Annotated in this window: 30 protein-coding genes (1 of these 30 running past the window's edge); 9 read left to right on the forward strand and 21 right to left on the reverse strand. The window is 53.2% G+C overall.

Features of this window, described 5'->3' with window-relative positions; genetic code table 11:
• Positions 1–69 precede the first annotated feature (69 nt).
• Positions 70–21,555, reverse strand: coding sequence for a cadherin domain-containing protein (locus F1728_RS30520; RefSeq protein WP_155367169.1), 21,486 nt, complete (start codon positions 21,553–21,555; stop codon positions 70–72).
• Positions 21,556–22,243: 688 nt separating this feature from the next.
• Here F1728_RS30520 and F1728_RS30525 point away from each other — a divergent pair.
• A complete protein-coding gene (locus F1728_RS30525; protein ID WP_155367170.1) occupies positions 22,244–23,269 on the forward strand; it encodes a hypothetical protein in 1,026 nt (341 codons plus the stop codon).
• A 5-nt stretch (positions 23,270–23,274) separates the two neighbouring features.
• Here F1728_RS30525 and F1728_RS30530 read toward each other — a convergent pair whose 3' ends face one another.
• Positions 23,275–24,465, reverse strand: a complete 1,191-nt coding sequence (locus F1728_RS30530; RefSeq protein WP_155367171.1) for an enolase C-terminal domain-like protein — start codon at positions 24,463–24,465, stop codon at positions 23,275–23,277.
• 138 nt (positions 24,466–24,603) lie between these two features.
• Between F1728_RS30530 and hpnH the strand changes: the two genes are divergently transcribed.
• The 3 genes from hpnH to F1728_RS30545 all read left to right on the forward strand — a co-directional run bounded on the left by hpnH (position 24,604) and on the right by F1728_RS30545 (position 28,951).
• Positions 24,604–25,758: an adenosyl-hopene transferase HpnH gene (gene hpnH / locus F1728_RS30535; protein ID WP_228030420.1), complete on the forward strand. Its 1,155-nt coding sequence runs from the start codon at positions 24,604–24,606 to the stop codon at positions 25,756–25,758.
• A 154-nt stretch (positions 25,759–25,912) separates the two neighbouring features.
• Positions 25,913–27,286 (forward strand): DUF1501 domain-containing protein, encoded by a 1,374-nt coding sequence (locus F1728_RS30540; RefSeq protein WP_155367173.1) that lies wholly within the window; start codon positions 25,913–25,915, stop codon positions 27,284–27,286.
• 336 nt (positions 27,287–27,622) lie between these two features.
• On the forward strand, positions 27,623–28,951 hold the full coding sequence (locus F1728_RS30545; protein ID WP_155367174.1) for an MFS transporter: 1,329 nt from the start codon (positions 27,623–27,625) through the stop codon (positions 28,949–28,951).
• An 11-nt stretch (positions 28,952–28,962) separates the two neighbouring features.
• Here the strand turns inward: F1728_RS30545 and F1728_RS30550 are convergent, their stop codons facing one another.
• A complete protein-coding gene (locus F1728_RS30550) occupies positions 28,963–29,655 on the reverse strand; it encodes an SGNH/GDSL hydrolase family protein (RefSeq protein ID WP_155367175.1) in 693 nt (230 codons plus the stop codon).
• Between the two features lie 257 nt (positions 29,656–29,912).
• Between F1728_RS30550 and F1728_RS30555 the strand changes: the two genes are divergently transcribed.
• Positions 29,913–31,343 (forward strand): DcaP family trimeric outer membrane transporter, encoded by a 1,431-nt coding sequence (locus tag F1728_RS30555; RefSeq protein WP_155367176.1) that lies wholly within the window; start codon positions 29,913–29,915, stop codon positions 31,341–31,343.
• A gap of 17 nt (positions 31,344–31,360) precedes the next feature.
• Here the strand turns inward: F1728_RS30555 and F1728_RS30560 are convergent, their stop codons facing one another.
• The 13 genes from F1728_RS30560 to F1728_RS30620 form a co-directional block, all read right to left on the reverse strand.
• The gene (locus tag F1728_RS30560) at positions 31,361–32,383 is read right to left on the reverse strand and encodes a hypothetical protein (protein ID WP_155367177.1); all 1,023 of its coding nucleotides are present in this window, start codon (positions 32,381–32,383) and stop codon (positions 31,361–31,363) included.
• A complete protein-coding gene (locus F1728_RS30565; RefSeq protein ID WP_149340504.1) occupies positions 32,340–32,777 on the reverse strand; it encodes a nucleoside deaminase in 438 nt (145 codons plus the stop codon). Before F1728_RS30565 ends, F1728_RS30560 begins: the two co-directional genes overlap by 44 nt.
• 130 nt (positions 32,778–32,907) lie before the next feature.
• Entirely contained in the window at positions 32,908–34,050 is a 1,143-nt protein-coding gene (locus tag F1728_RS30570) for a hypothetical protein (RefSeq protein ID WP_155367178.1), read from the reverse strand.
• A 56-nt stretch (positions 34,051–34,106) separates the two neighbouring features.
• Positions 34,107–34,595, reverse strand: coding sequence for a hypothetical protein (locus tag F1728_RS30575; RefSeq protein ID WP_155367179.1), 489 nt, complete (start codon positions 34,593–34,595; stop codon positions 34,107–34,109).
• A gap of 491 nt (positions 34,596–35,086) precedes the next feature.
• Positions 35,087–35,488, reverse strand: a complete 402-nt coding sequence (locus tag F1728_RS30580; protein WP_155367180.1) for a F0F1 ATP synthase subunit epsilon — start codon at positions 35,486–35,488, stop codon at positions 35,087–35,089.
• Positions 35,489–35,586: 98 nt separating this feature from the next.
• Positions 35,587–37,038 (reverse strand): F0F1 ATP synthase subunit beta, encoded by a 1,452-nt coding sequence (gene atpD / locus F1728_RS30585; RefSeq protein WP_155367181.1) that lies wholly within the window; start codon positions 37,036–37,038, stop codon positions 35,587–35,589.
• 73 nt (positions 37,039–37,111) lie between these two features.
• A complete protein-coding gene (atpG, locus tag F1728_RS30590; protein ID WP_155367182.1) occupies positions 37,112–37,984 on the reverse strand; it encodes an ATP synthase F1 subunit gamma in 873 nt (290 codons plus the stop codon).
• 58 nt (positions 37,985–38,042) lie between these two features.
• Positions 38,043–39,560: a F0F1 ATP synthase subunit alpha gene (gene atpA / locus F1728_RS30595; RefSeq protein ID WP_145041306.1), complete on the reverse strand. Its 1,518-nt coding sequence runs from the start codon at positions 39,558–39,560 to the stop codon at positions 38,043–38,045.
• Positions 39,511–40,155: an ATP synthase F1 subunit delta gene (atpH, locus tag F1728_RS30600; protein WP_155367183.1), complete on the reverse strand. Its 645-nt coding sequence runs from the start codon at positions 40,153–40,155 to the stop codon at positions 39,511–39,513. Before atpH ends, atpA begins: the two co-directional genes overlap by 50 nt.
• Before the next feature lie 76 nt (positions 40,156–40,231).
• Positions 40,232–40,822, reverse strand: coding sequence for a F0F1 ATP synthase subunit B (gene atpF, locus F1728_RS30605; protein WP_194242602.1), 591 nt, complete (start codon positions 40,820–40,822; stop codon positions 40,232–40,234).
• A gap of 144 nt (positions 40,823–40,966) precedes the next feature.
• Positions 40,967–41,161: an ATP synthase F0 subunit C gene (gene atpE / locus F1728_RS32810; protein WP_145046274.1), complete on the reverse strand. Its 195-nt coding sequence runs from the start codon at positions 41,159–41,161 to the stop codon at positions 40,967–40,969.
• 205 nt (positions 41,162–41,366) lie between these two features.
• Entirely contained in the window at positions 41,367–42,233 is an 867-nt protein-coding gene (gene atpB / locus F1728_RS30615) for a F0F1 ATP synthase subunit A (RefSeq protein ID WP_155367185.1), read from the reverse strand.
• A 501-nt stretch (positions 42,234–42,734) separates the two neighbouring features.
• Complete coding sequence (locus F1728_RS30620) at positions 42,735–43,040, reverse strand: AtpZ/AtpI family protein (RefSeq protein WP_155367186.1); 306 nt, start codon at positions 43,038–43,040, stop codon at positions 42,735–42,737.
• Between the two features lie 920 nt (positions 43,041–43,960).
• Here F1728_RS30620 and F1728_RS30625 point away from each other — a divergent pair.
• A complete protein-coding gene (locus F1728_RS30625; RefSeq protein WP_155367187.1) occupies positions 43,961–45,088 on the forward strand; it encodes a DUF4912 domain-containing protein in 1,128 nt (375 codons plus the stop codon).
• 50 nt (positions 45,089–45,138) lie between these two features.
• On the opposite strand, the gene F1728_RS30630 is transcribed toward F1728_RS30625, so the two are convergent.
• The 3 genes from F1728_RS30630 to ilvN form a co-directional block, all read right to left on the reverse strand.
• Positions 45,139–46,008 (reverse strand): radical SAM protein, encoded by an 870-nt coding sequence (locus tag F1728_RS30630; protein ID WP_155367188.1) that lies wholly within the window; start codon positions 46,006–46,008, stop codon positions 45,139–45,141.
• A gap of 193 nt (positions 46,009–46,201) precedes the next feature.
• Entirely contained in the window at positions 46,202–47,206 is a 1,005-nt protein-coding gene (gene ilvC, locus F1728_RS30635) for a ketol-acid reductoisomerase (protein ID WP_145185355.1), read from the reverse strand.
• Positions 47,207–47,379: 173 nt separating this feature from the next.
• Complete coding sequence (ilvN, locus tag F1728_RS30640; protein WP_155367189.1) at positions 47,380–47,898, reverse strand: acetolactate synthase small subunit; 519 nt, start codon at positions 47,896–47,898, stop codon at positions 47,380–47,382.
• Between the two features lie 340 nt (positions 47,899–48,238).
• On the opposite strand from ilvN, the gene recJ reads away from it, so the two are divergent.
• Positions 48,239–50,002, forward strand: a complete 1,764-nt coding sequence (gene recJ, locus F1728_RS30645) for a single-stranded-DNA-specific exonuclease RecJ (RefSeq protein WP_155367190.1) — start codon at positions 48,239–48,241, stop codon at positions 50,000–50,002.
• Positions 50,003–50,017: 15 nt separating this feature from the next.
• Here recJ and F1728_RS30650 read toward each other — a convergent pair whose 3' ends face one another.
• Together F1728_RS30650 and F1728_RS30655 are read right to left on the reverse strand one after the other, a co-directional pair.
• The gene (locus F1728_RS30650) at positions 50,018–54,358 is read right to left on the reverse strand and encodes an outer membrane protein assembly factor BamB family protein (protein ID WP_194242603.1); all 4,341 of its coding nucleotides are present in this window, start codon (positions 54,356–54,358) and stop codon (positions 50,018–50,020) included.
• Positions 54,359–54,421: 63 nt separating this feature from the next.
• Entirely contained in the window at positions 54,422–54,622 is a 201-nt protein-coding gene (locus tag F1728_RS30655; protein ID WP_155367192.1) for a hypothetical protein, read from the reverse strand.
• Between the two features lie 297 nt (positions 54,623–54,919).
• On the opposite strand from F1728_RS30655, the gene F1728_RS30660 reads away from it, so the two are divergent.
• A complete protein-coding gene (locus F1728_RS30660; RefSeq protein WP_155367193.1) occupies positions 54,920–56,551 on the forward strand; it encodes a DUF1549 and DUF1553 domain-containing protein in 1,632 nt (543 codons plus the stop codon).
• 3 nt (positions 56,552–56,554) lie between these two features.
• Positions 56,555–57,671: the 5' portion of an EF-hand domain-containing protein gene (locus F1728_RS30665; protein ID WP_155367194.1), read on the forward strand. The gene runs 563 nt beyond the window's last position; 1,117 of the gene's 1,680 nt are visible here — the first part of the coding sequence; its start codon is at positions 56,555–56,557; its stop codon lies off the right edge, out of view.

Here is a 57,671-nt window from a genome sequence, read left to right on the forward strand (position 1 = left end):
CTGTTTGAGCGTTGGTCTGTTTCTATTCTTACGGTTATTTGCACGAGTTCGGTGGCTCGATTATATCAGTTATTTCTGCCTGCGATTCAGTTTATATCGCCGATTCAGCAGACGGCTGCCATATTTTTCCATCGCGGATTCGCATTCGTTCTGCGTCACCGGCTTGCGGAATAATGATCGACCGTGGAAATAACCGGAAAGTAAAGCGGCACTGCCCCAGGCTTTTTCACTGGTTTCGAGTTGTGCCGTCGCTTCAGCAGGTGAGGGGAGGGGCGGCTGTTCCTGTACATATTCTACGTCAGATCCAGGCGTCAGGAGAGGTTGCCAGTCTGAGGTTTCATCAATCAGGATCTGCAGGAGCAGGTCAATCCGGTCGGAAAGGTCTGCTTCACCCGCGTCCGCCATGACGATAGTAGTCAATTGTTCCAGGTCGCTGAAGGACAACGTCCGCTGCTCCTGGTTTTCAAGTTGGGAATTGATCGTGTTATTCGTCGAGGGCTGCTGCTCTGAACTGGTGGGAGGATTGGACTGTTCCTCGGTGACATCGCTGGCTTTCCCGTTTCGGATATCGACATCCATCAGCAGACGTACCCGCTCTTCACCCGCTTCCTTCAGATAAATCTGGTAGCGGCCGTCAGGCAGTGTGCTGAACAGTTTCGGCAGGTTATCCAGGTCAGATTCCTGCAGCGGCACATCCTCAATCACATCGCCGTTAGGAGCCAGGATCCGCAGGAAGACCAGACGTTCTGCATTCCGATTGGCTTCATTGATCGCCGTTTCCAGCAATTGAGTTTCCCGCATGCTGAACACGGTCTGCTGGAGCGAAGAAGCATCCAGGATCACTTCCTGTTGTGGGAAGATCAGCTGTGGTACCTGGGGAGTCGTATCGATGGCGACTGTCGCCAGGCCCTCACCAGGCGTTTCCAGAACGTCGGCTTCGCTGGTGAAATCGAGAGTACCGTTCCCATCAGAGAAGGTAAACTGCTTATCCCCCTGCATGGTCACCAGGATCGGAATATCAGCGGCAGGGTTTCCCGCATCCGGGTTGGCGGTATAGGTATGCTCAAATACGAACGAACCAGGATCGGAGAAGTTGAACGTCTCCACTGTTCCATCACCCCAGTCGATGGTGATAAAGAAGTTCTGTTCGGTAAAGCGTCCGAAATCACCAGTGACCGTCGCCAGACCTGTGGGCTGAATCTGTGGTGTCAGAATATTCCGCAGATCAGGAGGCAGACCGGCAATTGCACCCGTTTCTGAATTCATTGTCATGTTGGCATCAATCAAGACACCACTGTCCCCGTGTCCCGAGAAGACCCCGGATCCCGCGACACTGTGATCGGAAGCGACCCCTGTATCGTTGATGGCCAGGAATCCAAAGCCTGCCTGGAGATCGATATTCCCGTTGCCGCCAAAAGCACGCACAGAGGCATTCAGGGTTAAATCTCCGGGCCCAGTCGATTCCAGGCCGATGTTACCACCCGAACCGTTGGTGACCGGGGAGTCGACTGTCAGGGGGCTGGCGTTCGAGACGAAGATGTCTCCGGCAACGCTTCCCGAATGAGTGATCCCCGCCAGTCCATCGACAGTTCCAATCGTCAGAAGTGCGCCTCCCAGATCATTATGAATCTGAACATGACCGGAATCGGTATTGTGTGCAGCCAGTAGGGAGACTGCCGTTTCCAGAGCATTCGCAGAGCCAGCGCCGGTCGCGCTGCGGATCACCAGTTCATCCGCGATGATGTCGCGGCCACCGGCATCACCGGCGTCCACAAGCCCGCCGTCTGTGGTAGTCAGGCGGGTCAGAGTGGTCGTCATCAACTGGCCAACGGTGATCGAATCCCCGGCCTGGAGATCGACAATCCCCAACCCGGCGTCAAAGACGGTTCCATCTGACATGGTAATACCGCCACCTCCGGTCCCGACAGAAGCGGAATCGGCCAGCAGCATGATTTTCCCATCTGAGGAACTCAAATCGCCCTCACTGCCAAAATTCAGACTGTGCTGTGCGGTCAGGTCAATCGTTCCACCAGCCGTGCTGAAGCCATCGTTGATTTCAACCGAGGAATTGACGCCTGTTGCTGTGACTTCAATGGTACCGATACCATCCGTTTCAACAACATTCAGCAGAACGCCGGGATTTTCGAACAACAGGGAACCATCCGCTTTCACGGTAATATCAGAATCCGTGGTAGAGATCTCTTCAAAGGACGCAGACTCTTGTCCCGTCTGTTCGTAGTTGATGTCACCGGTCCCCGTTGTCAGTTTCGTGACCCTCACTGATCCGGTCGCGGCCGAAGACACGTGGTGCAGGTCCAGATCGCCAGTGTTACTGTTGACTGATAAGGTTCCAGCAGAGACCTCGATCGGATCTGTATTACCAATTCCGTTGACCGCTTCCAGAGTGATTGAACCCGATGCCGCATTCAGATCGACTTCCGGAGCACCCTGGTCGTCAACCGCGTCATTGATCTCACCAGCGGAGGTGACGGCGATCGATCCCTCCAGGGCGACAAGATCACCGAGTAGAATGTTACCGAAGTTCAGCGTGGAAACATCAATGGCCGGTGTAGCGCCTCCGGCTGACATTGAGGTCAGCGTCAACGTATCACTCTGGGCGTCTCCCGTATTGGCGACCGTAATCGAACCGTCGACGGTTGTTGCCAGATCGATGGCCAGGGACTCATTACCGACCTGTTCCAGATTGATGTTGCCGGTGCCGGTAGTAATGCTGGTTGCAGTCACACCCGTTGTCGCGGTGTTGTGCAGCAGGACGTCGCCATTGGTCGAATCTGCTGAGAAGGTATCGACACTCATCTCAAGTGTGTCACCTGTGCCGATCCCTGTAACCGCATTCATATCCAGACTGGTGGCATGAATATTGAGTTCACCCGGTACACCATCGTTCTGGTCGATGATCGCTGCCTTGGAATCGAGCAGCACATTGTCAGAAATCGTTTCGATCAAGCCGTTGAGCAGGATGTTTCCTGTTGTGAAGACTTCAATATCTCCCGCTGTGGACTGGATCAGGTCGTGCACAATCAGGTCATCCGTCTCGATAATCCGGATTTCGCCCGCTGTCTGGTTGGTGACATTGATCTGATCGATGTGAGTTTCCAGATGGCCGTTCAGATCGGCCACTTTGCCGGCACCCAGGGACGCGATAATCGTGACCCGGGCTCCCGACTCATTGGCGATCAGATCTTCTCCCGTGCTGTCGCCGGCATCTACCAGGCTGGAGTCGGTATCGATCAGAATCGCAGAACTGGTGTTGTTGGCCGTGATGATCTGGCTGAGGACAATATCATCGCTGGCAACCAGGCTGACTGCCCCATCCCCGGCATTGATGAATGTTCCATCGGCCATGGTGATGCCACCAAACAGGCCTCCCGCTCCATTGTCTGCATCGGCGGTCAGGCTCACGGCCCCCGACGTGCTGGTCAGATTCGTCGTCCCGTTGAAGAGGATATCGTTGGCCGTTGAAATCGTGACCGAGCCGGTATCACTCAGCAGACTATGATTCAGAATCAGATCGGCGTCGGTATTCGTCGTTTCCAGGAACAGAGTACCGGTTCCCAGTGTCTGTACCAGGTCGCTGACAGTGATACTACCGGCAGAACTCAACGAAATGTTGGTGTCCGTTCCCCCGGTCAGGCTCAGGTTGTCTTCATTGAGGTCAACCAGTTCCAGGGCAGGGGAGTCGTTGTTGATGACGAAATCAGATCCGAGCACAGTACCGTCGAACTGCTGTGCGGTGATATTCACAGTCTCTGCGGAACCTGATTTGAACAGGATCGAGTTTACCGCATTAACGTCGATTGCTCCCCCACCAGCGTCGATAATATCCGGTGCGTCCAGCCGCAGATTTGCAGTCTGCAGACCAGTCGGAACAGTGATGGAAACATCGGAAATAAAGCTGATGGTATCCTGGGTGTTGCTGATACCGGTGGTCGTGGAAGCATCCAGAGCCCCGCCGGTCGCTCTGACATAAGTCGTGCCCGCGGTGCCTGTGCCCGCATCCAGATTGATCAGTTCCGGCGTAGTACCCGTGTTGTCAATCACGATCTGGTCACCACTGGTCAGGTCCAGGTGGCCCACGCTGGTCTGCAGGGGATCAAAGCCAGCTGCAGTGAAGACATTCGTAATACCTCCAATGTTGCGGCCAGCGACAATCGTCAGCAGGTCACCACTGGTCAGTTGACTGTCGGTGCTGTCTGAGTCGAGTACGTCCCGGTCGGCGTTCAATGTGATATCAGCCGTATTCTCAGCGGTCAGAGACGTCACCAGAATATCGCTGTCGACTCCGGTTGCCGTCAGAGTGATGCCATTGTTCAAGTCGGAAGATGAGTTGTTCGTGGAAGTAACATCCAGCACTTCAATGGTCCCGGCAGCGTTGACGATGATGAAACCGTCGAACGTCGTCAGTTGCGTCAACGTGATACCGTCCACTTCGTCGATGCGAAGGCCTCCGGCGTTGGTGTTCACGTCAGCCGTCACGCTGTTGACGTCCGTATCCACGTCAATCCCGTCCTGCGTACCACCGGCACTGCTGGATGACATGTTCAAGTCATCGGCGGTGATCCGGTTCGAGTCGGCCCCGTTGGTGTCGAGAATGCCGTCATCAGCAGTCAGCATGACGTCCGCCAGACCGGTCGCCGTGATGGTGGTGACCAGAATGTCGCTGTTGGTTCCGGTGGCATTGAGAGTGATGTCGTTATCGTCGCTGTTCGAGTTGTTCTGTGAAACGACCGAAGTTGCCGTAAGACTCGCCGTATTATTCACGGTGATCGCACCGTCAAATGTCGACAGGTCCAGTAACTCGACGGCGATCCCATTGTCAATCAGCAGATTGCCGACTCCCGAGACGGTCGCGGAAAGTGTGCTGATCTCTGTTTCCAGCGGATTTCCATCACCAATGCCAGTTACGGCGTTCAGAACGGCAGTGGAAGCGACGATGTCTGCATGGCTGTCGCCATTATCGCTGATCGCAGCCGACAGGGAATCAATATTGACCGTGCCCGTGGTCAGCAGGCCAGCCAGAAGCACGTCCCCGTCTGCAGTCAGGTTAATGGTTCCCGTGCCTGCATCAATCAGTGATCCGTCTGTCATCGTAATCGGATTGCCGTTACTGCCCGATGCATTGTCTGCGGTGAGAGTCACGGTGCCGGAGGTTGAATCGATCAGAGCGACACTACCCAGCAGCAGGTCATCTTCTGCAGTCAGGGTGACCGTTCCGGTATTACTTTTCAGTGTGGCATCCAGGTGAATTCCGCTGCCGGAGCCCGTCGATTCGCCCAGCAGTTCGATATTCCCGGTGCCCGAGGCCGAAACCACTGCGTCATTCGAAATCTCAATTCCGTCGTCACCGTTCGAAGTGCCGTTGATCGTGATCTGGCCGTTTTCATTGATCACGATACCGTTGGTCGTCGCGATCAGTGTTCCCTGTGAAGTTGTTCCACCGCCCGTTGATTCACCGGTGATGGAAATGGCTCCTGCCGTCGATTGAATCAGGCTGGTAATCTGAACCCCGTCCCGGTCTGCAGTCGTTGTTCCCAGAATGGTGATGTCCGCTGCATTAACACCCGCACCATTCGAGACAATCTTTGCCTGGTCGGAGAGCACAAAACCGGTACCATAATCCGTGGTTCCAGTGATTCCAATCGCGCCATCGGTTGACGTGATATTCGTGCCTGCACCATCAATCATGACGCCATGATTGTCGTTGATTCCCTCTCCCGCGGTTCCATTGATGGTGATCGTGCCGGCATCGATTCCGCTGGCTGAGGACGAAACGGTCGTTCCGGAATGCAGGAAGACCCCATGATGATCACTGGTCACGACATCCGCTCCGCCGAAGCCGGTAATCAGAATGTTACCTGTTCCGGTAGTCGAGATCGTCGCATTATCTGCCTCGACACCGATGAAATCGCCTGCGGTCAAGCCCCCGTCATTGGCCAGCAGTGTAATACCGCCGTTGACCGTTTTCAGGTTGCTGCCACTGTTTAGTTTGATATTCCGGTTCGATGTCAGCAGAATTGCACCGGTTCCCAGTGTGCTGATGGTCGTCGCGAGGTCGACAGTCAGAGTGTCTGTCGCATCCAGGGTGATAGAACCGGTGGCTGACTGCATGGTTTCCGTAACATTCAGCGTACCCGTGTTATGAATTACAATGTCCAGATCCGCGTCCAGACCATCCTGGGCAGTGATACCTCCAATCGTCAGGGCTCCCGTGTTGTCCAGGAAGAGGCCCCCCGTTCCCGCATCTGCTTCGAGGAAGGCAATCGCAGTGTCGATCGCATCCGCAAGCTGGCCAATACTCAGATTCGAATTCAGAACGAGCTGGCTGGCGGTCACGTTGTTGACGCCTGTGCTGTCGTTGTCTGTGATTGCCCCCAGGGTCGAAGTAATATCGACGCGGCCACCAGTCGTGGTAATACCGGAGAGAGCGATGTCCCCCGCAGCGGAGATTTGAATCTGTCCCCCCTGTGATTCGACCCGGCTGCCGGAAGCCATGGTGATACTGCCAACGTTCGAACCGTCATTGTCAGCGGTCAGGGTAATACTTCCGCTCGCCTGACTGAGAATGCTGGTTGTCGCCGACAGGGTGATATCATTGTCCGCCAGCAGCGTAATACTGCCGTCAGCGCTGGTCAGGTTTGTGTCCAGCTGAATATCGGAGGTTGTTCCTTTAGCCGTCAGCAGAATAGAACCGGCACCATTGACTGTCGAAGCGCCACCGGTGATCGACATCGTTCCGTTCGAAACATTTGCTTCCACGGAACCTCCACCGGTGCCAGCCGTTGTATCGAGGCTGGTATTCAGTGTGGTGAATCCGGTAACCGCATTGACGGTAATACTGCCTCCGTCTCCGGTGAGCAGAGAGCCATTGGAAAGATCGACCTGGCCGGCGGTGGAAGTAACAGCAATGTTCCCTCCCGCAGCAGCACCATTGGTGGTGTCGATTCCGCTGCCTGTCGAGATGACATCCCCGTCAGCCTGTACATTCACGCTGCCACCTTCACCGGTATTCACTCCATTGTCTTCCAGGGTGATACTGCCGGTGGCGTTAACTGTGATATCGCCCAAGGCGTTCACGCCATTATCTCGAGTGACCACATTCCCGTTATGGGCATCGATGGTGATTGCACTCGCGGTTCCGTTGGTGGTGGTCAGCGAACGCGTCAGCACGTTCGCACCATCAATGTCGATCGTTCCCGTACCGGCATCCAGGCTGGACCCGGATACCATTGTCACATTGCCGGTACCGGAGATGTCGGAATCCGCGGTTACCGTAACAGCCCCATCGGTGCTCACAGCATCTTTCAAGATGACATCTTCAGTAGAACTGATCTGGATTGTAATCCCGTTTCCACCAGTCAGTGTCTGGTCGAAGGTGATGTCGTCCACGGTAGTTGAGGTGAATACCACGGATGCTCCCAGCGAGACAATGTCGTGGAAGGTCTGTCCGCCGGTCGTGGTGATTGTGCCACCGTTGACTTCCGTCGTGCCATCCACATCGGTCGTCAGGCTCGTCAGGGCAGCGGAATTGCCGACCTGGTCATCAAAAATCGTGGCTCCGGCAGTGTTAATGTTGAGTGTGTGGGCACCGTTCAACGTCGATTTGAAATTGACAGATCCCGAGACTGAACTGGACAGAACCGTATTGGCCCCCAACAGCACGGCATCGTTGAATAGCTGACCGCCTTCGGTGGCAATGCTGCCCCCGTTGATAAACGTCGTCCCGTTAGCATCCGTCGTCAGGCTGACGAGTTCGTTTGTATCACCCACGGTCCCATTGAAGGTTGTGTCGCCATCCGTATTCAGTTCCAGCGTACGCGTACCATTCACACGCTGATTGAAGGTGATCGCTCCACTGCCAGTACTGGTAAGGACTGTATTCGCCCCCAGCTCGACATCATCATTAAAGATCTGATTACCGGTGGTCTCAATGCTTCCACCATTGATCTGTGTTGTTCCGTTTGTATTTGTAGTCAGGCTGATCAATGCGGCGGAGTTACCAACCTGGTCATCAAATATCGTTGTGCCGTCTGTATTGACATTGAGGGTATAAGCCCCGTTCAGAGTCTTAGCAAACTGGATTGTCCCGCTGGAGGAACTGGAGAGAACCGTATTTGCTCCCAGTTGAACCATGTCGTTATAGAACTGTCCACCTGAGGTTGCAACACTGCCTCCGTTGATGTTGGTCGTGCCGTCGGCATCGGTGGTCAGACTTGTCAGCTCATCGGTATTGCCCACAGTGCCATTGAAAGTCGTCACGCCAGCGGTATTTAATACCAGTGTAAATGCACCATTCAATGTTTGATCGAACGTAAGCGCTCCGTTGCTGGTACTGGTGAGGACAGTGTTCGCGCCCAGTTCAACATCGTCATTGAAAATCTGATCGCCGGTCGTTTCAATACTTCCGCCATTAATCTCTGTAGTGCCGCCGGCGTTAGTTGTCAGGCTCGCCAGCGCTACTGTGTTACCAACCAGGCTGTTGAATGTGGTCGTGCCTGTTGTGTTCAGGTTTAAGGACCAGGGGCCGTTGAGTGACTCCTGAAAAGTGAGGGCACCACTCGTGCTGCTGGTAAGTATTGTGTTTGCTCCCAGCTCTACAGCGTCATTAAAAATCTGCTCAAATGTGGTCTCAATACTCCCGCCGTTGATGTAAGTCGTTCCGTTGGCGTCCGTCGTCAGGCTGACAAGTTCGTTGGTGTCACCCACGGTGCCATTGAAGGTCGTGTTGCCATCAGTATTCAGTTGCAGCGTAAACGTGCCATTCACCCGCTGATTGAAGGTGATCGCTCCGCTGCCGGTGCTGGTGAGGACCGTATTCGCTCCCAGCTCGACATCGTCGTTAAAGATCTGGTCGCCAGTCGTGTTGATGCTGCCGCCATTAATCTGAGTGGTACCATTTGCATTTGTGGTCAGGCTGGTCAGGGCTGCGGAGTTGCCGACCTGGTTATCAAAGATCGTTGTGCCGTCGGTATTGACGTTGAGGGTGTAGGCTCCGTTGAGAGTCTCAACAAACTGGATCGTCCCGCTGGCTGAACTGGACAGAACGGTATTTGCTCCCAGTTGAACCATGTCGTTATAGAACTGCCCACCCGTGGTCGCAACACTGCCTCCATTGATGTTGGTTGTTCCGTTGGCATCGGTCGTCAGGCTTGTTAACGCGTCGTTGTTCCCTACGGTTCCATTGAATGTCGTATTTCCATCGGTATTCAGATTGAGTGTAAAGCTACCGTTGAGGGTATTATTGAAGGTTAAATCACCACTGCTTGTGCTGGTCAAAATCGTGTTGTCGCCCAGCTCTACCTGGTCATGGAAGATCTGATCACCGGTGGTCTCGATACTTCCACCGTTGATCTGGGTCGAACCACTGGCATCGGTGGTCAGGCTCGTCAGGGCAGCCGAATTACCGACCTGATCATCAAAAATCGTGGCTCCGGCAGTGTTAATGTTGAGTGTGTGGGCACCGTTCAACGTCGATTTGAAATTAATCGAACCCGAGGCTGAACTGGAGAGAATCGTATTGGCCCCCAAGAGTACGGCATCGTTGAATAGCTGACCGCCTTCGGTGGCAATGCTGCCCCCGTTGATAAATGTCGTTCCGTTGGCGTCCGTCGTCAGGCTGACGAGTTCGTTTGTATCACCCACGGTCCCGTTAAATGTGGTGTCTCCATTCGTATTCAGTTCCAGCGTGTGCGTACCATTCAACCGCTGGTTGAAGGTGATCGCTCCACTACCTGTACTGGTAAGGACTGTATTCGCCCCCAGCTCGACATCATCATTTAAAATCTGGTCGCCAGTCGTGTTGATACTGCCGCCATTGATCTGTGTTGTTCCGTTTGTATTTGTGGTCAGGCTGATCAATGCGGCGGAGTTACCAACCTGGTCATCAAACCTGGTCGTGCCGTCGGTATTGACGTTGAGGGTATAAGCCCCGTTCAGAGTCTTAGCAAACTGGATTGTTCCGCTGGCTGAACTGGAGAGAACCGTGTTTGCTCCCAGTTGAACCATGTCGTTATAGAACTGTCCACCTGAGGTCGCAACACTGCCTCCGTTGATGTTGGTCGTGCCGTCGGCATCGGTGGTCAGACTTGTCAGTTCATTAGTGTTACCCACAGTGCCATTGAAAGTCGTCACGCCAGTGGTATTCAATTCCAGTGTAAATGCACCATTCAGTGTCTGATCAAACGTAAGCGCTCCATTGCTGGTACTGGTGAGGACAGTGTTTGCTCCCAGTTCAACATCGTCATTGAAAATCTGATCACCGGTCGTTTTAATACTTCCGCCATTAATCTCTGTAGTGCCGCCGGCGTTAGTTGTCAGGCTCGCCAGCGCTGCTGTGTTACCAACCAGGCTGTTGAATGTGGTCGTGCCTGCTGTATTCAGGTTTAATGACCAGGGACCGTTTAACGACTCATGAAAGGTCAAGGCACCACTCGTGCTGCTGGTGAGCATTGTGTTTGCTCCCAGCTCTACAGCGTCATTGAATATCTGCTCAAATGTGGTCTCAATGCTCCCGCCGTTGATGGAAGTTGTTCCGTTGGCGTCCGTCGTCAGGCTGAGGAGTTCGTTAGTGTCTCCCACGGTGCCATTGAAGGTTGTGTTGCCGTCAGTATTCAGTTCCAGCGTATACGTGCCATTCAACCGCTGATTGAAGGTGATCGCTCCGCTGCCGGTGCTGGTGAGGACCGTATTCGCTCCCAGCTCGACATCATCGTTAAAGATTTGATCACCAGTCGTGTTGATGCTGCCGCCATTAATCTGAGTGGTACCATTTGCATTTGTGGTCAGGCTGGTCAGGGCTGCGGAGTTGCCGACCTGGTTATCAAAGATCGTTGTGCCGTCGGTATTGACGTTGAGGGTGTAGGCTCCGTTGAGAGTCTCAACAAACTGGATCGTCCCGCTGGCTGAACTGGACAGAACGGTATTTGCACCCAGTTGGACCATGTCGTTATAGAACTGCCCACCCGTGGTCGCAATACTGCCTCCATTGATGTTAGTTGTTCCGTTGGCATCGGTCGTCAGGCTTGTTAACGCGTCGTTGTTCCCCACGGTTCCATTGAATGTCGTATTTCCATCGGTATTCAGATTGAGTGTAAAGCTTCCGTTGAGGGTATTGTTGAAGGTTAAATCACCACTGCTTGTGCTGGTCAAAATCGTGTTGGCACCCAGTACGACCTGGTCATGGAAGATCTGATCACCGGTGGTCTCGATACTTCCACCGTTGATCTGGGTCGAGCCACTGGCATCGGTGGTCAGACTCGTCAGGGCAGCCGAATTACCGACCTGGTCATCAAAGATCGTAGATCCGGCAGTGTTAATGTTGAGTGTGTGGGCACCGTTCAACGTCGATTTGAAATTGACAGATCCCGAGGCTGAACTGGACAGAACCGTATTGGCCCCCAACAGCACGGCATCGTTGAATAGCTGACCGCCTTCGGTGGAAATGCTGCCCCCGTTGATAAATGTCGTCCCGTTAGCATCCGTGGTCAGGCTGGCCAGTTCGTTGGTGTCACCCACGGTCCCATTGAAGGTTGTGTCGCCATCCGTGTTAAGTTCCAGCGTATATGTGCCGTTTAACCGCTGATTGAAAGTGATGACCCCGCTGCCAGTGCTGGTGAGAATCGTATTTTCTCCCAGTTCTACGTCATCATTGAAGATCAGGTTTCCGGTGGCGTTGATGCTGCCACCATTGATCTGCGTAGTGCCTCCGGCGTCTGTTGTCAGACTGTTCAGAGCGGTATTGCTGCCGATGGCGCCATTAAAGATCGTTGAACCCGAGGTTTGAATTTCCAGATCAATCGCACCGTCGATGGTTCCATCGAATTGAATATCGCCTCCCCCGGAACTGATCAGGGTTGTATCTGTGACAAAGTTGACCGCGTCATGGTAGAGTTGGGATCCGGTTGTTGTGATGGTACCGCCGTTGAACGGTGTTCCAGTTGCACCCGACGAACTGATTTCGACAGAAGCGGCATTAATATTTGCCAGGATATTCACACTTTCGGCAGTCACGAAGAGATTACCAGTGCCCAGATCAACATCACTCTGGAAGATGACCGGATCGTCGGCTCCAGCCAGGATTGTCAGATCTGCATTAAACAGGCTGTCCAGAGTGTTGACCTCGATTGTATCGACTCCTGCAGAAGCCCCTACGCTACTGGTGCGAATCGTGATAGAACCGGTCGGATTCAGGAACTCCACTGATTCACTGAGAGTGGAATCGATGAATAAATAATTGTCCCCTGCCAGGCCGTTATCGGACAGAGATATCGTTTCATCAGCATCAGTAAAGTCAAACTCTCGATCAGCCACCAGCAGATTATCCAGAATGGGCTCCAGGCCGGTGAAGGCAATCGTTGTCGAACCATCCGTCATGCTGCTGTCGGAAATGGTGATGATGCCATCTTCCCCTTCCGCAGGCACGTTATCCGGCGTAAAGACATAACCAACCGAATCCGCTTCAAGAGATACACTGTGATTGAGTACCAGCGTATCCCCCAGAATGCCAGCGATTCCCAGCGAGTTACCATCGTTGTTCTGGGTGCCCCCATTGAAGGTGATGCCATCGGTGGGATTGAAGAACAGGTTGTCGGGCTGATTGACAATCAAGACATCGTCACCGCCCAGGCCGTTGAAGGTGATTGAGGTAATGTCAGTGATTGACACACTGGCCAGGACCAGTTCATTCGGACCGCCGAAGTCGCGTGTTAACACAAAGGTGGCAGTGTCTTCGCCGGTCAGCGTCAATACCAGTTGATCGTCTTCCCCCGTTCCGTAGACGACAATATCACCAGATCCGTAGATTCCTGGATAAACAGTAGGCAGGTTCTGGAAGGCTCCAATGTGAGGTATGCTGGTGTTTGTATCTGCCGCGAACTCCGAGGAACCATAGGCGGCCGAGGAACCAAAGCCGACAACGTATTGTGTTGCCAGAGAATCGGTAGGGATATAATTGGGATCGTTGGCATACGCAAACAGCGGGTCGCCAAACGTATTGGTCGAATCGAGGGGCACGTTCGAATCGAGGTCATTCCCGTTAAAGGCGTTGTAAGTCACATTTGCATTCAGAGGTGCAATAACACCAAAACCTTCAATCGGTGGCAGGGGAGGATTCGCCTGCAGGTACAGTGTGATATTAGTTCCACTGTCGCCGGAAACGATTTCGGTACCCGAAGGATCATCCAGGTTCCAGTGCGCGACCAGACGCGAGTCGCCGGTCATACTGGAAACGCCTGTGTTCATGATCGTTGTACGATCGGTAGAGTCCAGCACATCATTAAACCAGCCGATATCATCCATCAGACCATCAAAGAAGCGTCCGCTCCCCGGGTCCTGGCCGACATTCATTAAACCATTGACCGTGTCAGTAAAATGAGTGCTGTCAAAGCCGGAGAGGTTCTCATCGAACGAGGAGAGATAAGGTTGTTCCGAACCGTTGATGTAGATATGCATCTCCCCGGTATCGGCATCCCACGTATATTGGATGTTGGTCCAGACGCCGCCGTTGACCGACTGGCCTCCCGCCTGGATCGTGTAATCTCCGCCGTCCTGCGTGCGGCCATAGAACTGACCACCACTGTTGGTTCGATACTGGAACTCGAGCCCCCCGTTATCGGGGCCTTCGAAGAACTGGTTTCGTTTCCCGACATCATCCATCTTGACCCAGAAGTTCAACGTCCCTTTCCGACCCACATCGAATGAGGCATCCTGGAAGGTGGCGAAATCGTCGATGCCGTCAAATTCGAGGGCACCACCAAAGACACCTGCCGTTTCCTGGAATTCAGGTCCAAAAGGCACAATCCCATCAGTGACCAGATACATCTGAATGCCGCTCACATTGTCAACCGCGATGTCTCCTGAACTCTGATCGAAATCCCAGTGAGCAACCAGGCGTGCATCTCCGGACAGGGCACTGACGCCGGTCGTACGAATTGTATCCAGATCAGTCTGTCCGAGTGCCTGATCAAACCAGCCCACATCGTCCATCTTGCCGTCAAAGAAGCGGCTACTGTCACCCGGGTCGCGTCCGACGTTCATCATTTCATTGATGGTACTTACAGTCGCAGTCCACTGGGCAAGATTGGAATCGTATGTTCCACTCAGATAACCGACCTCGGCACCATTGATGTAGAGGTGCATTTCCGGATTGACACCGCCATTGAAATCCCAGGTGTACTGGATGTTCTGCCAGACTCCGGTCGTCCCGCCCGCACCACCATTTTGAATGATGTAGGTATTGCCGTTTCCGTCATTACGATTAGGGCTGCCGAAGAACTGACCACCACCGTTCGTGCGGTACTGGAACTCCATGCCCCCGTTATTCGGACCTTCAAAGAACTGGTTGCGGCGTCCCTGGTCATCCATGTTCACCCAGAAGCTGAGAGTGCCGGATTCTCCTACATCGAAGTTCGCCGACTGGAAGAGGCCGAAATCATCGACGCCGTCAAATTCCAGGGCACCGCCGAAGACGCCGCCCGTCGGATCCCAGGCGGGAATCGTAGCGGAAGGCTGTGGTCCTTCGTAGCTGAAACCATTGAAAATATTGTTGGTGATATTCACCGAATTCGCTGGTACCGCGAGAGATGGATCGAAATAGATTCCCCCGGGCTGTGCATAGATCCCGTTTGAGTTCGTCGTGGAGGAATCCTGCCAGTCGAATGTATTGTGATTGATGTCGATTCCGTCGGCCGTCATTCCCCGGTTGGTGATCGTGACCGTATAGTTCTGGTCGCCCGCTTCCTGGAAAGCACCCGCTTCGAGACCATTGCCGAAGTAGTTAAAGGAGATCTCACCACTGAAGGCATGGTTGTTGGGATCACCGAAGGTCCCCTGTGGTCCAATCGCGATGGGTCCCCAGCGGAAATGGTTTTCACGGAATTCATTCCTCGTAATCAGGAAGTTTTCACCGCTGCCTCCGTCCCCGTCACGGATCGCGGCGCGGCCGTAATTTCCTTCGAATATGGAGTCGGAGACCTCCAGGTTATTCGCTCCCTCAAAGACGACGGCACTACGATAGTTATCACCGAAAAGCAGATTGTTCAATGTAGTATTGTCTGCATTCGTGTAAACCACATAGCCTCGATAATCAGTGGCCGAGGTGTGCGTCTCCCAGCCCAACTGGGCACCCGAGATAGAAACGTTGTTCGCACTGATATTCACGGCGATGTCAAAAGTATTCGTCGGGGCTCCCGCCTTGCGGATTTCGACAACGTCTTTACCGGCTCCGATCAGTGAGACCGATTCATCAATTTCCAGTGTGCCCGTTGTATGATAGATACCGGCGGCAATGTTGATGATACCACCGGTACCTGCCACATCGACGGCATCCTGGATATCGGCATCTCCGGCTGATCCCAGTACATTCACGGTTGCAGCATCACCGGAGACAGTCGCTGCGACGAGGTCACCATCCAGGTCAACAGTGTCAGCGTTGAAGGCGATACTGGCTGCGGTCATCACCGTACCATTGGCAACGGTAATCGACTCGACATTCAGTTCCACGTTTTTCCCGGCGTCGAAAGTCAGACTGCCATTAACGTTCAGGGTGTCTGCTGCACCTTCTCCGTTGATCGTCAGTGAAGCGGTATAATCGCTAGCCAGTGAATTCAGTTCGATCTGGTCGGCGCCGTTGCCTGTATTGATCGTCAGCAGGCCATCCGGGTTGGTAAACGTCAGCAGTTCGCCGGCTGTCGAAGTGACGGTGGTCTGCCCACCGCCGGCATCGCTGATCGTAATGATTTCCGCGACCGCACTGTAATTCAGGGTCACGTTGGTCGTGTTGATCGTTGAGGTGATCGGTTCCAGGCCGCTGTAGGTGATGAAATCAGTGCCTGCACCATCAATGCGGATCGAACCGGAGTTGCTGTCAACAAAGAAATACTCAACAGAAGTGGTCGTCCCCAGCAGGTTCAGCACATCCCCCGGACTGGTCGAGTCCTGGCCTTCGCCATCGTAATCGACAGTGATCCCGGCCGCAGCGAGAGCAGCATCGATGGTCAGACTGTCATCGCCATCCCCGCCTTTCACTGTGATTGAAGTCGTACCTGAAAGAGCACTGGTGCCGATCAATGTTCCACCCAGACGGTATTCGATGTCCGAACCGTTGACCAGAATTTCAATGTCATCAGCGTTTGCAGTTCCCTGCAGTTCAATGTCGACGGCACCCGTAATCGTGAAGTTTTCAATTTCACTGTAAGTCACGGTGGGGAAGCTGCCGGTAACCGATCCTGAGCCGTCCCCATTGTTTGAGACGACTGCCGTTCCGGCTGCAGAAGTATCCACGTGAAGTTCATCACCCAGCGGGTTACTGATTGGGTCACCGCCGACAATGTTAAAGGCTTCCGCATTCGGTGTGACCTGGAAACTGTCGGCGGCACTGCCACCGGTCAGGTTCACAAAGTTACTGAAGGTCAGTGTGTTGGTGCTGTTATAAGTGTTGACGCCGTTCAGTGTCCAGGTGGCGGCGCTGTCGATACCCGTCAGAGTGTTACTGCCGCTGCCCCCGGTGAGGACGTCGATATTCGCGAAGCTGACGGACTTGGTAGATTCACTGCCATCGAAGCCGTCAATTCCCCCGAGTGCGCTGAGCGTGACGTTCAAATCGGAAGAATAGGTGTCGAGGTTCAAATGATCTTCGCCGTCTTCACCATCGATGGTTCCATTCAGCGTGGATCCATTATTACTGAAGCGGAAGACATCCGCGCCCTGACCACCCAGCAGGTCGAGCGTATGCGAACCGTTGATGTTGAACTGGTCAACATCATTGCCCCCCTGGAGGGTTTCAAAACTGGAGAAGGACAGGGAAGTCCCGCTGCCGTAGACGCTCGCCGGCTGAATCGACCATGTAGCGGCCGCGTTCTGTCCGGTCAGTTTGTCGGCAGCTCCTGATCCTGCTGCGATGTTGTTGATATTGTCAAACCCGCCACTGATCGACGCCTCGGTTCCCTGGAACCCGTCAAAGGTTCCGTTGGCCGTCAGAATCACGTCAATCGAAGAGGTCAGGGCACTGAAATCGATCTGGTCGGCACCCGCCTGACCGTCAATTGTTCCCGTCAGGGTTGCGCCATCGGCAAAAGCGAAGACATCGTTTCCGGAATTACCTGAGAGATTCAAAGACTGACTGCCGCTGATGTTGAACTCATCAACGTCGGTTCCTCCGGTCAGATTCTCAAAATCACTGAAGTTCAGCGTGTTTGATGCTGTGTACTTATTCGTGCCATCCAGCGACCAGACTGCAGACGCATTGATCCCTGCCAGGGCATCAGTATTACTGCTCCCCTGAATCGTGTCGATATTATCAAAATCAGCTACCGTGGAAGCTTCCACCCCTGTAAAGCCATCCGTTGATCCTGCTGCTGACAGAGCGAGATCGAGACTGAATGTGGACGCTGAATAGTCCAGGATGTCACCGCCGCCCAGGCCATCGATGCTGCCTGTGATCTGGCCACTACCGCTGAACTGGAATGTGTCGCTGCCTGTCGATCCAGCCAGGTGATTGAAACCATCAAAGTCAATCCCGGAGACCGATCCCTGGTTGACACCATTGATCAGGTAAGTGGTGCCTGCACTCAGTCCACTGATGGTATCCTGTGTGTCATCACCACTGAGGTTTTCGATCGTATTAAACAGATTCACGCCCGAGGCACTGCTGGTTTGCAGATCGACAGTCACAGCACTGGTCACAGCAGAGAAGTCAATGTGGTCCGTTCCGTCACCCCCGCTGAGGGTACCGGTAAGCTGTCCGCCATCCTGGAAGGTGAACGTGTCGGCCCCCGCGTTACCTGTCAGATTCTCCACGTTGCTGAAACTGACGGCGCCGGAGAGCAGGCTGCCGGAATTCAAACCATTGATGAGCCAGTCGGTCGTCTGGTCGGCACTGACCAGCGTATTCGATCCACCCGCACCATTAATGCTGATGCCGCTCGGTGGCAGAATGGTGTCGACGCTCATATCCAGCCGCACGGTATTATCGGATCCATTTCCGGTGATGATAATACTGGAGACTTTATCGAACTCATGTGAAGGCACGATCTCGTTGGAAGTGCCCGTTTCCAGGATGCGCAACTGACTGCCGTCCCGAATGATCGTAATGTCATTGCTGGACCAGTCGCCGGCAGTCACAACCATGCTTTCCACGAGGTCATTCAGGTTGATCGTCACAGTCGCGGTGGCGGTCGAACCCGCGTTGTCATCGACAATCACGTCCAGTGTGTAACTGGAATTGGTTTCGAAGTTGAGCAGACTCTGATCAGCAACAATGATCTGCCCCGTAGAGGTAATATCAAACGCGGCAGAACCTGTACCTCCCGCTTCGGTAAAGGTCAGTGTGTCTCCCGGTTGATCAGCATCGCTGGCAACTATCACCGCGCCGACCAATGTGCCGTTGGCTGCGTTCTCATCGACTTCGCGCGTCTGGTTGGCGATGACCGGAACATTGTCATTCAGCGGATTCAGATTGATAGTCACCGTCGCCGTATCGGTTGCATTCGCACCATCCGACACCAGAATGTCCAGAGTGAAGGACGTTGTTGTTTCGTAGTCGAGCAGGCTCTGGTCAGCAACGACAATCTGACCACTGGGAGAAATGTCAAACGCTGCAGCGCCACTGCCACCGACTTCTGTAAATGTCAACGTGTCATTTGGCAGATCATCATCTGAAGCAACGATTACAGCGCCGACAGAAGTTCCATTGGTTGAGTTCTCGTCGATACTCCTGATCTGATTGAGTACGACTGGAGCATTGTCATTAACTGGATTGAGATTAATCGTGATTGTTGCCGTATCGGTTGCACCGGCTCCATCAGTGACCAGGATATCCAGGTCGAAAGAGGTCGTGGTTTCGTAGTCAAGCAGACTCTGATCAGCGACTGTGACTTGACCGCTAGAAGAAATATCAAAAGCAGTCGCTCCTGTCCCGCCGGTTTTAGAGAAAGTCAGACTGTCATTCGGCAAGTCGTCATCACTGGCAGGGATTGCTGCTCCAACGTTGGTGCCATTGACCGTGTTTTCATCGACACTCAAAAGCTGATTGTTCACAATCGGAGTATTGTCGTTGACCGGATTGAGATTAATCGTAATTGTTGCCGTGTCGGTCGCCCCGGTATCATCGGTAACCAGAATCTCAAGTCCAAACGAAGTCGTTGTTTCATAATCCAGCTGATTGACATCGGCAACCGTAATCTCGCCGTCTGCACTGACGTTAAAGGCGGTTAGCCCCGATCCGCCCGTCAGGCTGAAAGTCAGGCTTCCTGGCGGTACGTTTGGGTCAGCAGCGACGATTGTTCCCACAGATGTCGTATTCGCTGTATTTTCATCAACGGAAAAGCTCTGATCACCTGCTGACGGCGGTGAATTGACCGTCAACACAACATCGTTGCCATCTCCGCCCTGATAAGTGATATAGACCTGGTTGCCGTTGAAATTGAATAAGGTCCCTTCGGCCAGTCCGGCGAAATTACCTGTGACTGCATCGACATCATCATTGTCAATCAGCAGGAACTGGTCACCGGCGGCGGCCGTGAAAGAACTGCTGATATTCAGTGTTGCTCCGGTCAGATCGACTTCACCGGTCACCTGGATCTGGTCGTACTCTGATCCAGCATTAGTTCCGTTGATTTCAATATTGAGATCCGCATCTGCGTCGAGTGTCAGGTCGCCCGTACTGAGAACTCCGGGACTGGAACCCGGTGCCAGAGCTGCATCGGCATTGATGGTCACGGGCGCTGAGATGCTGCCGGAACCACCCAGGGTGGCGCCGGTCGCGACGATCACTTCCGATGTCGCCAGGGTCCCCTCAACTTTGAGAACGCCGTCCTGCACGTTGGTGGCACCCGTAAACGAGCTGCTTCCGGAAAGAATGACTTCCCCCGCACCAGCGATCGTCAGGCTTCCGTCACCGGAGATGTCTCCAGCAAACGTGGCTGAGGTCGAAATCGCCTGATTCAGTGTCAGCGAACCGGCAGGACCTCCCAGCAGCACACTCCCCGTTCCGGTCAGCGACGTGAGTGAGACAGAGAACCCGTTCAGATCCAGCACGCTGGTTGCAGACGTCAGATCGATGCTGGATGTATTGGGAATCGCAGCTGACTGGGCCAGTTGCAGGGTACCGTCATTGACAGTGGTCGACCCGGTGTAGCCATTTAACGCATCCAGGATGACAGTTCCCGAACCGTTCTTGATGAGGTTGTTCCCGTTCAATTGAGCTTTCACACTGCCGGAGCGGAGATCCAGATCGGACTGGGACATCAAGACGCCCCCGGTTGCGATGACGGTACCATCTTCCAGTGTGAACTGTGCGACGGTTTCATCGAAGCTGCCCAGATCGAGTGTGGCGCCACCGGAAAGAGTCAGCGCGACACTGTCGTCGAGCAGGTCACTACCGGCGAGTTGATAGGTGTCACCAGCCTGACCAGACAGAATCAGATCGGTGGGGGCAAAGCTGGCGTCATAGGAATTGAGTTCAACAATCGACGCACCACCGGCAGTGGTGATTTGCAGGGAGTCTGCAGGAGAAGCGAAGGTAGTCAGTTCGAAGCTGCTGCTCAGGCTGCGAATCTGCATTTCTCCCGGCAGAGCGGCATTTTCCAGGATCGCATCGGTCGTGGCAGTGGGCAGGTTGATGACGATGTTGTTGGCCGTGTTACTTCCGCCAAACACCGGTTCCAGACCGGTATAGCTGATTTCCGTGATCGCATTTCCGCTGAAATCGACGGCACCAGCACCCGGACCTGTCAGATTGTGAGTAACGGTATCAAAGGTGCCCCCGAAGAATTCGAGCGCGTCGTTGCCTCCCAGACCACCGTCAAAAGAGATTGAAAGCTGAGTCAGCTGTGCATCGCCGTAATTGAGTGCGAGCAGATCGGTCTCACCATCGGCTCCCTGGATCTGGATCGAATTCAATCCGGACAGGGAAGTGGAAAACAGCAGGGCATTCGCGTTGTTTCGATCGAGAAGCTCGACGTCATTGCCATTGATTTGCACGGCAAACGAATCATCAGCGCCGATTTGATTCTGCAATAAGACATTCAACTGGTCTCCGACCCGGTCGTACTGTCCCTGGTAGGTGACCGTAGACTGGGTACTGAAGTCAGGAGCACCAGCGGTTCCAACCTGGATTTCAATGCCGATTTTCACATCGCCGGTAAAACCGGTCAGATCCAGGGAGTCGGGGATAATCAGGTCATTCTGGCCCAGGAATTGAATTGACTGTGATGTATCGACGCCCGTAACGAGAATGGAGTTAATTTGGGTGGCATCAAACTGCATGATGCTGTCGGGCAGGCCCAGGCCATCGTCGACCTGAATCGTGGCGCCGCCATCAACGACGGAGACGGTCGCTTCATCGTTGGCAGCATCAAGGTTAATCTGTAGAACATCGCTGGCAGCACCTGAGAGGCCAGCATCTACGTTCAAAACGATACGTTCTTCCAGACGCACCAGTTCCAGTCCTGCGTGACTGTCGGCGCGGAGCGAATTGAACTCGAGATTGGGGGCAGGAGGAGTCTTGCCGAGGCATCGATTCAGCCATTCTAAAAATCGCACGTTGAGATGCTCCTTCGAGTTCCTTGTAATGCACAGAAAATTAATGGCATGAGTTCGCGAATACCATTCAAGAGGCAATACAGTAGAGGGGAACACAAACAGGGAGCGTTTTACGCACACCGGCCCTGCATTTCTGCGAAAACCACGTTACCCCTGGCCGACATGTGCACCTGCGATCAGGTCTGTGGTATTGCAGAAAAACTCCCCACATTATCTTTGCTCACTAAAAGGTATGTCAATCATTTTTAACGGAGCAGAAACATCTGTCAAAAATGGAAAGCTGCTGTCTTCATAAGTAATACAGCCGTTTTAATCATGTTATCTGAACCGCGACTCCAGTCATGATTGATCAGCGTGCCTTAACCGGACTAATCTTCCTACGTATAGGAACTGATAAAATACGAACGTTGTTCGAGTACAAATCGAAGAATCAGTATGAAAGTGAGGTGAATAACGTGAATCACCTCCAGAAGGTAACTGTATGTCCATATGATTTAGGCTGAATACTGGATTCTCTGAATGACTGGGGGGTTTGCAATGACCTTACGACTCAGACAGACACTGATGTCCCCGGTCCACTCCCCGAGCCGATAACTGAGAATGAGTACTCCTGTTTCTACGAATTCGTATCTGATATACAGTTCTTAAGTTATGTGATATCAATTGTTTATTCACTGGAGCGCCTGTTTTGGTTCGGTTGCCCGTCAAATCGTCTCGATTACTGCTCTGTCTCAGCTGTCTGATTTTCAGCGGTTGTGCAGTCAATCACGGCGCGCATTTCTCAGTCGCTCCCGAATATGACAAAGTGAAAATGTCTGCACTCGCGCAAGCCGCAGCCTCCCGCAGACAGTCATCACCAGATAAGACGCATGACGACGTAAAATCTGACCAGATCACGATTACCGGCTTCAATAAATTCCAGGTTTCAGAGAAATCCAGTCCGAAACCGGTTTCCAAACCCGTTGAGCTGCCTCCGTTGCCGGAATCACGAGAACTCACCATCGAATTCGATGAAACAAAGGATTTCCAGCCGATCGAGCTGACAGGAATCCGTTTCCCTCAGCCAGCATCAGCTGTCGATCCAGAGCCAGAAACTCCCGTTGTTGCTCAGAAGCCAGTGATCACGACTACGGAAGAACCAGAATTTCACTTTATTCAGCAGCAGACACAACCGGCTCCTGTACCGCCTGCACCCGATACACCAATGACGCCAGCACCGGCGAATCCTCCTGCCGCAAAGAAAGCACCCCGTCTGGTGGAGCTGGGGCTGAAGCCTTTAACGTCGCTCACTCTGAATACCAAACCACCCACAGGCGATCTGCCGACCAACACGGCAGCCGAACACCTGGCTGACATCCCTGCGGAAAAAGTGACGATGGGCACCACCCGCGACTGGCAGCTCATGAATAAAGACTGGGTTGCAGCAGCGGTTCCACACAATCCGCTCTACTTCGAAGAACCTTATCTCGAGCGGTATGGCTATAACTACGGTCCTGCGATTCAACCATTCATTTCCGCCGGTCGTTTCTTTGGTCGCATTCCCGCACTGCCTTATATGATTGGTGCTTATCCGCTGTATGAGTGCCAGTATACTCTCGGCTATGAAAAACCAGGGAACTGCCCCCCTTATCAGGTTGAACGGCTTCCGCTCAGTGCTCGCGGTGCTCTGTTTGAGAGCTTAACCGTCACCGGCCTCGTCTTCCTGATTCCCTGATCGTATCAGATCAGTTGCATTTCCTGCTGCATGAATTGTGACAGACGCTCTGCATTCACAGTGACACCCAACCCCGGTCCTTTCAGCGCGGGAGCTTTGCCCCCCCATTGAAACGAGATCTCCTCATTGATGATGTTCTGTCTCAGCAGATAGCGATCAAAGCTCCCCTCCAGAAACTCGATTCCCCTGATATGGCTGGCAAAATGCCTGCCTGCTGCCGAGAGAACGCCTGTCTCTCCCACCTGGCATCCCAGCTGACAATGGATCCCCGCCTGCTGTGCGAGACGGGCAATCTGAAACGTGGGGATCAGGCCACCCAGCTTGGAAATCCGTAAATTGAAGGCGTCACAGTACCCCTCGGTAATCGCCTGTTCTGCATCCTGATAGCTGCACAATGACTCATCGAGCATCACCCAGGCTTTCAATTGTCCGTGAATGCCCTTCAGGTCCGTGAGGGAAGAATGGGCCACTGGTTGTTCGATCGACTGGATTTCCAGTGAACTGAAAGCCGCATCGTATGCTTCCAGTTCGGAGCGGGTCCAGGCTTCATTGGCATCAATCCGCAGTTCCATGCGGCGGCCTGTCAGACGGCGGACTTTTCGCAGCAGTGCCAGATCGTCGCAGCCGGGCATACCAACTTTGACTTTACACTGACGAAAGCCCGTCAGTCGATACAGCAGAGACAACAGAGTCTGTTTGACCGGTTTCATCGAGGTCAGTACGGCACTGTAACGCACTTCGGGAAGCTGCTGAGTCAGTGTCTGATCCTCATCCAGACACGTCAGCACTTCCGCGATGGGAACATTGAGAGAGCGGGTTGCCGCATCCAGCAGGCTCAATTCCATCGCACAGCGGGCGGCATTTCCCAGGCAGCCCCGTGACTCATATGCGGCTGGTCCATCAGGGGGCGCTGCGAACTTCAAAGAGAGACAAAGTGACACCATTTCTGCGGCACTGTCCCACCGCCAGTCCGTCAGCGGCCGAAAATCGGTCGCCTGGTATTGTGATAGAACCGAATCGGCGGTATCCCCGGTCACGTAGGGACGGGGCACAGATTCCCCCCAGCCCACGGTGCCATCCTCCAGCTCACAGCGGACCAGAATCGACTCCGATTCCGTCCTGCTGTATGAAGCGTGCGTCACCTTACGCTTCAGCGGAACATGGATGCGATAAGCCTTCAGGCTGGCGATTTTCATGTGGACCGGGTTAAACCTTCAATAACTCTTTGCTGGATTGCGAGATACGCGCGAATTGGGGGTGACAGCGTTTCTGAAAACTGCTATGAAACCTCTATTCTGAACGGATTTAGAATTTTTCGCAACATGGAGGCGACTGTGGGTGTTCCCCTTTCCCAGATGTGGACTGTAGCTAAATATGTCGTAACGCAACGACTCAAAGGCGTCAAACGCTATCCCCTGGTTTTGATGCTGGAACCCTTGTTCCGCTGCAACCTGGCCTGTGCCGGCTGTGGGAAGATTCAGTTCCCCGCGAATATTCTCAAGCAGAATTTGAGCCCCGAAAAGTGCTTCCAGGCAGTCGAAGAGTGCGGTGCTCCGATTGTTTCAATCCCCGGCGGTGAACCGCTGCTGCACCCCCAGATGCCGGAAATCGTTGCGGGCCTGGTTGCTCGTAAGAAATTCGTCTATCTCTGCACGAACGCGATTCTGCTCGAAAAACACCTGGAAAACTATCCTCCTTCGAAGTATCTCACATTTTCCATTCACCTGGATGGCATCAAGGAAGACCACGATGCTGCCGTCTGTCGTGAAGGAATCTACGATAAAGCGATCAGCGCGATTAAAGCCGCTGTGAAAGCAGGGCACCGGGTCACAACCAATTCCACCCTGTTCAACAATGCCGATCCGGAACGCGTGCGGCAGATGTTTGATCAACTGGCCGAGCTGGGCATCGAAAGCATGATGCTCTCCCCGGGATACCAGTACGAAAAAGCCCCCGACCAGGAGCATTTTCTCAAACGGAATCAGACGGTTTCCATGTTCCGCCGGATTCTGTCCGCCCCGAAAAAGGCCTGGAAGTTCAATCATTCCCCATTATTTCTCGAGTTCCTTAAAGGGAACTGGGAACTGGAATGCACCCCCTGGGGTAACCCGACCTACAACATCTTCGGCTGGCAGAAACCCTGCTATCTGCTGGAAGAGGGCTACGCCGAGACGTTCGAAGAGCTGATGTCATCCACCAGCTGGGAAGCATATGGCCGTAAGAGCGGCAACGAAAAATGCCGGGACTGTATGGTGCACTGCGGACACGAACCAACGGCAGTCGACCAGACCTTCTCTTCCTGGAAAGGCTTCATGAAAGTGGTCTCTCTGACCCTGTTCGGTTCGAAGGACAACCAGCAGCCACTCCCCACACCAGAACCGATCCCGGCTCCTCACTATACCGTCAGCGACAGCGACCTGTATCAGCTGGAACTCCCGGCCGAAGACGAGTCCTGCGAGTCAGAAACCGAAGCGCTCGTGGAGCGCTGAAAAGAGCCTTGCTGACCTTCTTATCAGCATTCGTTAATTCTCTGTACACAGTCAGATTCGGTTTGCGTCCCTGATTCGGGCGTGCTATCATATCAACGTGTATTTATGTTGATTTGATTGTGCCGCAAATCATCGCCTCCAGGGAAGTGATCCGATGCTGACAATTCTGGGTAAACCGACCGCGAAAAATGGAACCTTTTGTGACGGCGTCTCGCGCCGCAGCTTTCTGAAAATTGGTGGAATGGCCTTGGGGGGGATATCACTCCCCGGTGCCATGCGTGCTGAGGCCGACAGCCAGACCGGCAGTAATCACAAAGCGATCATCAATATCTATCTGCCCGGCGGGCCGTCGCACATCGATCTCTGGGATCCCAAGCCGGACGCGCCAAAAGAAATCCGCGGCGAATTTGCTCCCATCAAGACCAACGTACCCGGCGTGGAAATCTGCGAACTGTTCCCACGCATGGCCAGCATGATGGATAAGTTCATCCCCGTCCGTACAATCTCTGATGCCGACGGCCGACACGATGCTTATCAATGTATGACGGGGCGAACCTTTGGAAGTCGCCAGCCCCCCGGAGGCTGGCCCGCTGCCGGTGCCTTTGTCTCCAAGCTGCAGGGCCCCGTCAATTCAGCGGTCCCCGCGCATGTCGCCCTGATGTACAAGACGGGTAATGGTACCTGGGGTGAACCGGGAACCGGTGGGTTTCTGGGCGTACCCTATGCTCCCTTCAATCTGGTGGGCCGCAAGGCACGTAGTTCACCAGACAATATGATCCTGCAGGGAATCACACTCGAGCGATTACGCGACCGGGTAAAACTGCAGAAAGCCTTCGATTCCTTCCGCCGTGATGCTGACACCAGCGGTCTCATGGAAAGCATGGATGTCTACTCGCAGCAGGCGATGAATATTCTCACAACCTCCAAGCTCGCGGATGCCCTGGACCTGTCCAAGGAAGATCCCCAGATCCTCGCCCGCTACGGGGAAAGTAGTGAGAAATTCCAGCGGGACGGTGCTCCCCCTATGATCGAAAACTTCTGCATGGCACGCCGACTGGTCGAAGCAGGCGCGCGATTCGTGTCCTTGAATTACAGTCGCTGGGACTGGCACGGTCCGGACGGGATGAACTTCCCCAAGTCGCGTGAAGAGTTCCCACGTCTCGACCAGGGGTTGGCAGCTTTGGTGACCGATCTGCATGAACGGGGGCTCGACAAAGACGTTTCGGTCGTGGTCTGGGGTGAATTCGGACGTACGCCCAAGATCAATAAAAACAACAGCCGCGATCACTGGCCCCGCGTCTCCTGTGCCATGCTCGCCGGAGGCGGCATGAACGCCGGCCAGGTCATTGGCCGTACCAACCGCAAAGGGGAATACGCCGAAGATCGCCCTGTAAAATTCCAGGAAGTCTTTGCCACGCTGTACCAGAATGTTGGTCTCGACCTCAACGGAACCCGTATCTTCGACACGGCGGGAACACCTCAATACCTGGTCGATCAGGGAATCGAACCGATTCACGAGCTGATCTGAGAGCACCAGAAACAGAACGGCAGTCTTTCGTTTCCCGGGAGTCTGCCGTTTTTTATTGCGCCCAGCGTGAACCCCTCTGGAATAAATATTTAATTTTCCCACCCTCGCATGAGTTGACGTTTTCTGATTTCCTGAAAATAATTTCGCCGCGATCGAAACGAATAGCCAGCCGCGGGGATTAATCTGCGGTCTGAGTTCGTGGGCTCTCCGGTAGTTTCCTTTGCTGTTCCCGGTAAAGGGAAGCTCTCTTCTGTCACCAGCTGAGTGACCTGACTGCCATCTCGCCAGTACCTGTTACTGCCCAATCCCTCCCTGATCAGAAAGAGAGCCTTCCGTATGAGCCCCCGGTTTACCCGTACGCAGTGGTTGATCTGCATTATCGCATCCATCGGCTTTGCGTTTGACATCTACGAACTGCTGATGCTTCCCCTGATTGTTCGTCCCGCGTTGCAGGAACTGGTCGGTGCCAGTCCGGGTACCCCGCAGTTTGAATACTGGGTCGGCATGCTCTTCTTTCTGCCGGCTATGGTGGGCGGCGTCTTCGGATTACTGGGCGGCTATCTGACGGACCTGCTGGGCCGCCGCAGGGTACTGGTGGGAAGCATCCTGCTCTATGCCTTCTCAGCCTGTGCGGCCGCCTTTGTGACTTCAATCGAAATGCTGATCGTCCTCCGCTGTACGACCTTTATCGGCGTTTGTGTGGAATTCGTTGCGGCGGTCGCCTGGCTGGCAGAACTGTTTCCTGATCCGAAACGGCGTGAAGCCGTACTTGGTTTTACACAGGCGTTCTCCTCATTCGGCGGACTGCTGGTGACCGGTGCCAACTGGCTTGCATTACAATACGGAGACCAGTTCCCCGCGATCGCCGGCGGACATGAAGCCTGGCGGTACACACTGATTTCCGGTGTCATTCCAGCGTTGCCGCTGATTATCATTCGTCCGTTCCTGCCGGAGTCTCCCGAATGGGAGAAAAAGAAAAACGCCGGGACATTGAAACGCCCCAGTATCGCGGAGCTCTTTTCACCCCGGTATCGCCGTACAACTATCGTGACGACCATCATGTTCGCCTGCAGTTACGGGGCTGCCTTTGGTGCCCTGCAGCATACGCCGCGCATCGTCCCCTCGTTGCCGCAGGTCAAAGAGATGACTGCGGGGAAGCCGGTGCCCGTCCAGAAGAAGATCGAACAATCTACCGCCGCCGAGGTTAACTTTTACCAGGAGATCGGCGGTCTGACAGGACGCTTCCTGTTCGCCGTGTGTGCCATCTGGATTGTCAGTCGTCGTGGACTGATGCGTCTGTTTCAGATTCCCGGCCTGATCCTGATTCCGCTGGTGTATCTCTTCCCGGCCCGCGATAACCTGGAGCTGCTGAAGTGGGGCATTTTCTTTGCCGGGCTGGTGACGATTGCCCAGTTCAGCTTCTGGGGGAACTATCTGCCCCGCGCCTATCCGCTGCACTTAAGAGGTACCGGGGAAAGCTTCGCGGCCAATATCGGCGGCCGCATGATTGGTACTTCGGCTGCCCTGGTGACGACAACATTGACTCCGCTGATGCCGAGTAAGTCGACGGCACTCGCAGCGGCCTGCGTCGCTCTGGCGGTTTACCTGATCGGATCGATCGCCTGTTTCTGGCTGCCTGAACCAGCGGCGGAGGAAGAAGACTGATCTCGGTTGATTTATTTGTCTGAAAGCAGCTGTTGTAGATAAGCCGGGTAGTTCGCCTGTTTAGATCCTTTGGTCAGGCTGTCACCGAAACAGATTACCTTTGTGATATCCAATTGCTCTGCTTTCAGTTTCTCTGCTACGAGTCTGGCCAGCAGCTGATAACCGGCTGGTGTCAGATGCACGCCATCTTTGACGCCGCTGTTCGCCGGGTTACGGATGACGCTGGTTTTTGAAGCGTCTGCGATTTTGTGGTCGATCAGATAGTTATGAAAGTCGATTACCGGGATCTGCTTTTGACGCGAAAGGTCCAGCAGTACGGTTCGAACTTCCTGCATGCGTACTTTTGGGGCCTGGTCGGCGTACTTTGTGTGGTCATGACGGGTAAACAGGAGCTCTGGAATACAGGTGGGGGGCGTCATCAGGACAACCTTCGCACCGCCTGACTGAATCTGATCGATCAGCGATACCACATTCTTGCGGTACGCCTTGATGTCAATAAAGCCTCCCGAGTTAAGCCGGTCATTCGTACCCACCATCAGCACGACCACGGTCGGCTGCTTCGAGAGCACATCCCGCTCCAGTCGCTTTAGCAGTTGTGAACTGCGATTTCCGCCGACGCCTGCATTGATGACCTCTGCAGCAGAAGAGGTTTCCGTACAGAGCAGGGGAGTTGCCAGCAACAGCAGGTAGATCAGTTTCAGCATAATGGCGGTCTTTCCAGCAGGTTGATTTGAATCAGACGCAAGTCCTGGCGTCCATCATAGTCAGATAAATTAACAGAACGCAAGCCATGATCACAATTGGCGGCGAGTCGTAAGTGCATGTCATGTAATCAGATATGGGTGTCTGGGTGTGGTGCTCCCGCTGCAAACCGAGGTTTTCACACTTTAGGGTTTCTGCTATAAATCTGCCTCTCCTCAACCCTCTCAGCTCAAAATCCAATTCTTCTACTTCACATCCCATGCACTGGAATACGAAGCTTGCCTGTACGTTGCTGCTGGCACTGACCGTTGTTCCCGCCACAGTCGGGGCACAAAGTCGGACTTTGCCACCGGAGCCTGCTGCGCGATCCGCTTACGATCCGTATCTGTCCGTCGATCAGCCCTTTCCACCGGGAGTGATGACGGATGAGCCCGGCCGGGTGAATATCTCGCTGGATGAGTCGAATAACACAGACAGTAGTCCGCTTCCGGATGAGCGCGAGTCCAGTCAGGCGATAGTGCCGCCGCTGACCATGGGGGTAGGCAGCGGCGAGGTCAATCCGGAGCTCCTGGCGGACCCCTATATCACAGATGCCCGCCAGTTTAATGTCGGTTTGGATCTCTACGCGGCCCCCTCGTTCTCCGACGGATTAATTATCTTTGGTAAAGAAGCGGCGATGAAAATCGGTGGCTTTGTCAAAGCCGATTTCATCTACGATTTCGATCCTATCGATTCGACAGACTCGTTTGTGACGACTGACATTCCCATCGGTGCCCCGCATCGAACGAATGCCCGGTTTCATGCGCGGCAGTCTCGCTTGAGTTTTGATACCCGCTGGCTGACGAACGGCCGTCTGGTTCGTGTCTACGTGGAAGGTGACTTCTTCAGTGACGGCAACCGTTTTCGCTTAAGGCATGCTTTCGGTCAGTCCGGATCACTGCTGGTGGGACAGACCTGGACAACATTCACCGACGTGGCAGCTGCTCCTGCAACACTCGACTTCGAAGGCTCTGTCTCTGCCGTGAACCGCAGGCAGGCCCAGGTCCGCTGGACAGAGAGAGTATTCAATGACAATACAACGTTCGCGGTCTCTGTCGAAGATTCGAATTTTATTATCGAGCCTCCCCAGGGAATCACAGGTGAACCCCGCAGTCCCTCCCCCGATTTTGTCACCCGACTGCGTTACGAAAATGACTGCGGTCAGTACCAGGTTGCGGGGCTCTATCGTGTCGTCGGCTTCCAGCCGACGGGGCAGGATGTAATTACCAGCTTCGCTTATGGCTTCAACTTCACTGGAGTGCGGCTGATTACTGAACGCACCAAGGTCTATTCACAGATCGTTTTCGGTGAAGGAATCGGCAGTTATCGTTCCCTGCCTGATGCCGCGCCGACAGCCGCAGATAAGGGTGATCTGTTACCCATGTTCGGCTGGATGGTCGGTCTGACCCATGACTGGAATGACGAGCTGAGTTCCAACTTCACCTACGCGGAAAATACGCTCCAAACCTCGACCTTCCAGGCTGCCACCGATGTTAAGCAAACGACTTACCTGGCGGCAAACCTGATCTGGAATCCGATCGAGAACGTCAAGATCGGTGTTGAGTATCTGTATGGAACCAAGGAAGATGTCGGCGGCGGGACAGGCGATGCACACCGCCTGCAGACCTCGTTCATTTTTGATCTGCCCTGATTCTGTTCGTGACGGATTTATTTTGAGAGCAGCAAGATTTCCCTGGATGCCTTAATGGCAATCCATTGTCTGTGAAAAACATCGTGGAATGGCTCATTCCGTTGATGGGTCGTGCATTCGGTCTGACTGACGAGTTCCACTTTTCTCCAGGGTAAAGCAGGATCTTTGGGGATCGAACCGGTAATAGTCTGCTTGAGACTGGAATCCAGAATCTTCAGATTTTCGAGAATGTAGCCTGTCATGTAATCAGAATATTCTTCTGAGAAATGCAATTGCAGACAGTCGATGCCATGAACTTTTCCTGTGGATAACAGCTTGGCCGTCCCTGAACGGTCCATCTTCAGATCCAAATCATCCACATCCGAGAAGTACGCAGGATATTTATCCCAGTCGATCGTATTTTGTGAGAACTTCCAGGTACCGCCAATCTGCTGTTCAGAATCAGTCCCCAGAAGAATATCTGTCCCGACTGCACCAATCCGGTCTATAAAAAACAGCTTGGTTAAAACTTCCAGGTCATATCCAGTCACTTTTATTCCGTTAACGAAAAACTGCTTTCTGTTTCCCTGTTCGATGATCACCAACTCTTTTCCGGTCAGCTCTAAGAAGAAATCATCACTCTGCAGTTCTCCATTCACTTTGAATGAGTGGACTTGGATGTTTTTCTGCAATCCGCGTGGTGTTCGCATTAGTTTCATCTCTCCTTGAAGTTCAATGGTGTGAGTTGAAACATATTTGGAATTGGAATAGGGGACGATGACCCGGTCGGGATCCTGAAAATCAGCTCCCCCTTCTATGGTGACGGAATAGAAAACCTGATAGTTCGTGTTTTCAACGAGAGGGCGGTCAAGTTTAATAAAATAAGGCTGTGCCTGCAGGCGGGGTATTGGCAGTACAGAGCCGACAATGAGCAGGAACGACAGCAGGTTAAAATTTCTGTGAAGCCTGAAAAGGTCATATGCAGGTTTTGTTAAAATAGACATACTCATAGTCATATCACTCGCCGATATCTTCGTTCCACACATCCGGGTGCGCTGCAATAAACTGGTTCATCAGATCGATACACCGCTGGTCCTGCAGAACTTCCAGTTCTACGCCGCTTGCTTTCAGCAGTTCTTCATCGCCCAGAAAGGTCTGATTTTCGCCGATGATCACGCGGGGAATCTGATACAGGCGAATGGCACCACTGCACATGGGACAGGGGGAGAGCGTGGTATAAAGGACTGAGTTGCGATAGACGGACGCCGGCTGTCGTCCTGCATTTTCCAAAGCTGACATTTCGCCGTGCAGGATGGCACTTCCCTGCTGCTGACGCATGTTATGTCCCCGGCCAATGATCTTGCCTGCATGCACAATCACCGAACCAATGGGAACGCCTCCCTCTTTTAAGCCTTGCTCTGCTTCCTCAATCGCCGCCTGCATGAATTCATCCATGGATGAGCCTCCCCAGATATGTAATTCGAAATCCACCGGAATCAAGGTATAACCGAATCGGGGCGAAATTACGACGGGGATTCTGCACGAAATGTGTGCCTGGCAAATCCAGACATTAGTCAGCCGGAAGTTAGAGCTTCACGCGCCCCGGCGGTTCTTCTGCAACTTCTTCAAACGAGCCTGGCGCGCGGAAGGGATTTCCATCGGGGGCAGGCATCGTGTCGCTGGCAGGGAAGGTATCCGGTTCTTCGAAACCGAACTGAGGTTCTTCCTGCGTTGCTCTCCATTGAGGCTCCGGACCGGGTGAATCGGCCCAGGCGGGTTCGACCCGCTCGGCAACCCGTGATTCAATCGGTGTCGGGCGATGTCTTATGGAGGCTTCCTGCTGCCTGACCTGGGGCAGTCCGGCAGCAAGGTCCAGCACGGGGTAGCCCGGAATCTGTGGCAGTCCCCAGACATCGGAGGGAACCCCCGGATTGACGCTGATCTGGGACATGGTCATCGTCATCACGATTCCCGCCTGGGGCCAGTCGAGCTTGATCACGTGTGGCAGAACCGCATTCGTGGCACCACAGGTACGATATTCACCCAGGGTAGCGGTCGCGATCCGTTGTCCCTGGCTGTCATACAGGGACTGTTCGATGATATGCCCGGTACAGAGATTGACGACGATAATTTTCTGCACCAGTTTGCCGTTGGGCAGCAGTCGATCGGAGATCAGTTTCACGTTTGGTGAATTCTGACCTTCTTTCTGAATGGAAAGCTCTTTGTCGTTAAGCGGCACGACCCGCAGGGCTTCCAGCAGCCAGCTCGGTTCAAAGGGAATATTCAGCTGAGAACCCATGGCCTCGTACTGGTCATGCCGGACGGTAAAAATGTTTTTCTGATCGCTACGCTTGACCCAGAACCAGAATCGCTCGTCATTCGAGCCGAAGTCAACCTCGGGACCCAGCGGAGAACTGGCCACCAGGCGAAAACGCTGGGGCTGTTCCACGGCCAGCATCGCACTCAGGCTGACGGGGATGCCCCCTTTCTGTCGTGCCCGGATCTTGACAGAGGATGACTGCCAGCCAAAGACGCCTTCAGTCTGTGAATTCAGGTGATTCACAATTTGTGTGTAGCTGGCATTGGGAGGCAGAACGCAGACAGGGGCTTCCTGGGGGAGAAAAGTGCGGACCGAGGAACAGGCAGAGAGCAGCAGAAGACAGCAGATCAAGGCACAAACTTGCGTCACGGCACGCAGCCGTCGAAAGATCAGCCTGGATCTCTTCATTTCTGTTCTTCCTTGAACATGCGACATGTTGAATGGTCCGAAAGTGGGGATGTCCCTTATTCCCACTCTTCTAAAAACTGTGTGTTTAACTGTTGTTGCAGGGCTTCGATTTCTGACTCTTCCAGGTTTTGATCGCGAATTTCGAAACTGCCTTCACCGTGTGTTCCCGACAGTTGCAGATAGGAGTTCTGATCCTCATTCCGCGAGCCGTCCAGCTTCAGGCGACGTTTCTGTACCAGGAACAGTGCCAGGACATACAGGAATTTCTCCTGAACCTGGTTTGGATTCTCGTAAAGCTGCTCAAAGTACTGCATCAACGCATCGGGATCGATTTTGCGCGCCCCCTGAGCAGCTGGTTCCGGTACTCGTAATGTCCAGTCTCCCACAGCCCCTTCTGGAGGACCTGTCCAGGCATCTTCGGCAAAATCCATCCGAATCAGATGGCCGTTCTGATCGACGATCACTGAATGCACCGTTTCACCGGGCGCAAATTCCTTGCCCGTCGAAGAACAGGTTTTACCTAAAGGTTTGAGATGATAATCCATGGATCAGGCTCAAATCAGGAAGTGGCAGGTCAGAATGGAAGTTGTTTCTGGTGTGTTGATTTGATCAATGCGGCGAATCCTAGAGCAATTCAGGATTTAGCTCAAGACGTTTCTGACCGCGAGAGCCATTTTTCTTCCTGAGAATGTCAGATTTTTATGAGAGATAAGGCTTTCTACAGTAATAAGTTAGGATCCAGAGAGGAATCGACTGTTCGAGCCCCCTGATTTCGAGATGGGCACCTCAATCCGGGCCGAACAGCGGGGGCAATGCCCGGCGTAGGCACTCTGGTTGTGGTTTGCGTAGATTCTGCTGTAGACATTACAGCATTTGAAAAGAACTCCAACCGAGGGGCGCGGGGCGGGTTGGCGGGATTCCGCGTCGGTCATGTACGGCTCCAGTAAAAAAATAAGCTGAAACGCGCGAGGCATTTCAGCTTATTTATGAGATTCAGAGCTGTAGATCAAGATGTATCTGGAACCTGAAGTTCAGGTTATTTCTGATGGGCCAGTGCGAGCATCGCCCGGGCACGATCCTGATCCCGCTGACGGGCCTGGCACTGCTCATCGCCAACTGCGGTGCGATCGAGGGCTTCCTCGAGCATCTTTTCCGCATCGGCAGCATTCAGCTTGCTGGCCGGAATCGCCTGTTCGGTCAGAACAGAGATTACGGAGCCTTTGACCTGCAGGAAGCCGCCATCGACAAAGTAACGTTCTTCTTTACCGTCAGTGGCTTCAAACACCAGTTCGCCATAACCCAGGCGTCCCACCATGGGCATACGACCGGGGAGAATTCCGATTTGACCGTCATACAGAGTACAACGCAGGCTCTGGATGGGTTGATCCAGCAGAGTCGTTTCCGGTGTGACTAATAACAGGCGAAATTCTTGAGCCATGGGTGCTCTAACCACATTCAAAACAGGATATTCAGATGGAAATTGTGACCGAAACCAGTTTCGGTCACAATCTGATCACGACGTTCGAAAACGTCTTATTACTCAGCCATTCTCTTGGCTTGCTCTTCTGCTTCTTCAACCGCACCCACGTACATGAAGGCGGATTCCGGCAGGTGGTCCCACTTACCGGCACAGATTTCTTCGAAGCTGCGAATGGTATCTTCCAGCGGGGTGATCTTACCGGCTTTACCAGTGAAGACTTCCGCCACGAGGAACGGTTGTGACAGGAACCGCTCAATACGGCGGGCACGATGCACAATCAGTTTGTCTTCTTCACTCAACTCGTCGACACCCAGAATCGCGATGATGTCCTGCAGTTCGCGATAACGCTGCAGAGTCTGCTGAACTTCACGAGCCACGCGGTAGTGACGTTCACCCACATACTGTGGGTCCAGAATACGACTGGAAGAAGCCAGCGGGTCGATGGCCGGGTAAATCCCTTTTTCGGAGATCTTTCGTTCCAGGTAAATGAACGCGTCCAGGTGGGAGAAGGCAGTTGCCGGTGCAGGGTCGGTCGGGTCGTCAGCAGGCACGTAAACAGCCTGCACACTGGTGATCGCCCCATTCTTGGTTGAAGTGATTCGCTCCTGCAGTTCACCCAGCTCGGTACCCAGTGTTGGCTGGTAACCCACGGCGGAAGGCATACGTCCCAGCAGAGCGGATACCTCTGAACCAGCCTGTGAGAACCGGAAGATATTGTCCACGAAGAGCAGGGTATCGGTACCGGTCGTATCACGGAACCATTCAGCCATCGTCAGAGCGGACAGAGCGACACGCAGACGTGCTCCCGGCGGTTCGTTCATCTGACCGAAGACCATACAGGTCTGTTCGATCACGGAACGTTCGGTCTGACCGATTTTGGTTTCCTGCATTTCCAGCCAGAGGTCGTTCCCTTCACGGGTCCGCTCACCCACACCGGCAAATACAGAGTAACCACCGTGGGCACTCGCGATACGGGCGATCAACTCGGTCAGAATCACGGTCTTACCCAGACCGGCACCACCGAACAGACCAGCTTTACCGCCACGCACGAACGGGGTCAGCAGGTCGACCACTTTGATCCCGGTTTCAAAGAGCTCGGTTTTAGCACTCAGGTTTTCCAGAGCAGGAGCTTTCCGGTGGATCGGCCAGCGTTCGTCGGTTTCAACAGCACCACGACCATCAACGGGATCGCCGAGCAGGTTGAAGACACGCCCCAGAGTTCCCTTACCAACGGGAACAGAAACGGGAGCACCGGTGTCATGCACATTCATTCCGCGGACCATGCCGTCGGTAGAGCCCAGTGCCACGCAGCGGACACGGCCGCCACCCAGATGCTGCTGAACTTCCCCGGTTACTTTGATCTCAACACCTTTGATGTTTTCGTTGACAGTCAAAGCGTTGTAGATTTCCGGCATCGCATGCTCGGGAAACTCAGCATCAAAGGTAGAACCGATGATCTGAGTGATTTTGCCAACTGAACTTTCTGTACTGGCTTCGGTTGTCGCCATTGATATGTCTCTACTTTCTGATGTTGATCAATCTGTAAAAAACCATAATGTGCCATGCCGGGATGGCCGGAAATTACTCGAGAGCTGCTGCCCCACCGATGATTTCCAGGATTTCCGATGTAATCTGGGTCTGTCGAGCCCGGTTGTACTGAGCCGACAGGGTTCCCACCATTTCATTCGCATTTTCCGTGGCGCCTTTCATGGCGACCATGCGGGCAATCTGCTCACTCACCGCGGCATCAAGGAAGCACTTAAACAGGCGGGCCTTAAATGCAGTCGGAACGATTTCCTCAAGGATTTCCTGAGCAGAAGGCAGGAATTCATAGTCGTATTGTTCATCCGATTCAGTCTCTGATGTCTCCAGAGCACCAATCGGCAGCAGTGAGTGCACTACCGCTGCCTGGCGGGAAGACGAGATGAATTCGGTGTAGGCGACGTCGAGTCGATCGATTTTGCCTTCGATGTATTCCGTGATGTAACGGCTGGCCAGATCGTCTACTTCTTCAAAGGTCGGACGATCTTCGAAGTGCGTGTAGCTGTTGTCAGCCGTAACCCCCTGGAACTTCAAAAAGCTGATACCACGCTTACCGGAAACTTCCAGACGGACATTCTGTCCTTCGCTCTGCAGTTCCTGGTAACGCTTGAGTGCCAGTTTCAAAACGCCGGTGTTGTAACCGCCACACAATCCCCGGTTGGATGTCAGCACGAGCAGTACCGAGTTCTTTTCGGTTTCATGTTTTTCCAGCAGGGGATGGTGGAATTCCAGATTTGCCTGGGACAGATCGGCGACGAGCTCGGAAATCTTGCGGGTATAGGCAGCAGCTTCCGCAGCACGGTCCATGGCTTTCTTGAATCGCGCGGTGGCGATCAATTCCATGGTCCGTGTGATCTTACGGATGTTTTTAACTGCCTTTAATCGTTTGACGATGGCACGTGCTTTGGCCATTAGATTCTAAACCTGTTTTCGATTAACTGTGCAAGCAATGAATACGGTAACGAGTCGACTACGCGTTCTTACGCAGGTACTGCTCGACAAAGGTCGCGAGAACCGTTTTGAGCTGTTCGACGGTTTCGTCTTCCAGCTGTCCGGTTTCTGTGATCTTGTCGGTGATCTCAGGATACTGATCGTGGATGAATTGCAGCATCTCGTTTTCGGCGTCCTGAACCTGGTTGATCGGCACTTTGTCGAAGAAACCTTTGGTTCCGGCAAACAGACTAACAACCTGGTCGGCCATTGACATCGGCTTGAACTGAGGCTGTTTCAGCAGTTCAACCATGCGATAACCGCGGTCGAGCTGCGCCTGGGTTGCTTTATCAAGTTCGGTACCCATCTGCGCAAACGCTTCCAGTTCACGGAAGGCCGCCAGGTCGAGTCGCAGACTACCGGAAACACTCTTGGTTGCTTTCGTCTGAGCGTTACCACCCACGCGGGATACACTGATACCCACGTTGATCGCGGGACGAATCCCGGCGAAGAACAGGTCCGGTTCCAGATAGATCTGACCGTCGGTAATCGAAATCACGTTGGTAGGAATGTAGGCTGATACTTCCCCTTCCAGTGTTTCAATAATTGGCAGAGCAGTCATTGAACCACCACCGAGTTCATCACTCAGACGGGCGGATCGTTCCAGCAGACGGCTGTGACAGTAGAATACGTCACCCGGGTAAGCTTCACGTCCGGGAGGACGACGCATCAACAGTGACAGCTGGCGATAAGCCTGTGCCTGCTTGGACAAGTCATCGTAAACGACCAGAGTGTGTTTACCCTGATACATGTAGTATTCTGCGATTGCGGCACCAGCGTAAGGAGCAATGTACTGCAGCGGTGCAGGGTCACTGGAAGACGCGGCGACAACCACTGTGTAGTCCATCGCACCGTGTTCTTCAAGCTGAGCAACAACGCCGGCAATACTGGCAGATCGCTGACCACAGCCGACATACACGCAGATTACGTCCTTCCCCTTCTGGTTCAGAATCGCATCGATGGCGATGGCGGTTTTACCGGTCTTACGGTCACCAATAATCAACTCACGCTGACCACGTCCGATGGGAGTCATGGCGTCGATCGCCTTGATCCCTGTAGCCAGAGGCTGTTTCACAGGCTGACGGGCAGCAACACCGGGTGCAGCAACTTCCAGAGGTCTGGATTCCGTTGCCACGATCGGGCCTTTTCCGTCCAGTGGGGCACCCAGTGGGTCAATGACGCGTCCCAGCAGGTTGTCACTGACAGGCACGGAGAGCAGGGCTCCTGTGCTGCGTACTTCATCACCTTCGGCAATCGAAAGGTAATCACCGAAAATAATGATACCGACCGAGTTTTCTTCAAGGTTGAAGACCTGGCCGCGTACACCATTGGAAAACTCAACCATTTCACCAGACATGGCAGAAGACAGTCCATAGACGCGAGCAATACCATCGCCCACCTCAAGGACACGCCCCACTTCGCTGGTTTCGATTTCGCCGCGAAAGTCTTCAATTTCCTTCTGGATAACTGAAGCGATCTCGTCCGCTTTGAATTTCATGAATGCTCCTATTGTCCAAACGTCCTCGTAGCTGTTTCAGCCGAGTACGCAGGGAACCATCATAAACTGTGTCATCAACCTGAATAACCAGTCCGCCCAGGACGTTCTGGTCTATGGATGTCTTTAATACCGGGATAAAGCCCAGTGTGTCATTCAAACGCTGTCGGATGCTGTCTAAAATAGGATCCGAAAGTTCGAAAGCCGATTTGACCACAACGGCCTTTTTACCGACTTCTGCATCACGCAGTTTGTTGATCTGTGTGTAGATCTGCTGTAACAGATTCAGTCGCTCGTGCCGTCCCAGCACACGCAGGAAATTCGTGAAAAGTTCCGAGGCATGCGGGGCAATCGCCCGGTCGATCAGCTGTAAAGATTCCTCTTTATTCAGCGATCGCGTGGTGAGCATCTTCCCGAACTGGGGATACTGATTCAGTGCAACATTCAGAAATTCAGCAAACTCCTCAATGGCGGAGTCTTTATCGGACTCGGGGACTGAACCAAGAAACGCTTTGGCATAAACCTTGGCCACCGAAATGGCACCAGGGTCTTCCATCACACTTGGAATCCGAGCTTTGATTTGTTCCTGATCGTTCACGCTGATCACAACTCACTGCTAAAGGATGAATACTTCAAACTTGATACAACAGGTTTGAAAAAGTTTTGTCGTTAGTTCAGTTCGAACTTCCGGAAATCTGTGCCAGAGCTTCTTCAACGAGCCGATCACGATCGGACTCGTTGAGGGCACGCCCCAGTACAAGCTCGGTAGCATCGATTACGCGGGAGTTCATCTGATCGAACAGATCTTTCAATGCCAGTTCCCGGGCACGTTCGATTTCATCGACAGCATGAGCTTTAATTGACTCTGCTTCCTGGCGTGCCTGTTCGAGTACATCCTGCTTGATGCGCTCTGCATCGGAGCGGGCCTCGACCATCATTGCCTGGATTTCGTCCTGAGCTGCTTCAATCTTTCGGGTATGCTCTTTAACCAGTTCTTCAGACTCTCGTTGTTTTGATTCTGCATCGCTGATAGCCGTGACAACCCGCTGTTCCCGTTCGTCCAGAGCCTGGATAAGTGGTCCCCAGGCAAATGACTTGAGTACAACGATGAATGCCACGAACACAACGAATGACCATAATGCCAGGTCGGTTTTCCAGTGCAGGGGCGGGCCTGCATGGTGACCTGCGTCTTCTGCTGCATACAAGGATGCATCTGAGCCCAGCAGGGCAGTACCCAGAATCACGCCGCCGAATACCAGCAGCATGATCATGCATCGGCTTGAAAAAAGACTTTTAAACATGATCAAAAATCTCACATTGTTGTCTGAAGGAGGTTAAAGATATTGCTCGAAATAACGTCAGCGGTTCATGCCTGACGATTCGACCGTCTGTTCTCTGCCTGAGCAGAATCAGATCAGACAGATGATGAGCGCGAAGAAGGTAGCACCTTCGATCAACGCTGCAGCAATAATCATTGCAGTCTGAATCTTACCACCGGCTTCTGGCTGACGGGCGATTGCTTCAACAGCAGATGCACCGATTTTGCCAATCCCCAGAGCAGCACCAATAATGGTGATACCAGCACCGATGGCACCCAGAGAGATACCAGCTGCCTGTGCTGCTGCAGCACCTTCTTCAGCTGCGCCACCTTCTTGAGCCAATGCTGGAACAGCTGTGGCCAATACAACAACACATGTCACGCACATAATCCGTAAAGCCTGGATCATTGTAATTATCCCCTGACCTTTCTCAACGAGGAACACTCTAGAAATATACACAGCAAGTCTGAGTCAGATACCGACGGACATCTCAGTGAGGATGTACTGCGGTTCCGATAAACAGAGTTGCAAGAAACGCAAAAACATATGCCTGCAGGAACGCAACAAACAGTTCCAGCAGACCAACGAGGACCTGGGCAATGATACTGGATGGCATCACTACGGCCCACATACTTGAATCAGCAGTCAAAGCGATGAAGCCGAGGAAGACGGCAATCACGGTATGACCTGCCATGATATTGGCAAACAATCGAATGGCCAGTACAGCATGCTTAATCAGAAAGCCGACCAGCTCGATCACCCAGATCATGGGGACCAGAATAATCTTAAGTAGGAAAGGCAGTTCCATCGACGGTGCCAGCGACATCCAGAAGCGGAAGAAACCCAGTTCTCTGACGCCGTACATGATGACGGCACAGAATGTGGTGAATGCCAGTGCAATCGTCACGTTCAACTCGCCTGTTGCGGAACCCAGCCAGGGAATCGCACCCAGCAGGTTGCAGATCAGGACGTAGAAGAAGCAGGAGAGAACGAACGGCAGATATTTATCGGCAGGGTGTCCTACCTGTTGTTCGTGGTGATGACCATGATCATGATCGTCATCATCGTGGTGATGTCCTTCACCAATTGTTGGCCGGACGACTTCGTCCCGAATGTAGATTACGATGGATTCCCAGAAGTTCCACCAGCGTCCGGTGACGACCTGACCGCCTGCAGCCCGTTTCGCCAGTCCCCGGAAAACAAAGAACAGGAATGCGACTGCGATCAGCTGAAGCAGCATGAATTTCGTAACCTGAAATCCCATGAATTCCGGTAGATGAACTTTCAAACCGGAGGGAAGGTCGAAATGAGCGAAATCGCGAACATGATGGAAGGTATCAGAGTGACCCGCGGCCATTGCTTCAGCTCGATATTAAAAAATGTTTCTGATCAAAACTCTGTTTACTCTAAACGGCTTCGGCAGAGTACCGAACGAGCAGTAAGGTTTCAACCAATAGAGACGCAAAGTAACAAATCAATAACCAAATCAAAAATTCGGGTAAACCAAAATCAGGTTTGACTTTCAAAATGATCAATGCCCCGAGCCCGACGGTCATCAGTCGCAGTAAGGTGGAGATACCCACGATTGCAACAGGAGCGATTTCACGATTCAGAAATCCGACCACAGGAAAGAGAACCAGTCCCGGAATCAGACAGAGCAGGGTGGCATAGGTTAAGCCTTCCACTGCAAGAGGGCCAACCAGTCGCTGAGCCGGCAGATAAAGCACTGCAAACAGACCCAACAGTGTAGCGGTAAGGATGCCGCACTGTTTGAAAGCTGAATCTGATGTCTTTGGCGTTGATTGCATGGTCAGCGGGTAGTGTTGTGTGTATTACTGGCGGTTATCATTCGAGAGATTCAGGAGTCTGTTGCAGACGATTGGTCATCTCTCTGATTTGAATTCTTCTTGTCGGTTGACCGATCTTTCCTTTTTCGTTCCTTCTGCTCGGCTTCTTTAGCCATTTGCAGCAAATGCATCATCCCGGCTATAAAACCAAACACTGCACCAACTGCGGTCAGCCAGGGTAGTGTCCCCCACTGCTTGTCGAGCCAATAACCCAGAAAAGCAGGTAGCACCATTTCCAGACTGACTGTTGTCAGGCGGCTGACCCATTGATGGGCTTCTACCATTGCAGAACGACCGCGCCGGTCCGGTTGAGGCATGGAGGTTGCTTTCGATGATGTATCAAAAACAGAAGATCGTGTCGCAGTCAGCACGTACTTAAAGAACCAATCCGAACTGACTTGTTCAGACTGTAAAGAGATGTCTCCCAGGAGTCAAAGTATCTGCAACCTGAAATACGTGATTACCGGTTTTCTCAAAATTGGCATTCTGGATACGGGGGGTCTATTAGTCGTAAGAATAGATCTGTGCTACCGAGATCATTCTGTAGTTTGCAGGCGACGGTTACAAGGGAGTCTGCTGATCTGAAATCAGTACAACCACTTAGACTCTGGGCAGGACGGGAAATGTGTAGCGTATGATCACGTGGGGTATTGTCGAGCAGGCTCTTGGCCAACACTATGAATTTTTGATGAGACTAAATTCTTAAGTGGTTGTTATATAAAGGGATGGTGAACGTCCTGATAAGTTTTTGTATAATTGGAAATGCCACATTAGTTGCTTTTTATCAACGCCCGTGTTAAAAAGTGTCCTAACGCTTCAAACATGTTTCATGTGTCAGCAGACATCTCAAACACCGTTCAAACGCGTTTCCAGACCCGGTAATCATCGCTTTACCAGACTGTATACGACGATTTGTGACTGTTTAGACGTGCAGACTTGAAGGGTAGGGAATCTCAGGACGAACTCTTGGGTTCAGTTCTGGTTCCTGAAAGTGAGAATTACTACTAGTGGCTTTCTGTTCTGGGAGAGTAGCGTCCTGGTCGAAATATTGATTTGACGTTTACAAGGTGTTCATACCATTCGGGCCGTTAGCATCAAAGGATTTATGTGGTCTGCGGCCATAAGAGTGTGTGGAACGGGGCAGATATGCTTTACATTGATCCTGAGTGTCATGGAAGACTAAGAGCATGATCAAGACGCCGACCAGTGTCTTGGTTGATTTTGGGAGTCATTCCAAATGTCCCCAGCGATTCTAAAGTCCCTTGAGAGTCAAACACGTCGCGATTTAGCGGCGACCGCCAAATCTCACGGAATTGCAGGCTGGCACGGTATGCGTAAGCAAGAACTGGTCAATGCCATTGCTAAAATCAAGATGGCGAAGTCCAAGCCCAAACGCAAAACCACCACTGCCAGCAATAAAAAATCTACCAGTTCCTCACCAACCCCTTCGTCTACTCCGAACCCGGCAGCTGTCCCTGCTTATCCCTCTCAGAATTCGACCACTCAAACTCCTTCCGAACAGCCGGCTCGGATCCAGAAGCTTCTCAAATCGAATAGTCAGAAGCCTCAGAGTGATCGAATGCTCCCCACTTCAGAATCAGTTGAGACAAAACTCACCGCACAGGTCAAAGACTCTCACTGGTTAATGGCGAACTGGACAATTACCCAATCCAGTCTGGATCGGGCCAAAGCAGCCCTGGGGGCCTACTGGTATCAGGCCGTTCCGGTGATTCGTGTCTACGACATCACAACCAACGAAAACAGCCGTACCAGCAAAGCCTATGTGAAAGATGTCGAAGTCAAAATTGATTCCGGTCTGTGGTTTGTGCAGATCGATCAACCGGCCCGCTCTTACAAGCTGCAACTGGGTTTTGTGACTCCGCAAAACAAGTTTTTCGGACTGGTCTACTCGCACAAACTCACACCTCCGATGCCGGAAGTCTGTGATAAAGGCGGACGCATCAAGCGTCGACTGGACAACAACTATTCCGCAACCCGTTCGCGGCGTTATACGTCCCGTGCGGAAAACGGAAATGGCGTTCCCTCACGACTCGCATTACCTTTAAGTCTGGATCCCAGCGGCGAATCAAACGGTTCCCGTGCCAAGCAGGCGAAAAAGGAATTCCATGTTGAAACGGAACTGTTGATTCACGGCACTTCCGATCCCCAGGCAGAAGTGACACTGCTCGGCGAAAAGATCCCGGTCAGCAAGGAAGGGCGTTTTGCCCTGCGGTTAAGCCTGCCCAACGGGCGTCAGGTGATCCCTGCAGTCAACACCTCATCCAATAAGCGACGTCAGCAGACAATCGTTCTGGCCATCGAACGGAATACCAAAGATCTGGAACCCGTTCAACTCGACGAATAACTGGAATTTGCGCTCGCCTCGCCAGATGACTGACAGAGTGCGCTTCTCTGTCAGTCGGCGTTGCCGTAATAGACTTCGGTCATCAATCCGGTCGCTTCGCGCACTTTGCGGGCAATCTCGTCGACCTGTCCTGACTTGAGGGAAGTCACATAAGCTTCCGCGGTACTGCGGGCAATCGTATAGACCTGCACCAGCTTGATCTGTCCTCCCGCAGCGACGAATTCATTCAGACGCGCGCAATAAGCGTCGATTTCCGCATCACTCGGCGGCTCCTCATTCACGAGCATGAACAGGCTCTGAATCACAATTGGCCGCTGTTTTGCAGCTGCAGTGATGTTCTCCAGGATCTGTGAAAATCGGATTTTCGTGCGATCGATGAGTTTAAAGTACTCTTCCGTTCCCGCATCCAGTTTCGCCCAGACCTCTCCCTGATTCTCATCGAAAATCTTCAAGGCTGCCTGTGTGCCCGGTCGGTGAAACATGCTCGCATTGCTGATCAGGACCAGCTTGACGTCATTTGCGCCATGCTTGTGCTTAAGATCAGCAACAGCAGCGACAATCTGGTCAAAGTTCTTGTAAGTTGTCGGCTCCCCATCACCGGAAAAGGCGATGTCATTCAGGCGGCGTAATTCCTGGGGGACTGATTGGAACTTTTCATCCTGGTAGATCTCACCACTCAGCACGAACTTGAGCATATGATCGAGCTCCTGCAGCAGCTGATCGAAGCCCACGAATCGTGTTTCTGACTCCTCGCGGCGATCCACCTGACAATAGATACAGTCAAAGTTGCAGATCTTGTCCGGATTCAGGTTCACGCCGATTGAAATTCCCTTACTCCGCCGGGATAAAACCGGGTAAACAAACTTATTCTCGTGATAAGTTCGCTGGTGCTGGGAGTGCAGGGGGAGTGAAGAAGTCATGATTCGATTTCCCGTGAAAAGACAGCGGTTCTACCTGTTTTATATGAGTCGTCACCCGGAAAGACAAGAGGCCGCTGGTAAGTTATCGCCCGGCAGTGAGTGGAATCGTGAAGTTCAGTCAAATAAAAAACGCGTCGGGAACAGAGATCCGTTCCCGACGCGTTGCGATGTCATTCGATGGAATTGACCTGGATTAGACCTCTTTGGAATCAATCCAGCTCATCATCCGCCGCAGTTCTTTACCAACGGCTTCGATGGGATGCTGACGATTCAGACGACGGATCGCCTTGAAGGAAGCCTGGTTGGCTTTGTTTTCGAGCAACCAGTTTTTCGCAAATTCACCGGTCTGGATTTCTTCCAGGATCTTCTTCATTTCCTTGCGGGTTTCGTCGGTGATGATTCGCGGACCGCTGGAGTAATCGCCGTATTCAGCAGTGTTAGAAACACTGTACCGCATGTAGTTCAGACCACCCTGATAGAACAGGTCGACGATCAGTTTGAGTTCGTGCATACATTCGAAGTAGGCCATTTCGGGCTGATATCCGGCTTCAACCAGAGTATCAAAACCGGCTTTAACCAGTTCACTGACACCACCGCAGAGCACAACCTGCTCGCCGAACAGGTCGGTTTCGGTTTCTTCAGCGAAAGATGTTTCGATCACACCACCGCGAGTACCACCGATACCTTTGGCGTAGGCCAGAGCCAGCTGACGGGTGCTTTCAGAAGCCCCTTCAACCAGAGCGATCAGCGAGGGAACACCGCCCCCTTTAACGTATTCGCTGCGAACCAGGTGGCCGGGGCCTTTGGGAGCAACCAAAGCTGCATCAACGCCAGCGGGCGGAACAACCTGGTTGAAGTGAATGTTGAAACCATGTGAGCAGAGCAGCAGGTTGCCTTTGCTCAGGTTCGGCAGGATGTCGCTCTTGTAGAGATCACCCTGAACTTCGTCGGGAAGCAGAATGTTGATCAGGTCGCCCTGTTTGGTGGCTTCTGCGATAGAGACCGGTTCGAATCCATGGCTGACGGCCAGATCGTAGTTTTCACTGCCTTTACGCTGACCGATAATGACGTTACAGCCACTGTCGCGAAGGTTTTGAGCTTGAGCGTGTCCCTGGCTTCCGTAGCCGAGGATGGCAATGGTTTTGTCTTTCAACAGCGACAAGTCTGCATCGTCATCGTAATAAATTGTTACTGCCATAATCCTGATCTCTTGTATTGTTGTAAGGCGGTTAGAAGCAGAACCGGATCCGCTTCTACAAAAGGGAACTTGAACAGCCACACATTGATTCGAACGAAGTTCAGAACACAACAGGCCGTCCAGAGAGAACAAAACAACCGTGATTCACATTTTTGTTTGTTCGCGGCGGATTCTTAAGCTGTTTCCACAGGTTCCTCAGAGGGAGATTCTGCTTTCACGACTTCAGAGCGTAACAGGGCAATCCGACCTGTACGAACCATTTCAAGAATCCCAAACGGTCGCATCACGTCAATAAATGCATTGATCTTCGATTCCTGACCGGAAATCTCGATCATTACGTTTTCGGTGCTCACGTCAACGATTTTCGCACGGAAAATTTCGACTAATTCGCGAATTTCTGAGCGGGTTTTTCCGGGTGTCGCCACTTTCATCAGCATCAGGTCGCGTTCGACAAAGTCCTGTCCGGAAAAATCGACCACTTTCACTACGGTAACCAGCTTTTCCAGCTGTTTTCTGACCTGATCCAGCTTGTTGTAATCGCCGACGACAAAAGTAATTCGGGAAAACTGGGGTTCTTCGGTTTCACCGACCGCCAGACTCTCAATGTTAAAAGAGCGTGAGGCCAGCATGCCTGAAATCTGGGCCAGGACACCCGGTTGATTCATGACCAGAGCAGAAAGAACGTGTTTCATCCCAAAACCTTAATCCGTGTACAATCAGAAACTCAAAAATACGTGACAAGTGATTGAAGCATACAGTCTAGTCGCGGCGGTGAGTCGCGGCAAGTCCCGCAGTCGATAACTCTCAGACTCGGCTTATGATCAGGACGATTAGGCCGGTTATGCCTCTCCCTTACTTCCCGAACAGACAGGTTTACCCCCGAACGGGTTCATTTGCGAAGAAAACCTCGTGACTCGGGCATTTTCGCCAGTTCCCGGAGCAGGGGTTTTGACAGCCAGCCTGGACTCTGTTTTAATAAATACCCGATACAAGCGGAATTTGGCCCTCTGATGAAGAAGAGCGAGAGCACGGATGACTCAAAACTGGCGATTTGCCCCCCACGATGAATCTCAGGTACGCCGCCTCAGTTCTGAAATGCGGATTTCTCCCCTGTTGGCTCAGGTTTTGATCGCCCGCGGGCTCCAGGATGTGGGCACCGCCCGCAGTTTTATCAACGCTCGCATGAATGAGCTTCTCGATCCCTGCAGTATGCCTGGCATCGAAGAAGCTACCGACCGTGTGATCGCTGCCCTGAATTCTAAACGTCGGATCACTATCTACGGCGACTACGACGTCGATGGCATGACCGCCACCAGTATTCTGCTGCAGTGCATTACCCTGGCGAATGGACAATGCGACTATTTCATTCCCAACCGCCTGGATGATGGCTACGGACTGAACTGTGATGCCATCCGCGAATTACATGAAGAAGATCCCGAGCGGCTGTTGATTACGGTCGACTGTGGGATCACCAGTGTCACAGAGGCCGCTCTCGCAAAAGAACTCGGCCTGGAACTGATTATTACCGATCACCATCAGATGGATGAAGAGCTGCCGGCTGCGGCCTGCCTCGTGCATCCCCGTCTCCCCGGAGGCGACTATGAATTTCCTCACCTCTGTGGTGCCGGTGTCGCTTTGAAACTGGCCTGGGCCGTTTGCCAGAAACTGGGGGATGGCCAGAAAGCCTCTCCCCAGATGCGCGAGTTTCTCAAATGTGCCGTCGGATTGGCTGCAATTGGGACTATTGCCGATGTGGTTCCCCTGGTTGGTGAAAATCGGATTATTGTCCGCTACGGACTCGGGGCACTCGCAGAACTGGCTCCCCTGGGACTGCAGGAGCTGATGAAAGTCGCAGAGATCAAAACCGGTCAGCCGCTCGATACCGAAGACATCGGCTTTGCCATCGCGCCCCGACTGAATGCCGCCGGTCGACTGGGGCAGGCCCGCCTGGCAGTAGAACTGCTCACCACCAGTAATCGGGAACGGGCCGTGCAACTGGCACTCTACCTGGATGAACTCAATAAAAACCGTCGCACGGTCGAACGCCGGATTCTCAAGCAGGCACGCGAGATGGTCGAAGAGAACGCCGAGTGGGAAGAGCACCAGACCCTGGTACTTGCCCATCCGGACTGGCACCCCGGCGTGATCGGCATCGTTGCAAACCGAGTCGCCGAACATTTTGAAAAACCAACGGTTTTGATCGCCCTTGAAGCCGCGACCCGCACCGGTCAGGGATCGGCGCGATCCTTCGCCGGCTTTGATCTGCATGCCGGTTTCTCATCCTGTGCAGAGCACCTGATGCGTTTCGGCGGTCACCAGGCTGCCGCGGGCTTGCGCATCGAAGAAGACAAAATCGAAGACTTTCGTCAGGCGTTCGCCGCCTATGCGGCTACGGCGCCACCACCGTCAGACGACGATCTACTGGTGAAGATCGATGCGGAAGTCTGTCTGAACGAAATCACCAAACAGGCGGTGTTGGAACTGGATTGCCTGGGCCCGTTCGGGCAGGAGAATCCACGGCCTCAGTTTGTCGCCACCCGGGTCGAACTGGCCGAGCCTCCCAAAACGATGGGAGAGGGGGGACGTCACCTGTCGCTGGTCTTCCAGCAGCACAAAACCCGTATTCGTGCCATCGCCTTCGGCAAAGGAGAGTGGGCCAGCCAGATGGAAGAAGCCGGCGGTCCTTTTTCGATCAGCTTCGCTCCGAATATCAACCGCTTTCGTGGCTTTGAAAGCGTACAGCTCCAACTGAAAGACTGGATCTCCGAGACAGCTGATACGCCCGTTACTTCCTAAGCAGACGGCCGCTTATCAGTCCTCACTGATAAGTTCAACTCCCGAGATCAGGGGGGCGGCCTGAGAACCACGGACAGACTTGAATTCCAGCTCCAGCTGATCGGCTACCACCACTCCGGGGATATCCTTGACCAGGCTCCGCATGGGCTGACCAGTCTCGGCCAGAATGTCGAAGTCCTGCAGCACCCGTTCTCCCTGCAGGAATACATCAAACTTTCGTTCCCCGATTTTGAGTTTCATGTTCGGTTCATTGAAGGTCAGACGAACTGAATAGCGTCTGGAATTTTCATTCGTTTTCGCTGCGACATCTTCAGCACGGTTCTCAGCCGGTGACTCTTTCTTTTTCAGTACCAGCCGCGCCGATCCGGAAGTCGGCCCCCGATAAGAGCGGGCCGTGCGTGTGCCCGTACCAGTGATGATAAATGAAATCGGGTTGCCCGGTTTCCAGCCGGGCTGCTGGCGAATTTCATCGAGAATCGGTTTCAGATCGGGTGTCCGCTGTGCTTCTCCAGCAGCATCCACTTTGGTCCAGGCAGGGGGCGACCATGCAACGACAGCCCGCGTCCGTTTGCGGCTGGAGAGGTTGTGTTTTGCTTCCATCAGCGGTTTCGAATCCACAGTCAGCTCGCCCTGGATGTTCAGCTGGCACTCTTTCTTATCTGTCTCATCGACAGTGAATTGAATATAGGCTGCATCCAGTTCCTCGGCGCGCGACAGGGGGATATCGGTAAAACGGATCGCCACGACCTGGGTATCGCCGCCATCCATCGTCAGCTCCAGATCGCTGCTGTTCATGCTGACGTTCCCCTTGGAGTTCTCTTCGGCGTCATCGTCTACACTGGCTACGGGAATGCCTTCTCCTTGTTTGGCCGAATCCTCCTGGCGGATGGCGATTGTAATCTTTTGTGGATCTTCAATGCCCGAAGCAGCAACCCAGCTCAATCCTGGATTCGATGACGAATCGTTGATTTTAAGTGCATGGTGGCGAAAGGTGCGAAAATTTTTATTCGCGATGGTGACTGCTAAGTCAGGAGACTCCCCACCCACACTGGGATAGTCCAGCCAGAGCGTGCCGGTGTCTGCCCTGCGATCCCCCGGGGCACCGAAATTGATCCCCGCCTGTTTCACCACTCCCGTCGATTCCGCAGCGTCCTGCAACTGGCTGTTTGTCCAGATTTCGATTTCAGGCATGTGAATCAACGCCAGGGAGGTCTGGTTCTGATAGGAGCAACTGCAGGTACGTGTGTAGTCGGGTGCATTCAACACGCCGTTCGCCACAACCAGATTTGAAGTACAACTCGATTTGAATCCACCAAAATTCCCGGTCCCGCTCTGGTTGGCCAGATCATAAAATCCCGCAGCACCGGATCGGAACGTCAGCAGATTCTCACTGGCAATCACATAATTGCAGCCATAGGTACGGGAAAACTTCAGCGGCTCTTTTTCGCGGGTAATTGGATTCGTAATCGTGTAAGGGCTACCGTCCCTGATGTGAAAGGCGCCCCCTGAGACCTGATACGAATTAGCCGAAGTGATAATCAGATCGTTGTGCAGCACCAGCGGACCGGTATATTTCTGATCCTTCTTCTGCCAGAGGATGCTGCCATCATCGGCCTGGTAGGCAATCATTCCCTGGCCCACCTCATCACTGAGGCGATCGCTGGCCCGGGCACCGGCCTGCAACAGCAGATCATGTTTTTCAGAGTAGCCCAGCCAGGAACCAAAGATACTTTCCTTTGTCGACCAGAGTTCTTTCCCGGTCTGCAGGTCCAGGCACAGAATACGATACTGTGAAGGATCAGCCATGCCGCGCCGCGACAGTTTTTTCTCGGCACTCGCTGGGAGTTTGTCGAGGCAGTACAACCGATTCCGTCCCGCAACGATTCCGTTGTGTAAGAATGAATGTACGGCATCGACCTGCCAGAGTTTTTCTCCCGACCGACGATCAAAGGCAATCAACCCTCGACTTGCAGACAAGTCAGTCGCCGCGGGTCCGTCCTTGCCTGCTTTCTCCTCAACCTTTTTGCCATAATGAGCAAATCCATTTCCGGCCAGCAGGATATCCTGGTCCACAGCGATGAAGGCCCAGTCTTTTTTAGGGTCCGGCAGTTTGATGATTCGTTGCGACTGCCCATCAACGGCACTCAGCACATGGCACTCAGCGCCAATGGCCAGATAGACCTCTTCCTCTGTGGCGATATAGTTTGTGCCGCGGGCATTCGCTCCGGGAATATGTTTCTGGTTGTATTGCGTACTCAGTGGCGTGTCGGCATAAGTCGAATTGAAATAGATGCCAAACGTGCCCAGGTCGTCAAATTCACGTCTCCAGAGCACTTCCCCCGTGTAAACATCGCGAGCACTCAGACTGTTCATGCCTTCCAGAAATGTGCGACCGCCGATCACCTGCTCAGGCGGACCATGCCCGTGTCGCGGGAGCACATCGTCGTGTGAATTACCGCCAAACCAGAGAACACCCAGAGGCAGTTTGACCCGCTTGTCGTTCGATTTCACACTGTTCGCGATATCCCCATACTGGTGCGTCCAGTCGGCCGAATCAGGCAGCGCCCCCACCCGGCGAACCAGGAGACCATCGGCCAGTTCCGTCACCTCAGCTTTGGGAAGCTGAGCCTGATGGATCATATTTTTGAGAGACTCAAGTCGCTCGTCTGCTGTAGGAATCCAGATGACACCGCCATACGGCCGAACCGAGCGATAAATTTGCTGCAGGGAGGCACTGGTCAGCGATTCCACCTGCGGAGCGCTGACGATCGTCACCCGGGCAATGTGTTGTGGCGTCTGGAAACGCGTCGGAGTTCCCTGGTGAACCGAGATACGCGTGCCATATTCCCCACGAGCGTCATAACGTTTGCGGAGACCAGCGACACGCTGCGCATCAGGCTCCAGCACTACCAGTTGCAACGGAGAGAGTCGCAGGAAAGCGTCCAGCAAATCAGGATTATCCCCGCCCACGCAGACAGCATATCCGGTACGGGTTTCGGTCTGTTTCAGAATCCTGGCAGCTAGTTCCATGGCAGCGGGATCGACGGCCGGTTTCGTTTCCGATGTGGCCTCCGTGATTATGGATTCAGTTTGCTCTCCCGGTGCGGCGAACGCCATGATCGCGCCCTCCAGAGTGACCGCGTAGAGCCTGTTATCTGCAGCCAGTAAACGAGCGACGGTTCCGGAAATGGGTTGTTGCCAGGCAACCTGCGGTTTGGCATCTGGACTGGCTGGCAGTTCGACAGCGGAAATCGTCTGCTCGCCCACTGCGTAGAGACGATTTCCGGCTCGGATCAGATCTCCCTGTCCATCCACGGGGAGAGACCAGAGTGCCTTATGCTGATTATTAAAAGCCTCCAGCACCGGCTGTTTATTTTTGAGACTGGCGGAATAGATCTGTTCGTCGTGGAGCACCGGTTCATTGTGCACGTACAGGTTGGGCAATCCGGTTTCCAGATTGTAAGCGCGAACTCCCCGATAGCGGGTATGCACAAAGAATTCTTTCTCGCCTGAAATCACGAACGATCCGCCGTTCCCCTTTCCTCCCAGGTGAAAGTATTTCAACTCGCCGGTCTTACGATCCAGGGCTGCCGGTACGGATCGACCGCCGGGCACCAGTAACAGATCCTCGGTTGCCACGAGCGTGCCCTGTGGCGCCACGCCCGCAAAAGAAGGGGCGCTGTGCGGCTGTTTGATGTAGCTGGCGCTGGTCGAATCATTCACCCAGGTGACCGTTCCGGTCTCTGCATCCAGGGCATAAATGAAGGTCCCCATAAACGGCCAGATACTGGCTGCGAAGTAAATCTGATCGTCGTATAAAACAGGACCGCCGCGGGCAGGCCAGGCAGAAATCACCCGCTGATTCCCCAATGTCTTTTGTGCAGCCGGCGCGCCCCGAAACTTCCAGATGAGAGTTCCGTCGCTGCTGTTGAGACAATAGAGGTGTCCGTCATCACTGACCAGGTAAACCCGGTCTTCTGTCGCAACCGGCGAAAAACGAACGGGACCATCGGTGAAGAACGTCCAGAGCGTCTCGCCGGTCCGTGTATCCAGAGCAACGAGTTTATCGGCATCGTTAAACCCGACAAACATTCGTCGGCCATAGACGACCGGTTCAAAGACTTTGTCATACGTCATCAGGTCATTGTTTAACGGATCATCCCAGACCTGTTTCCGTGGGCTGAATTTCCGGGTCCAGACCGGCGTCAACTGGTCGGGCAGGGAATCAGGCGATGAAGCCGTATGTCCTGCGTCGTAGCGCCACATGGGCCAGTGGCCTGCTTCCAGAATAGAGACACTGCAGAGACAGGCCGTCACATAGATCAGGAGCGGCACGCAAGATATAGAACGAGTCATAGAAATGTTTTTCATGGTTAACACACTCAAAAACGCCCGACCAGTCCCAGGACGGAGACGTTGTTATTGCTGTTCGCTCGATTTGAGATTCACATACAAGGTCGCACAGCCCCAGAGAAACATGAACACGCCCGACGACTTGAAAAACCAGGCCAGGCCCTCGTCCAGGAACCCGAAAATAAACAATCCGGCACCTCCGACAATCACCAGCAGGTCATCTTTATGTTTTTTCATCTGCTGACGCAGACCCGACAGGAGCAACATGTCATCTTTCAGTAAGAAAATTGTGAATCTGGAGAAATAGTTGAGCAAAACGGACTTACTGTCGCCTCTAACTTACTAAGGGTGAATCAGTATTTCATGAACTTTCGTAAAATATTTCAAGATCAGTGCTTCTGTAACGAATTTCGATCTGACCGGTTCTGGAGTCGGGACTGGGAACGCCCTTGTATTGCTGCAAGCTCATTGTACAATTGACTATATGTAATCAGGCCATTTCTGGCAATCATTTCTTTTAGACTGAGTGAATCCGTTGTCCGTTTCTCATTAAGGACTGCACCCGTGTTAAGTGCCAGCGAAAATCAGCACAACCGAGGTCATCAGGCGGGCAGTCTGCTACTGGCTGGACTATTTCTGATCTGCCAGCAGTCGATCTTAGTCGCCGCGGAAAAGTCTGCAGCCGACAGTGAACCACAGCGGTTGGCCGGCCAGATCGATCAGTTCATCCGAGAAGCCCACCAGCGCGAACAGGTTCAGATCGCTCCCCGTGCTTCGGATGCGGAATTCATGAGGCGGGTCTGCCTGGATCTGTCCGGCAAAATTCCGCCGGTAGCGGAAGTACGCCAGTTTCTGGCAGACACCACTCCCGATAAGCGGTCTCAGTTGATTGAACGCTTATTGGACAGTCCGGGTTTCGTGGTCCACTTCACCAGTCTCTGGCGAGAGATCCTGATTCCCGAAGCCGGCACAGATCCATTTGCACGACAACAGGTACCGGAATTCGAAGCCTGGCTGCGAACTCAATTGAGAAACGACACTTCCTATGCTGCTCTGGCTCAAGCCATCATTGGGGCACCCTTTGATCAGGAAGCAGCACAGGCAGAGACAATGGAACCCACTCCACGGGCTTTCTATGTGGCTAAGCAACTCAAACCAGAGAGTCTGGCTGCCAGTACTTCCCGTGCCTTTCTGGGAGTTCGCATTGAATGTGCCCAGTGCCATGATCATCCCTTCGATAGCTGGAAGCAGGAGCAGTTCTGGAAGTTCGCGGCCTTCTTTGCCAATTTCGATCAATCCCAACAGAATAATTTGATTACCGGATTCAGTCTGAGAGAAGTTGCCGGCAAACCCGCCATCAAAATTCCCGATACAAATCGACTGGTCGAAGCCAGCTTTCTGAATGGAAAAGAGATCGACTGGGAACAGAATCAGCGTGGGCCCCGGGAACGGCTATCGGAATGGATTACGTCTTCACAGAACCCCTATTTTGCCAGAGCGTCAGTCAATCGCATCTGGAGTCTGTTTTTTGGTCGAGGCATTGTAGACCCGGTCGATGATTTTTCTACGACCAACCCCGCTTCGCATCCGGAACTGCTGGATGCCATGGCGCGTGCCTTCCAGCAGCATGATTACGATCTGAAATATCTGATCCGTGAAATCACGAATTCTGAGACCTATCAGCTAACCAGTCGCCAGACCGATCCCAGTCAGTCTCGTGCACAATGGTATGGAAAAATGCCGACACGGGGGCTGACCTCAGAACAGATCTTTGCCAATCTGGTCCAGGCCACAGGATTCTTCCGTCAGACGACAGAAACGGATCCGCGATTGATCGCGGGAGGCACGAATTCTCCCCAGACGGAAATTTACGAACTGTTTCAATCGGAGGCCGAAAACCAGCTGGAGCCCCGGGCTACAATATTGCAGGCTCTGGCGCTGATGAACGGTACCTTTATCACCAACGCGACCAGTCTGGAAGAGTCCGATGTTTTTACCGCGATAGTAGATTTCCCCGGTCAATCGGTCGAACAGAAAATCGAAGCCTTTTATCTGTCCACGCTTTCCCGGCCTCCCACATCGGCAGAACAAAACAGACTGAAATCGTATATCACAGCGAGTGAAGACCAGACGGACGCCTTTGCGAATCTGTTCTGGGCCCTGTTAAACAGTAGTGAGTTTTTATTGAATCATTAACACATGACCGCAGCCGCCAGGACAATCTGTTGCTACCTGATCGCAGCTCTGCTGGGACTGGCCCCGTTGCGCATCGGTTTCGCAGGAGAAGTTCAGGGTTCCGCGCCGCAGTCAACAACGGCCCAGCGAATTTTGCTTCTGGCCCCCTCAGCACCCGTTGTGATTGCCGTTAACATTCAGGTAGATGAAGCTGATTTCTGCGCGACGACGACCGATTACATCGAACGGCTGTTTACCTCGCTGGATCGAAACGAGGATCAATTCATTGACCAGACCGAGATGGAAAACGTCCCGGCATTTGGTATCCGTCTGTTTGATCAGGGGAGCCCGGCAGATCGGCTAAAATTGCTGGATGTAGCGCCCCGGGATCAGAAGTTGAGCATCGGGGAATTTGCGACTTATATTCACCGGGCCCAGGGTTCTGCTTTTCGCATCGCGGGGGCTCCCACACGAACGTCCCAGGTAATCGAGCTCTTTCGCAAACTGGATTATAATGGCGATGGTTCCGTGAGCGACGCTGAATTCGAAGCCAGCTCCCGCGCGTTAACACAGTTCGATCGTGATGAAGATGAAGTACTGAATCTAGCGGAACTTCGCCCGTTTAATGCGAATCAGACTCAAACCGTGGTTGGAGGAGGTCAGGGAGAAACCGAGACACCCTTCCGGCAGCTGGACAATGACCGCTCGATTCGCCAGGCGGTTGACGAACTATTGAAAAAATATGTCGAACACGCCAATCCCAAACAGGATGCCCTGGCTCTGGCCTGTTTCAGTTCCACCAGCAGTGAAGCATCTCTGATTCAGGATTTCGACAAGGACGCGGATGGTTATTTGAATCGAGAGGAAATGTCGGTCTGGTTGCATCATCCCGCAAGTGATCTGCAACTGGAAATGGCGCTCCCCCGACAGAAAGCATTCCGACCCACGCTCAAATTCGTCAGTAAGCAGACACCCCGTGTCACCGAGGTGGAGTCCCCGTCCCGTTCGCGACTGCAGTTGCGGCTCGACAGTCTGCAACTCGAATTTCGCGTCAAGAGTTCGCGGCACATGCTGGCCGACAATGTCCGTTTCTACCAGACTCGTTTTCGCGTCGTCGACAGTGATAAAAATGGTTATCTGT

Source organism: Gimesia benthica (genome assembly GCF_009720525.1).
Taxonomy (GTDB): Bacteria; Planctomycetota; Planctomycetia; order Planctomycetales; family Planctomycetaceae; genus Gimesia; species Gimesia benthica.

Bases quoted from the DNA above. Each gene is read 5' to 3' on its own strand.
- F1728_RS30530 (WP_155367171.1), bottom strand. From the start codon at position 24,465: ATGAAAATCGCCAGCCTGAAGGCTTATCGCATCCATGTTCCGCTGAAG.
- F1728_RS30540 (WP_155367173.1), top strand. From the start codon at position 25,913: ATGCTGACAATTCTGGGTAAACCGACCGCGAAAAATGGAACCTTTTGT.
- F1728_RS30545 (WP_155367174.1), top strand. From the start codon at position 27,623: ATGAGCCCCCGGTTTACCCGTACGCAGTGGTTGATCTGCATTATCGCA.
- F1728_RS30550 (WP_155367175.1), bottom strand. From the start codon at position 29,655: ATGCTGAAACTGATCTACCTGCTGTTGCTGGCAACTCCCCTGCTCTGT.
- F1728_RS30555 (WP_155367176.1), top strand. From the start codon at position 29,913: ATGCACTGGAATACGAAGCTTGCCTGTACGTTGCTGCTGGCACTGACC.
- F1728_RS30565 (WP_149340504.1), bottom strand. From the start codon at position 32,777: ATGGATGAATTCATGCAGGCGGCGATTGAGGAAGCAGAGCAAGGCTTA.
- F1728_RS30570 (WP_155367178.1), bottom strand. From the start codon at position 34,050: ATGAAGAGATCCAGGCTGATCTTTCGACGGCTGCGTGCCGTGACGCAA.
- F1728_RS30575 (WP_155367179.1), bottom strand. From the start codon at position 34,595: ATGGATTATCATCTCAAACCTTTAGGTAAAACCTGTTCTTCGACGGGC.
- F1728_RS30580 (WP_155367180.1), bottom strand. From the start codon at position 35,488: ATGGCTCAAGAATTTCGCCTGTTATTAGTCACACCGGAAACGACTCTG.
- atpD (WP_155367181.1), bottom strand. From the start codon at position 37,038: ATGGCGACAACCGAAGCCAGTACAGAAAGTTCAGTTGGCAAAATCACT.
- atpG (WP_155367182.1), bottom strand. From the start codon at position 37,984: ATGGCCAAAGCACGTGCCATCGTCAAACGATTAAAGGCAGTTAAAAAC.
- atpA (WP_145041306.1), bottom strand. From the start codon at position 39,560: ATGAAATTCAAAGCGGACGAGATCGCTTCAGTTATCCAGAAGGAAATT.
- atpF (WP_194242602.1), bottom strand. From the start codon at position 40,822: ATGCTGCTGGTATTCGGCGGCGTGATTCTGGGTACTGCCCTGCTGGGC.
- atpB (WP_155367185.1), bottom strand. From the start codon at position 42,233: ATGGCCGCGGGTCACTCTGATACCTTCCATCATGTTCGCGATTTCGCT.
- F1728_RS30620 (WP_155367186.1), bottom strand. From the start codon at position 43,040: ATGCCTCAACCGGACCGGCGCGGTCGTTCTGCAATGGTAGAAGCCCAT.
- F1728_RS30625 (WP_155367187.1), top strand. From the start codon at position 43,961: ATGTCCCCAGCGATTCTAAAGTCCCTTGAGAGTCAAACACGTCGCGAT.
- F1728_RS30630 (WP_155367188.1), bottom strand. From the start codon at position 46,008: ATGACTTCTTCACTCCCCCTGCACTCCCAGCACCAGCGAACTTATCAC.
- ilvC (WP_145185355.1), bottom strand. From the start codon at position 47,206: ATGGCAGTAACAATTTATTACGATGACGATGCAGACTTGTCGCTGTTG.
- ilvN (WP_155367189.1), bottom strand. From the start codon at position 47,898: ATGAAACACGTTCTTTCTGCTCTGGTCATGAATCAACCGGGTGTCCTG.
- recJ (WP_155367190.1), top strand. From the start codon at position 48,239: ATGACTCAAAACTGGCGATTTGCCCCCCACGATGAATCTCAGGTACGC.
- F1728_RS30650 (WP_194242603.1), bottom strand. From the start codon at position 54,358: ATGACTCGTTCTATATCTTGCGTGCCGCTCCTGATCTATGTGACGGCC.
- F1728_RS30655 (WP_155367192.1), bottom strand. From the start codon at position 54,622: ATGTTGCTCCTGTCGGGTCTGCGTCAGCAGATGAAAAAACATAAAGAT.